The sequence below is a fragment of the Microcoleus sp. PH2017_05_CCC_O_A genome, assembly GCF_020738785.1.
In the GTDB taxonomy this organism is placed as follows: domain Bacteria; phylum Cyanobacteriota; class Cyanobacteriia; order Cyanobacteriales; family Microcoleaceae; genus Microcoleus.
The window spans coordinates 12,276-66,832 of the sequence record NZ_JAEQCB010000029.1; the positions used below are offsets into that span (position 1 = coordinate 12,276).

A 54,557-nucleotide genomic window follows, 5' to 3' on the forward strand; every position below is an offset into this window, starting at 1 on the left:
TCCCATAAAAATAGTTGTGTCCTCAGAAACCGGGTTTCTGCGTAGATTTCTCGCCACTAAACACAAAATTTCGTAGAAACCCGGTTTCTAGCCTCCCATGAGAAGCCTGAAACTATCCAACCTTTAGGAACTGGTTTTTCACATACTCCATCAATACAGGCTGGAGTGTGAAAAGCGTTTTCTCACCTTGTTTCACTTTTTCAATTAATAAACGCCGCCCCAAGGATTGCACAGCTTGTAATAAGGCTGATGGGGATAATTCCAGATTGGCTGAAAATTTGGATATTTCAACTGGTGTGGCTTCACGAGCTAACCAGGATATCACTTGTTTTTCTGAGTCAAATAGGCGATCGCACTGCTGGTGCAGCAGAGATTCTAAATCACCTAAAAATAGGGTATCATAGGAGAGAAACTCGGAAACGCTGCCGCCGAATAAATCTTGAATCATAGTTGCAACTATATTTAACCATAAGGGATTGCCTCGGTAAAGGTCAATCAGTTGTGACCATTTCTCCTCTTCTGCTAATCTTTTCTCTCTGAATATTTCCCGTGCTTCCGCGCCCAAACCGTTGAGTTGCAGCGATTTACAAGGACGATTTTCGCCTTCTAGGGCCGCAATTTCTCTGGGCTTTTCCCAACTCAGGAGGATTAGGCAACTGTTGTGGGATGATGCTGCTAATTCTTTGAAGAATGTGCCGTAATTTTCATAGCCTGGTTGGTAATTGCCTGCGAGTTGTCCGCTGCTGAAAATTGTTTGTATGTCATCAATGATGATGAGACAGCGGGATGAACGCAAATGCTCAATAAGTGATGGCAATTTAATTTCTTGTTGCTGCGAAACGAATTGAATTAAGTTTGTTTGCAGGGTTTGCAGGGGTGGAGAATTGCGGAGACTGCGGTAAATAATATAGTCAAATTCATGTTGAACTTCTGGGATTAGTTGGAGAGTTAGTGACGTTTTGCCAATGCCAGATAAGCCGTATATGGTGATGAGACGGGTGCGGTTTTCCCAAATCCACTGCTTGAGGGTGGTGAGTTCAGATGTGGGGTTATAGAATAAGTTGGGTTCTGGTGCATCGGATAAGTCTAGTCGTTTTTTAGGCTGAGTATTGCTACAGGTCACCTGATTCTGCTTTTCTAACTTTGCTGTTTCTAAGGATTGAAGATAGTTCCCACAAACCAGAGCTATTTCATTCTCTTGTAGGGGCGGTGTCCCCGTGCCTGCCCGAGCTCTCAAACACATACAAAATGTAGACAAATAGGGTCGGCGTAGGGACACTACCCCTACAAAATTATCGTTTTCTTGAGAATGAAACAGCCCTATTCCCAAAACACTGGAATTATCATTTTGTGCAGAATATTTTCCAATTTTTGATTCAACTATGGATAATTGCAATCTTTCCACTGTATATCCAAAGTTAGATTGATTGATGTCTTCACCTAATATCTCTGATAAAAGCTTCCATAATTGTGCTGCGACTTTCTTGACATGAGCTTCGCTACGGTGGCAGTTTGTGGCAATTTCCGGGTATTTCTGGCGTTGCCAAGTACCGCGCAGTATACCTTCTTGTAGGTGATTGAGGTGTTTGCCTGTGTTAGTGAATAGGATTTGGTCAGCTATTTTTAAGACTTCTTGAATGTCCATAGGTCGAGTCGAGGTTTGGGTTTTGCCTATTGCAATCCTACCTTATCCTACTATTTGATATTTCAGCCACTAAATCCTACTTTATGCGACTGAGATCGATCGGGATAGGTAAAAGAATCCCTACTAAATCCTATTGATTTGACTTGATTTCAGTATTTTTTTCACATATGCTAAGAATTCAGGACGAAATAAATTTCAGGAATTTCTAAGAAGTCATGGCTAACATCGATATTGCAAATACTCCTAATGCACAAGGCACAGAGGGTGATGATGTCATTCGTGATACTGATGGGGGCCGCAGAACGCTGGGCTTGGGGGGTAATGATAGGATCTTTGGCAGGGGTGGCAATGATGAACTGTTCGGGAATCTGGGGCGTGACTCACTAGATGGTGAGGGCGGGTTTGATACCCTCTACGGTGGTAAAGATGCAGATTCTCTTGACGGTGGACTTGACGATGACATTTTGTTTGGGAATGCGGGCACTGATACTGTTAGGGGTGGAAGTGGCAACGATCAAATATTTGGGGGGCGTGATAACGACTGGCTATTGGGTGGCGACGGCGAGGACATTTTATCTGGAGATTTAGGTTTTGATGTTCTGACTGGAGGATCTGGACGAGACAGGTTTATCATTCAAGATGAAGTGGCTACTAATACAGTAGATTTTCTGAACGATTTCTTCCCTGGGGAAGACAAAATTGTACTTCCAAAAGGTCTGACATTTGCTGACATCGAAGTCCTGACATTTCAAGCTGCTGGGTTGAATCCAGTTTTTGTGGAGAGGCAGTTTGAACCCTCGCCGTCTCCATTCAATGCCATCTCTAGTGGTAGCGATCTAAATCTAGCTCTACGAGTTAAATCAACTAATCGAATTATTGGACTTTTGGATCGAAATCCAACTTCTGGTGTTCGTCTAACAGCAGCGAGCTTGACAGCAGCGGACTTTATCAGCAGTTGAGGATTCTGCTATGCTGGCCGGTAGCCTGTCGCTATCGGAAATAAGCTGGGAGGGTGAAAACCGCTGCGATTTATCGAGGGGTTGAAACCTGACTCAACGGGTTTTAGCCTAATGAAAGGGGCGATTCGGCGAAGACAAATAGGCTGTGACGCATCGCATTTTTTGATGATAGAGCGATCGCCTTTCAATTTAAAAATAACCACAAGGCGATCGCCCTTACATCCCAATTTGTCAAAAAGTGCGATCGCCCATCTTCCCCCCCTATACTTGTAAAAACTATTCATCCGAGATACACTAGGTAATAGAAAGCAAGCAACCTTAGATGATGGAAGCGAAAACCATAATGAAAACCCAAAGCTTCACCGCCATCATTTACAAAGAAGAAGATATGTATATTGCCGAATGTCCAGAAGTGGGCACAGTTGACCAAGGCGAAACCATAGAAGAAGCGATCGCCAACCTCAAAGCAGCTACAAGGCTCTATCTCGAAGAGTGTCCTTTACCCGACGAAATCACTCCCAGGTTTGTAACTAGCATAGAGGTTAGCTATGCCTAGATTGCCCAGAATATCAAGTAAGCGAAGTAATTCGCGTACTAGAACGTCTAGGCTTTTATCAAGCTAGGCAAACGGGTAGCCATGTTGTCCTCAAAAAAGCTCTCCCCGATGGAGAAATTGTTTGCGTTGTGCCACTCCACCGCGAGCTAAAAATTGGTACACTTAGCGGTGTTCTAAAGCAAGCAAAGGTCACACCTGATGAGTTTATAGCGAGTTTATAATAGCTAAACTCATCATCATAATTCGCATCCCGAATATTCAGTTTTGATTGAAGGAGCTTGGGTCATGGCTAGCATTTCTTAGCAGTGACTTAAATAGTTATAGTAGATAGTTTTACAAGATTCGTAATTAAAGTTATAGTATAAAGCTCTTCATTACCTGAAAGAATTGGTTTAAAGCCGGAACCCCGATCGGGAGAAATCGCGACACACCCTACAGCTATAGCAGTTGACAGTTACAGAGTACGGCAATCAAACCGTTTATGCTGTAGGTTCTTGTCTCCATTCATCAGGTCATTTATGCCCTCACCGATGTGGCGGTTGCTATACAGTAAATATTGGGTAAGGTGTGTCGCTATTAGATTGTCGCTATTCGTTGAGGAATTGTCGATCGCGACACACCCTACAACTTATTTTTGTTTCCAATATTGACAAGCAGCATAGGCCAAAGTGACAGCGCCGGTCACAATCGCGGCTTCATCCACCTCAAACTGCGGGTGATGGAGGGGATAGTTAGGTTTGTCAGTTAATCCCACTCCCAAACGAAACATCGTTCCTGGCGCGTGTTCTAGATACATCGAAAAATCTTCCGCGCCGAGGGATGGTTCTGGTAAAATTTGAACGCGCGATCGCCCTAAAGCTTCCAAAGCCGCCGCTTCGAGTAATTGGGTAAGTTTTGGATCGTTTTGGACTCCCGGTACACCGCGCTTGTAGGTGAGTTCGTACTTAGCGCCGTAAGTCGCGCAGACGCTAGACACAATTTGTTCGATCCAAGCCGGCAGTTTTTCGTGGGTTTCAGGATGGAGCGATCGCACCGTGCCCAATAATTTTACGCGATCGGCAATCACATTTGGTGCACGTCCGCCGCTAATTTGCCCGATCGTCAAAACCACAGGCCTCAACGGATTTTGTGTGCGACTAATCGCCTGCTGCAAAGTAGTAATAATCTGAGAAGCAATCCAAATTGCATCGATCGCCTCGTGGGGACGCGCACCGTGCCCAGATTCACCCATCACAATCAATTCTAGGTCATCTGCCGCCGCTGTCAGTGCCCCGTGGCGGATGCCGATCGAACCGCCGGGAATCGTCGGAAAAACGTGCAGTCCGAGGATGCCATCAACATCTTTCATCGCCCCATCTGCAATCATCCAGCGCGCGCCTTGGGCTATCTCCTCTGCCGGCTGAAACAAGAAGCGGACATGACCAGGTAATTTTTCTTCCAACTGAGCTAATATCATCGCCGCGCCCAAACCGACGGTGGTGTGGATGTCGTGGCCGCAAGCGTGCATGACTCCTGGGTTTTTCGAGGAAAACTCTAAATTGGTGCGTTCTTGCATCGGTAAAGCGTCCATATCGGTGCGAATTGCCAGCCACCGGGACTCGTTGCTATTACCTTTGAGTTCGCCGATGACGCCGGTTTTGCCGATTCCTTCAGTGGCGCGAACTCCACTAGATGCCAAAACTCCGGCTACATAGGCCGCTGTTTGATGTTCTTGGCCGCTGAGTTCGGGGTGCGAGTGGATGTGGCGGCGAATTTCGATTAAGCGGGGGGCGAGGCTGGTTGCTAGTTCTTGGATGCGGGGAAGCATGAATTTTGTTGGGGAGTGCGTTAATTAACTAAGGTAACGCATATGCTTGGCTGTGACACTGAGATTTGTTTTTATTAACCGCAGAGGGCGCAGAGGGCGCAGAGAAAAGAGGGGAAAGAGAGTTAGTTAGAGATGGGAAATAATTGTGTCTTTATTATTCATCTCTCTCTTCTCTTCCTCCGTGTTCTCTGTGTCCTCTGCGGTTTAATAATAATTTTGAAATAACAGTAAACAACGATGTCATTTTTCGCGATCGGGCTCGTCCTCTTCATATACCATTAAATCCCCCGGCTGACAATTCAGTGCTCTGCACAAAGCGCTGAGGGTTGCTTCGTCGATTCGGGTGAGTCGGCGACGGGTTTTGATTTTCGACACAGATGTGGGGTGCATCCCAATTAAAGTAGCCAATTCTTTATTGCTGATATTGCGATCGGCCATCACAACTGCCAATTTCCAACGAATCACTGCTGACACTCAACTGCTGGCCATGATATTGCAAGCTGATGTTACCATTCTGCAACCTTCAATTTTCCTTAAATTGCCGTAACGACAATATAAATTGTCGTTACGCTTGACAAGCGGCAGCGATTGAACTAGACTCAGGATGTACAAACGGAAAAGCGATCGCCCCCTGGCCTAGAAAACTTAAGGGCGATCGCAATTCCACTATTCGTGTAATTCAAACCCTATGATATCACAGCCCAAGTCCGTTCCCGAACTGCTCCGGGAAGAAATTCCTGATGTACCTCAAGGCAAAAAACCGATTCGTTTGTTGTTGTGTGGCGTTCCCAAAGGGGTAGACAGCATTGTTAATCTGCTGCACGTTTTGGGTTTTGCACAAGTTGGAGAGTGGAGTCCGCCTGTACCGTCGCCTCTAGCGGGTGAGGTGATTCGGATTTTAACTCGTTACTGGTAAGAATGATTGTGGAGGTCGATCGCACTTTTTGCGTTAAGTGCGATCGGCTTTTGTGTTTCATTGAAGGGCGATCGCCATTTGTCAAGCTCAAATAGCTTCTTTTTTTTGACAAAGACTATAATCAATAGTAAGTCGTATCATATGTCAATTCCATCAGAAATAACTGTTCTAGTTGAGCGTATAAAGCAGGAGCTAACTCAAATTGAGCAGGAAGCAGGTGAGGGACTAAATATTTGTAGAGCTATCCTAGGGAGCTTTCCAAACAATTTTACCGTGATTCAGATTTCGGGATTTTTAAACACCTGTATATTTTTCGCAAACACATCGAAAACACAGATTCAGGAACGCATAGAGTATCTCTCGGCAGTTGAAGTCCTGACAAATGATAGAATAGAAGAGGTGGGGGAAGACTTGGCAATGGAGCTAGGCCGAGTGCTGGAAACTAAAATAAGAGTTAGTAGTATTAAAGCCCGTTTGGAGAATTTACAATGACACAAAAAGAACTCGATGACAAGGAATTGCTAGAAATTTTGGAATTAGCAAAAGACACCGAACAGAAAGCTAGAGAAATGTGTCAAATGATCTCGGCTAATACCGCTAAATACCAAAAATGGTCGGAAGCTAAAGCTAAACAAGCCGAAAAACAGAAGCAACTCTAATGAGTAAAAAGTATATTCAACTCACAGCCAGAAGCTCATTCAGCTTATTTTTTAACTCTGGGGATGCCATTAATGGATTATAGACTTCCCCCTCGTATGGTTGCCAAACATAACTAGGACTAAATGGTCGGAAAACTGGTAATGTTTCTACCCCATGAATAAGTTCCTTTGCTAAAACTAATCCAGGAATAGATAAATTAGATAAATCCTCCATAAGTTCACTATAGGTTCTGAATTCATCAACTTCAACCCCAACCAAAGCATAGCGAAACCAAGGAGCAAACCGTAGAGCTAGATAAAATAAAATACCTAACTCTGTCATCAAATAAGCACTTTCAGGGCTATCTATTCCCACTTCACTAATATTATTGGGATAAACCCGACACCACCAGTTTCCATCCATATCTTGAAAAGTATCTGTTCGACATAGACATTGGCGATTATTTGACAGCATCCATTCTATGCCCTCAAAGTGTTGAGCAAATTTATTAACCTTGGCTTCATCAGAGCCACACTCTGCCGATAAACTGAATATCCACGCCATTGTTATAGACTCCTATGATATATAAAGTTAATCAACTCTTTCCCAATCATTTTGGGTTTTTGCCAATGCTGCCTCATACCTTTCCAGAGACATTGTAACTCTTGGCAAAATGCTAACGTGCGTCGGGCTATCTTGGACAGCCTGCAAATCTCCCATAATGTTTATGTCATCAATTTGCCATAGGGAGTCTTTTCCAGTTCCACCAAATTTTGCAGGTCTGCGAAATGCTGGTAAACTTTCAATTGAAATAGAAACAGACATTCCCTTTGTATTCCTGACGACAACAGCAACAAGCTCTCCTCGAAACACACGTTCTGAATCTGCTAACAAATAGCCTTGCTCATTTAGATAACCTGTCGGCATTTGCTCAATATCTATGTCAATACCAGGTCTAACCCCTAATAATCTAGCACTGCGACCTATTTTAGGCTTACCATTTTGCTCCGCCATGCCACGATAGTAAAGTTTTGCCATCAGCTCATATAGCAGCAGTTTGATATCATGATATTATACCAAATCTGGCTTAAATACTTGGAGGCGGAATTAGCAGAGTCGGAGAATTCCCGTCTGAAGGAGTTGATACAAAATCCACCGACACACCTCATCCACCCCTGCAAACCTTCTTCCCCCATGACCCCGATTTACTTCAAACTGTCGTAAACTGGCTCAAAATAGTTCATTTTGAGTCCTGAGTTATCTGGCCATTCGTAAACCAAAAAAACCGGGTTTTTCGCAGTTTCTGGAAGGTGTGGCGAAGTATTCTGGAAAAAACCCGGTTTCTGATTACCCACGAACTAAACTTGGATAAATTTCTCCTGTTTTGTGATATAATTAAAACCTTAAAAAAATAGCACAAAAAAAGCTATGTCGGAAATTACTCTAGACGAAACCAAGCTTAAAGAATTACTCAAAGCAGCTATTTTTGAGTTAGTAAAAGAACACAAAGAAGTATTTTCGGAAATTGTGACAGAAGCCCTAGAAGATATAGGAATGGAAAATGCTATCAAAGAAGGCGAAAATACTCAAACAGTCAGTCGCGATCGAATCTTTAAACTTTTGAAGAGACAACACAGTAAATTAGCAGTTCTTTTGGAGTCCTTTAGAACCGATGAACTTTCCTTGGAAACCGTCGCCCAAGAAGTAGAAGCAGTTAGAAGCGAAATTCATGCCAGAAAAACCAACCATTAAAGTGATTAAGGAGTTGGCTACAACACATTATTTTAGAGGCATAAAGTGATCATCAATTTAATTTAATATCAATAACCTTCGTGAATTGATTTACATTCCCAAAAAAATCCAGGCCCAACCGTCAAAACTTGTTCTGTTGGCATGAACAATTCCCAATAAGAAAGTCCAGAATCATCTTGCAAATCTGGCTGTAAAATTAGTTGGTAATCACCCTCAAAAACTAGAGTGAGACTAATATTATGAGCATAAATCACAAAATCAATCAATTCTTTATTTTCCAATTGCTGCAAAACTTTTTTGACAGCATCTATTTCTACCTCATCTATTTCTGCATCTATATCTACTAGCAAGGAAGAGGTTAAGATGCGATCGCCTTGCTTGAAAACCCAAGGTGTTGCCCTCGTGCCAAATTTCCAACTACCTTTGGATAGATGTGCTAATTTTGGGTGAGTGTAGGCAGACATCTCACCGAAATCTAGCCGTAATTCATCCCCATAACTAAATATAACCTGATGGCAAATTTCTCCAATTATCGGTTTAGTAATGACTGAAATAATTTGCTCGATATTTGGCTTTCGATCGGCAATAGATGTTTGAATAGCCATTTAAATATCCTCTAAAAATTCTTGTGCTTTCTGGCGGAGTTGTTCATAAGTAAAATCTCCTCTACGGTTTAAAGTTCCACCATAACCATTTTTCTTTTCTTCCTCAATGAATAAACCAAAAGCAATCCTTAATTCACCTCCCATCTTAAACTCCCTAGCGATCGCATCAACCTGTTTAATATCGCGTTTTCTACCCATCAATATTATCTACTAAAATATCTTGTAAGATTTCTAAACCAAAGAAACCGGGTTTTTCGCAGTTTCTAGGAGGTGTGGCGAAGTATTCTGGAAAAAACCCGGTTTCTCGCCACCCATCCACTATTCATTGAAGGTGTTTTACATACCTATGTCTTCGGTACATAAGTCGATCGCACTTGCAACTCCTTCATCTGCTTCTCATCCACACCAGACGGCGCATTCGCCAAAATACAACGCGCTTGCTGCGTCTTCGGAAACGCAATCACATCCCGAATCGACTCCTCGCCAGCCAACAACATTACCAGGCGATCGACACCATAGGCAATTCCGCCGTGGGGAGGAGTTCCATACTCAAACGCATCCAACAAAAAGCCAAACTTATTGTAAGCTTCCTCAGTCGATAAGCCGATCGCCTCAAACACCCTTTCCTGAACATCCCGCTGGTAAATCCGCAGAGAACCACCACCGACTTCTGTGCCGTTTAACACCAAATCGTAAGCTTGAGCTCTCGCAGTCTTCAGATCGTCAATATCATCGGGATGCGGGGCTGTAAATGGGTGGTGCAATGCTTCCAAACGCTTCTCATCAGCGTTCCATTCAAACATCGGAAACTCTGTCACCCACAGCAAATTCATCTTGTCTTTGTCAATCAATCCCAATTCGTTACCGATGCACAAACGCAATCTATCCAAAGTCTTATTGACAGTTGTGACATCGGCTGCTGCAAATAACAACAAATGACCTGGTTGTGCACCAGTGCGATCGAGCAATTCCTGTTTTTGAGCCTCTGTTAAATTATCCTTAATTGCGCCGATCGTATCAATTTCGCCATTCTCCCGCACCCGGATATAAGCTAATCCCTTAGCCCCGGCTTCGCTGGCTTCCTTAAACAAATCGCCACCCGGCTTAATTCGCACATTAGAAATCGCATCATTCCCGCCCGGAATTGGCAAAATTTTCACAATTCCGCCCGCAGCAACCGCACCGGAAAACACCTTAAATCCCGAATCTTTCATCAAATCGGAAACATCGACTAATTCCATACCGAAGCGAGTATCTGGTTTATCGCTACCATAACGATCCATCGCTTCGGCGTAAGTCAAACGCGGGAAAGGACGAGGCAATTCCACGCCTTTCACACTTTGGAAAATATTGCAGACTAAACCTTCATTTAATTCGAGGATTTCTTCCACAGACATGAAACTCATTTCCATGTCCAATTGCGTAAATTCCGGTTGTCTATCAGCGCGCAAATCTTCATCGCGGAAGCAGCGGGCAATTTGATAATATCTGTCTAAACCCGAAACCATCAGCAATTGTTTGAACAATTGTGGCGACTGCGGCAAAGCATACCATTCGCCCAAATTGACGCGACTGGGAACCAAATAATCTCTCGCACCTTCGGGAGTCGATCGCGTTAAAATCGGTGTTTCAACTTCAATAAAACCGCCAACGTCTTCGAGGTGGCGACGCATAGCTTTGATCACCTGGTGACGAAGCTGCAAATTTCGACTCATACGATCGCGCCGCAAGTCCAAATAGCGATATTTCAAGCGCAAATCTTCGCGCACGCTTTCATTATCCGCCGTCGAAACCTGAAACGGTAACTGTTTGCGAACCGCATTCAACAACTCAATCTCATCAGCGTAAATTTCTACTTCACCCGTAGGCAATTTAGGGTTGAGGGAATCTGCGGGGCGGCTGGTGACTCTACCTGTAATTTTCACCACGTATTCGCCGCGCAAAGCCTCAGCCCCGTGATAGGAATCTGGGGTGCGTTGGGGATCGCTGACAATTTGCACTAAGCCCGATCTATCGCGCAAATCGAGAAAAATCACCCCGCCATGATCGCGGCGGCGATCCACCCATCCGTAGAGGGTGACAGTTTGTCCGATGTGTTCGCTTCGCAGTTCGCCGCAGTAGTAAGTTCTCATGGTTGGGGGTTATGGACTAAAAATAAAGCTTTTTAATTATGCAGTATGCCTGAACATTGTGCTGAATGCAAATTCAAGGGCGATCGCGATCGTGGTTTTGGTGTTGAGTGCAGTAGAGTGCAAGTGTCCGCCCAACCATAGCATTCTTGAAAGCTCTTCTGTTGTATTGGCTGAACCCTGAAAGCTTTAAGCCGTAACGCTTAATCCCAGTCGCACCGAAACTGCGCGCGCGATCGGCTATTGACATTATCCCTGTCCAGTTGACAGTAATATTGAGTTTGATATATTGTAACGGATTCAGGTTGATCGAGAAATTGGGTTTTAAACCCCGTCCTTATAGAACCCATTTGACATCTTTGAGTTTTTGGGTTGGGTGACGACAAATATAGAGATCAACCAGTTTCTGAGATTTACGCTCATGTCGAGAAACCGGGTTTCTATGAGTTTTTGGGTTGGGTGACGAGAAATATAGAGAGAAACCCGGTTTCTGAGATTTACGCAAAATAGATATCAAATGGGTTCTATAGGACGGCTTTATAGTTTTTGCAGTAAGATTAAATCCGGCTGGATCGGAATGATTAAACCGCAGAGGGCGCAGAGGACACAGAGAGAGAATAGAGAGATGAATCATTCCGATGAATAGCGGATTTGATATAATATCCCTCGCCTTTTTTTTGTGATGCAGCCTAACTTTTCTTGAACTGCTTGTGAGTGACGTGGGGAATGCAAATTACAGATTTTTCTAGAATTTTAAAAGTTTTTAGGGTGCATCTCACTTTGGAAGAGGACTCTCGCATGACCGCATATAAGTTATTAGTTATCATCTCATATTTTCTGCGGTCATGCTTCGCCCCTACGGATATATTCGCTTGCATTGAGATGCACCCAGTTTTTAGTTCCGTTTAATCTATATTTCGATGAATCTTTTCTGTACCACTTTTAAGTGGCATTATATTTATTGCTGGTGTACTGGTGTCAGATCAAATCCGGTAGCATCTCTCTATTCTCTCCCTCTGTGTTCTCTGTGTTCTCTGCGGTTAAATCATTCCGATCCAGCCGGAAAGAATATCATTTTAATTACCTCATGTTTTTTTGGAATTTTTACTATAAGGTTTTTTATTTGAGCCCTTTTAGTAGAGACTTGCATTCATTGAGATGCCTCCGTTACCTCGCTTGAATAGCCGATTCACTCCCCACTGTGCGGTTAATTAAAAAAAATCTTAACTTCTTTTCCAAATCTTAATTTCCCCCAACCAACCCGCACTCACAATAGTCTTAGCATCTGCGCTAATTCCTACAGCAGTAACATAGCCAGAATGTCCGCTCAAATTACCTCTCAATTCGCCCGATCGCACATCCCACAGTTTTACACTCTTATCCCAACTCCCAGTAACCAGTATACTCCCATCCCGACTGATTGCCAGCGACCAAACTCCATCGGTATGTCCGCTCAAACGCCGAATTAATTGACCGTTTCCGACATTCCACAACCCGACAGTACCGTTGCTGTTGCCGGCCGCCAAAGTTTTGCCATCGGGAGTAAAAGCGAGGGACAAAACAGACAAGTTCTTGCCGCCAATCGTGCGAATTGCTGCACCTGTAGCTAAATTCCACAACCTAATTGAACCATCTTTGCTGCCACTAGCTAAAGTTTGGCGATCGGGACTAATTGCAACAGCATTCACTAATCCAGAATGCCCGGTTAAAGTCCGCAGCAATGCCCCTGTTTTCGCATTCCAAATCTTAATCGTTTTGTCCCAACTGCCGCTCGCGACAAATTGAGCGTCTGGACTGACGGCAACACTCGAAACAGCGCCAGAATGCCCGCTCAAAGTGCGGACAACCGCGCCTGTTTCTAAATTCCAAATTTTTACAGTTTTGTCGTCACTGCCGCTAGCTAACACGTTTCCATCCGCACTCGATGCCAGGGCGTTTACCGCTTCCGCGTGTCCTTGCAGCGTAGTTTTTAATTGCCCGCTGGGAAAATTCCAAACAGAGATTGTGCCGTTACTATTTCCTGTGGTAAAAGCAGTGGAAGCTAGAGCAAGCGAACTGACAACTTCTGAAGGCCCTTTGAGGGTATTTGTGGTGGCAAAGGCGATCGCACTTCCGGGCTTCTGAGGCGGATTATTGACAGCAGTTTTCGGGTTTGCGGCTGTTGGCGATTGGGGAAGGACTGGTAGCGAAATAGTCGATCGCCATTTCATGATATTACTGATTTCTACTCCCGCTGCCACGATTTTATCCGAATTGTCCTCTAACCTGACAATGCCGTTAATTGCGACAACTTTTCCCGCATCGTCAAGCACTGGGCCGCCGCTCATTCCCGCCCTAACTAAGTTGTTGTATACCAAAGTATAGCCATTTAATGGAGTTTGGCGGCCGGTAAATTGACCTTCGGTAGCGATGAAAATCGGTTGTCTCAGGGAACCGCCGGATATTGGCCAGCCAGCCACATAGGCTCTTTTTCCGGGAGTTGCTGGGGAATTAGCTAATTGGGCGAGGGGGTAGCTTTGAGGGCTGCTGATGGTGACGATCGCGATATCCGCACCGGGCATTCGCCGCACCAGGCCGTATGATACAGAGTGAGCTTGACCGTCGGGAGTTACAACCTCGTAATCGCCAGGTTTATCGACTACGTGCCAGTTGGTGAGTATATAGTACGTGCTACCTTGTTTTTCTAAAATTACTCCGGAACCGCCTTTTGTGCCTTGGATCCGTACCGTGATTTGTTTGGCGACGGTTTTAACTGCGTCGGCGGTTAAGGCTAGGGCGATTGGAGGTGAGGTGAGTGGGATGAGGGCGATCGTGCTTAGGGCGATCGAAGCACTCAAAATAGCCGGAATTGTTCTGCTGTAGTTCATGATTGTGTCAATTTAACATACCCACATATCAACAGACGGATTAGTTTTCCGGTTTGTGGCGCGTTGGTGGTTGGGAATGGAAGGGTGTTTGCAAGTAAGGGTTAGTAGGGTGCGTCAGCTAGAGTTTTTAGTGGATAATTGAGAGTTTAAGAACTGACGCACCTTACAGCTAGGGGGTGCGTCAGTTTATGCAATTTCAAACAAGCCTCTCAACTTCGTACTGACGCACCCTACAACTATCAACGGACGGATGGGTTTTCCGCTTTGTAACATATTTTTACACAAAATGAGAATGTAAGGTTAGTAGGGTGCGTCAGTTAGAGTTTTTAGTGGATAATTGAGAGTTTAAGAACTGACGCACCTTACAGCTAGCAGGTGCGTCAGTTTATGCAATTTCAAACAAGCCTCTCAACTTCGTACTGACGCACCCTACAACTTGACTTATAATGGTATATAGAAACTGGAACAAAGAGTTAACAGAGGAAAATCTCCGAGATCGAATAGCCCAAGCCAAGCAAACATGGAAAACCGCTGAGGCTATAAAGCCGCGTGCCGAATCCGTGCATTACAATCAGTCGGAAGATTTAATTGTTATCAAACTCAAAAACGGTGCTATTTTCTGTTTTCCTCCGAGGCTTGCACAAGGCTTAGAAAGTGCTTCACCAGAACAACTTGCTGATCTTTGGCTACCTCCTTCCGGTAGCAGCGTACACTGGGAAAGCTTAGATGTTGATTTTGGCATTCCCGAACTTATCGCAGGTATTTTTGGGACAAAATCTTGGATGGCTAATTAATTTCTTAGTCTCTTAGAGAGGGACTTTGTTTGTGTAGGATCGGTTTGAACCGCCGAGTGGCTCAAATCCCCGATTTTTCTAATAATTCGGGGATTTCGCCTTAAATTTTATGCGAGATCGAACAGCAAAAACTCCGCATCTTCTGCCGCTTCAATAACCAACTCAGCCTCATCACTAACCGCCGCACCGTCACCCTTTTCTAAAGTCAAACCGTTGAGCAAAACAGCACCGCGAGCAACTTGTATCCAAGCATGGCGATTTGGCTGCAAAACATGAGAAACCCGCGAGTTTTTATCCAAAACTGCTGCATACAAATCGACATCTTGATGCACTTTCACCGCACCATCTCTCGCATCTCGCGCCGCAACTAAGCGCAGTTTCCCGCGCCTTTCTGTTAGGGGAAAATCCCGTTGTTCGTAACTCGGCTCTAAGCCATTGGTATCGGGCAACAGCCAGATTTGCAGCAAATGAACTCGGTCAGTTTGCGAGGGATTGAACTCGCTGTGTTGGATGCCCGTACCTGCACTCATTCGCTGCACTTCACCGGGTTTGATTACTGCGCCAGTACCTAAACTGTCTTTGTGTTCTAACGCTCCTTCCAGTACATAGGTAATGATTTCCATGTCGCTGTGCCCGTGAGTGCCGAAACCTTTGCCGGGGTTAACGACATCCTCATTGATTACCCGCAACGACCGAAAATTCATATAATTGCGATCGTAATAATTGGCAAAAGAAAATGTGTGGTAACTGTCCAGCCAACCATGATTAGCGTGTCCTCTTGCTTCACTTTTTCTGACTGCAATCATTTTCTCAATCCTCCTTCGATTTTAGATTTTAGATTTGGCAATGACTTCGGGTATTGATCGGATGTTTTTACTTTAAACCAAGTCAAGCTATTATGGGAAGTACGCACTTAAAAGTGCGGTAGTTACCAAAAAGATACTATGCAAGCTAAAGCAGGAACTATTGAGCGCGCAAATTGCCCGGTAGAAAGAACTTTAGAGGTGATTGGCGGGCGCTGGAAAGTCTTAATTCTCCGGGAGCTATTTCAAGGAGTGAAGCGTTTTAATGAGCTGCAACGAGCTGTCAACGGCATTACTCAGAAGATGCTGACGCAGCAGTTGCGGGAGATGGAGTCAGATGGGATTGTTCATCGGGAAATTTACCTGCAAGTTCCGCCGAAAGTTGAATATTCGCTCACGCCTTTGGGCGAAAGTCTTAAACCGATTATTGATTCGATGCACGAATGGGGAATTAAGCATCTTAACTATAGTTAAGTTTATTGAAGCGTAGCTAATTCCCAATTTGCGATCGTCGCCGACTATATCATAAAATAACCCTTATAAAGTTTGTAGTGAGGACTTCAGTCCTCTCTGATTTGAAGAGGACTGAAGTCCTCACTACGAACCTGTCAGGGCGATATTTTTTCCGTCTTCCGACTGATGTCGTTTTTTCCAGCTAGTCCAACAATAATAATATGAACAAAATAGAGCGTCTTGCCACTCTCAACCGCATCCGCAAACTCAGCCGCCTGATGGATACCGCCATTGGCATACCCGGTACTAAATTTCGCATTGGTTTAGATCCCATTATCGGTTTAGTTCCCGGTGCTGGGGATATAGTAGATACTGCGTTTTCTGCTTACCTAATTTACTTAGCAACTCAATTCAATCTCCCCCCGAAAACTCTAGGCAAAATGATTTACAATATTAGTTTGGAAGCTGTTATTGGCTCAGTGCCTTTAGTCGGAGATATTTTCGATGCTTTTTATAAGTCAAACATGAGAAATCTGGCGCTTTTGGAAGCGCACCTCGAAGCAGAGGAACCCGAATTAGCAGCAGTTGCAGAACCTATTCATGAATCGATTAAACTCTAGGCGTCTACTTCACCAAAAATCCCAGCCAAAAACCGAAAATCTCAAAAACCTGCCCCACCCAGCGGTAAATTTACATCTACATTTTCTGCATCAAACCGTAGGGGCGGGTTCGCCAAAAATCTCATCCAACAAACAACAATCTCAAAAACCCGCCCCCACCCAACGATAAATCTAAATCTACATTTTTAGTATTTGATAGAAATTAACGTTGATGTGGGTTATTGGTTGTGTGGGGGCGGGTTTACCTAAATTTTTTGTGGGTATTAAAGATGTTTGTGAACCCGCCCCTACCGAATTATAAAAATCTGTAAGGGCGTATTCACAGAAAGATTTATCATCACGAAAAGGTTCAATAAACCCGCTCTTACAATTTAAAATTTATACAGAATAGCGTTTAACAGCTTCCAGGAAAGCATTAACATCTTCTTCTTTAGTATTAAAAGCTGTTACCAGTCTAATAGTAGAGTTATCCCACCGATAAAACAGAAAACCTTCAGCTAAAACCGCTGCAATTACAGATTCGGGAAGCTGCACAAAAATCTCGTTAGCTTCGACGGGATGGCAAAACTTGACTTTCTCAACTCCGGCCAAACCTTCGGCTAATTTAGCTGCCATCTTATTGGCGTGAGTCGCATTTTTTAGCCACAAATCATCCGTTATATATGCTTCCAACTGCGCCGACAAAAACCGCATCTTTGAGAACAGATGCCCGCTGCGCTTGCGGTAAAATGGGAAAGTCTTTGCTAATTCTTGATTGAAAAATACCACAGCTTCCGCAGCCATAGCGCCGTTTTTTGTCGCTCCAAATGAGAGGATATCCACACCTGCGCGCCAAGTGATATCGGCAGGAGCACAGCCCAAAATCGCCACAGCGTTAGCAAAGCGAGCTCCATCCATATGTAGGTGCAAATTGTGGTGGCGCACAACTTCCGAAATCTGGGCAATTTCCGCTGGATGGTATACTGTGCCGGCTTCTGTGGCTTGCGTGATGCTGACGGCGGCGGGCTGTACGTGGTGGACTACTCCTGCACCAGCGCGATCGACTATTTCACCTAAAGTCTCTGCCTCTATCTTAGCATGATTTCCTGTTAATGTCACTAACTTTGCACCGCCCGTAAAAAACTCCGGCGCGCCGCATTCATCCAGATTAATATGAGATTGGGCGTGACAGTAAACAGCCCCGTAAGCAGGAGTCATCACCGCCAGGGCCAAAGCATTAGCAGCAGAACCGGTGGCTACAGGAAAAACCGTCACCGATGTCTCGAACAAATCCGAGAATTTAACTTGCAAACGCTGCGTATATTCATCATCTCCGTAAGACATCGCAGCACCGCAATTAGCCGCTGCAATCGCTGCCATAATTTCCGGCGAAACCCCGGTTGCATTGTCGCTACAAAAATTCATTTGAATAATCGGTAAACAGAATCTATAATATAACTCAACAGTCAAAACTCAACCGTCAAGCATTAAACCAAGAGGAACTATGGCAGAGTACCGCCAAATAGAATACCGCATCGGCAAAGACGGCAAAATTACTGAAACCGTCCTCAACGCCACCGGTTCGAGTTGCACCGAAACCACTGCCGGAGTTGAAAAAGCCCTGGGCCAAGTAGAATCTCAAGAGTTGTTGCCAGAATACTATGAAGGCGAAGAAAATTTGACCGCCGAACAAACTCAGACTTTAAAACAAGTTTAGAAAAATTAACAATGTTCTATCTCCTCGGTGCAACAGTTGATATAACAACAGGGCCTGCCTTCGGTATCGCGCTAGCTGTCGGGGGCATTTTTCTAATTTTAGTGTACCTTTATGCTGCATCCGAGGCCGGAGATGCGATCGACTTTAAGTACGATACAATCCTCCGGGAACGCATGAATCAGCTAGATATCGTCGATTGGCAAGACTTAGGCGAAAAAGCAGGCTTAAGTCGCTTCGGGGTGCGCCTAGTGCGGCAGGGAGACGTGGGAAAACTCACGCTAGACCAACTGCGGCGGCTGGCAACTGTGCTAAATTTGAATTTCCAGGAATTCGATCGCACTTTAAGCGCACTGCCCGTATCGGCTGCAATCACCACGAATCCCAGCGAAATCGAAGAATTGAAACAGCAGTGTTTCCGGCTGCGCGAAGAATTGCAGCAACAAAAAACTCAACTAACTACCGATTTTCGCCGCGCCACCTTTGAACAGTTGCAAACTTTGTTAACCAACTATCCCAGCGCCCGCAAAATGGCAGAAGCCAAGCCGAATATGCCCGCCAAAAATCTCTCGGCTTTGTTTACCCCCCTAGAAAATCTCTTGTCAAGTTGGGATTTTGAAACAATTGGTTCAGCTTGGGAACAAGTGACTTACAATCCGCAGTTGCACCAGCCGGATGTTGAAGATATAACAGAAGGAGAGTTAGTTTATATTCGGTTTGTCGGCTATCGGGATGGAGAGCAAATTCTTGCTCCAGCTAAAGTTAGTCGCAGCCTTCCACCGGGAATAACAAATTAAATTGAAAATCTAAAATAGACATGACTACAGTTGCAATAGACTTCGGTACCAGCAACACGGTTGTTTGCATTCTCAACCCGGATACGCAAACACCAGAAACTTTGAGATTGGGCGAAATGTCCCGCATTTTTAAGACCAAAAAATCGAACCCAGATGCCCTAGAAATACCTGTAGTTCCGACTTTAGTGTTTGTGAAAAATGCGGGAGAGTTGGTATTGGGAGAAAAAGTGCGATCGCAGCGTTTAGGACAATCCCAGCCCGATCGCTTTTTCAAAGCTTTTAAACGCGACTTGGCTGCCGATTATCAGCCCCCGGCCCGCAATATAGACGGTGAAAGCTACACGCCGGAATCAGTAGCTGAACAATTTATCAGAACTATATGGAAACAATTATATCAGCAAAACATACAACCAGATAAATTAATTTTTACAGTACCAGTCGGAGCATTTGAGCGATATCTTGATTGGTTTCGCGACTTAGCAGAATCTCTCGGAGTTGAGGAAGTTCAGCTAATCGATGAATCCACCGCCGCCGCCCTGGGATATGCCGTACAACGCCCCGGTTCTCTAGTTTTAGTAGTCGATTTTGGCGGCGGGACTTTAGACTTAAGTTTAGTCCGCACTGCTGTAATCCCCTTTGCTAAGGGAGGCAGCGAGATTTCTCCCCCCCTTGGTAAGGAAGGGCTGGGGGGGGTGCGTGCCGAAGTGTTGGCAAAATCCGATGCTTATGTCGGTGGCGAAGATATTGACATTTGGATTGTTGAAGATTATTTGCGGCAAATTGGTTCGTCACGCGCAGAAGTTGGCGGCGTGGGCTGGCAAAATTTATTAGAAATAGCAGAAAAGTTAAAAATTCAAGTGTCTCAAGTTAATGAGGCGAAGGAAAGTTGGTTTGACGATGAAAATTTTATGTCTTATGACTTGCAGTTAAACCGAGATCAGCTTGAAGAAATCCTGGAATCCAGACAGTTGTTGGAACAGTTGCGGGAAGCTTTAGATGAAGTGTTGAGCATTGCGCTGGGAAAAGGTATCGGTAAAGCAGATATCGAACAGGTTTTGCTGGTAGGAGGAACTTCTATGATTCCGGCTGTATCTAATTTAGTGGTTTCCTATTTTGGGCGACAAAAAGTTAAAACAGATAAGCCTTTTGAAGCTGTAGCCCACGGCGCTTTAGCCTTGACACAATTGGCGAGTGTTGACGATTATTTGCGCCACACCTATGCAATTCGCCTCTGGGAACCTTATGCTAAAGCTTATACTTATTCGCCGATTTTTAGCAAGGAAATGAAGTATCCTTGTGAAAGTTCCGAAGAGTTGACGCTGCAAGTTGCCATTGAAGGTCAAAGGGAAATTAGGTTAGATATTGGAGAAGTTGCGGAGGTGTCGCAAGCGGAGGTTACTTTTAACGAAAAAGGGCAAATGACGAGCAGTTTGCTCAACAAACACAGCGATTTTCGTTCTTTGGAAAGCCACCACCAGGAGGTTTGTGTGGCGCATTTGAATCCGCCTGGGGTGTTGGGGATTGACAGGGTTTCGGTGAGTTTTGAGGTGGATGAGAAGCGGGTGTTGTTGGCTACGGTGCGGGATTTGGTGACTGGTAAGGTTTTGGTGGCGAAAGGGGCGATCGCCAAACTGCAATAATGATACAATTGTTATTAAGATAAGATTCGGCGATTGAAATCGCTTCTACACAAACAAAGTCCGCCTCCGCGGACTGAAGAATCTCGATTTAAATCAAATTTATGTCGCCATGAAAAAGCAACAAAATAAATTCAGCCACCTCACAGCAATTGAAAGAATTTACCTGTCATTTCCGGCAAGATTTTTATTAGAGCAAAACTTGCTTCAAGGTAAAGTTTTAGATTTTGGGTGCGGCTTCGGTAGCGATGTTAAATTGTTGCAGCAAAAAGGCTTTGATATTGCAGGTTACGACTCTTATTATTTTCCTGAATTTCCCGAACATAAATTCGACACTATCATTTGCTTTTATGTTTTAAATGTCTTGTTTCCCGAAGAACAAGCGAATGTGCTGATGGAAGTGTCGCACCTCTTGAAACCAGGAGGTAAAGCATATTTTGCCGTGAGAAGGGATATCAAAAAAGAAGGTTTTCGAGAACACTACGTCCACAAAAAACCTACCTATCAGTGCATTGTCAAACTTCCTTTTAAGTCGTCTCTCTTAAATGAGTCTTGCGAAATCTACGAATACGTGCATTACAACCATCAAAGAAATTCCACTAATAACTGCATATTCTGCAATCCGTACAAAAACTTAACTTTAGTCACAGAATCAGCGACAGCCTATGCAATATTTGACGGTTATCCCGCTAGCAAAGGTCATGTTTTAATTGTTCCAAAACGTCACACTGCAAATTATTTTGAATTGCCGTTTCGAGAGCAATCGGCTTGCTGGTTTATGGCGAATAAGGTGCAAGAGATGTTAATTAAAGATTTTCAGCCTGATGGTTTTAATGTGGGTATCAATATTAATAAAGATGCGGGTCAAAGTCGCAGTCACGCTGCGATTCATGTTATCCCCCGCTACAGGGGCGATGCGGCTGGAAATAAAGGCGGTATTAGATATGTGATTCCTCAAGTTAAAAATAAAAATTAGGAATTTGTGAAAGATTTTTTTACCGCAGAGGCGCAGAGAACGCGGAGAGAGAAGAGATGGATTTATAATTTTTGTAAGGATTGTTATATTTGAGCAAAGGGTGAGCAAAATAGAGTTAAAATGTGTTTGCCAAGTCTCAAACTACACATTAGCAGTAATTTGGTGTTCTGTTTATGTCTAAGCGCAAAAAGCAAGAATGGCTCAAGGAAACTCTAGAGCTCAAAGAAGACCACAATTGGAAGTCAAAGCCTGGAACTCGCATCTTTGTCGCTGGAAGAGGTGCAGTCCGCTTTGATGTTCCTCAAGATTGGCATTTTGAACCGGATACAAAGTCGTTCCGGTTTACGGATAAGAAACCGCCGGATGATGATTGTTGTTTGGAGGTTTCGTTTAATTTGTTACCTCCTGGTAATTGGGGAGAATTTCCGCTGGTGCCGCTATTACAGAAAATAGTTGAAGATGATACCAGAAATCCGATCGATCCTGGGGATATTATCCAATTGAAGCGGCAAACTGCTCGGGTTGTTTGGACCCAATTTAAGTTTATCGACCCTCCCGAACAGCGGGAAGCTTATTCGAGAATCTGTATCGGATTGGGTTCTAATGTTCAGTGTTTGATTACTTTTGATTACTGGGTTGATGATGCTGAACGTTTGACTCCTGTCTGGGATACGGTGATGGACTCGCTGGTTTTGGGTTTGTTTATTAGTGACCCTCGAACGGGTTTTGCACGTCCTGATTAGAGTGTTTTTTGGGAAAATTTCAACAATTAATGTTGATAAGTGTTGAATTGGTAAGCCATCGGCCAGTAAAGTTAGAACCTGCACTAAACTTTACAACCACTTTGCCATGTAAATATCTGGCTTGCCAATTCCATTTGCGATCGCTAGTTTGTGAGATTTTAGTCGAGCGGCTCATCCCGTGTCAATGCTATAATTATTAACAAGTTGTGCTTAGGGAGACTACGAAAAATGCAGCTAGCACCAGTTGAAGAACAGATGTGGGAGAGTTCGCCAGCAAACACACCCGATCGAATCTTCGATCGCGATATCCACCAGCACTACGATTTCAAAGAAACACCAATTGTTACTGAAATTAACCGCGAAAAGATTCCTCGGTTTCTCGAATCCTTAAGGCTGTCTGATTATATAGAAAGGCGATCGAGCTACCAAAGAAGAGGTCGCTGGACGGCAACGATGAAATCCAGATTGATTGAGTCATTTATCCTCAATATTCCCGTTCCTCCAATAACTTTGTACAAACAAGATTTAGCTCGTTATGAAATCTTAGATGGTCAGCAGCGAATCTCTGCTATTCAAGAGTTTTATGGGAACAAGCTCGAACTAGCAGGGCTGGAAGTTTTGCCTCAATTTAACGGAAATACCTACAAGAAACTCCCTCAAAAAATTAGGGCTACTATCGATCGACGCTCCATATCATCCGTAGCAATTCTTGCCGAATCAACCTCTAATCCTGAATCAGCTAAGTTTCTAAAACAGAAAGCCTTTGAACGTCTAAATACTGGAAGAATAGAGTTCAGCCAGCAGGAAATGAGAAATATTTTTTATGCTGGAAAATTCAATGAACTGTTGCTAAAATTAGCGCGCCATCCCATATTTGCTGAAGCTTGGGGAATTCCGACAGACGATCGCAATCCAGAATTAAAGGAAAATACCTTTTATATAAAAATGGAAGACGCTGAGTTAGTGCTGCGTTTTTTTGCTCTCAGGAATGTCGAGCATTTCCGGCTGGGGATGGAAGGATTTTTAGATTTGTACATGATGAAAAGTTTGAATTTCACTGATGTAGATCTCAATTACTTGGAAGAGCTTTTTGTTAAAACGCTCGCAATAGCTCACAAAATTTACGGAGAGCATTTATTTAAACCATTTGACCCTCAATCTCAAAATTGGTCGCCAAAGCCCGAGCGAGCATATTATGATGGAATTATGGTTGCTTTGAGCAGATATTTGCCAGATGAAGCAAAAATAATTGCTAGAAAAGAGCGGATTATTGAAAAAACAAAAAACCTGTTTAACAAACCAGAATCTCATCTTTTGATAGAAGGTGGAACAACTAAAGCAGAAATTCAGCAGCGGATCGGAATAGTTGACGAAATGCTTTCGCAAGTTATCGGAGAGTAACTTGCGATGTTTGAGGAGCTTATCCAGCAAGTTAGTGTCAAAATTTCAAGTGTTCGTGCGATAATTAAAACGAACGATCGACTGAGAAAAATTGTATTTCAACATAGTTCCAATATAGGGAATTTGAAAGAAAATCCTGAATTGGCAAAATTAATAGAAGAAATCCCTACAAAATGGGAATGGGAAATTTACGATCGATCTGCTGTGGTAACTAGATTGTATGCTATTTATGAACGCTTCGTTGAGGATTTAATTTCGGATTGGCTGCGGCTCATGCCAGATTTAGTTCCACGCTATTCAGACTTGGACGAAAAAATTCAGAATACCCATCGAGAGGGTATCGGGCGTTTGTTAATTGACCTCAAAAAAAATAGGTTCCAACACCTTTCAGTTGAGCAAGTAGTTCAAGGATTATCCTGTGGGATTACTGATAGTGGGAAATACGAGCTACTTCCTGATGCTTTCCTATTGCACGAGCAAAATTTACGCAAGGACGTGTTAGAAAAAGTCTTTAAAAATGCTGGAATTGATGAAGCATGGAAATGGGTAATCAACTACAAAGAAATCAAATATTTTTTACAGGAATTTCGCGACAATCAAAATACGGCAGAAGGAGAACTCAAACAACTGGTTGATTATCGTAATGAAGCAGCACACGGAGTAGTAGACGAGATTTTGGGAACTCAAGAACTGTTGGAATCAAGTGATTTTGTGGAGGCTTTATGTAAATCTCTAGCCGATTTAGTTACCTACAATATAATTTTAATCCAGACTAAGCAAGAAGTAGTAATGGAAATCGGACAAATTACTGAGTGGTTCAAAAAGCCACAAGCAGGTGTAGCGAAAGTTAAGGAAGTTACATTGAGTGTAGGAAAAAGTGTTTTTCTGGTTTTAGTTAACGATGAATTGTCGTACTGCTATTCTGCTAAAATTGAGAGCATTCAGCTTAACGATCTGTCTCAAAATCGTGTGGAGATAGCGTCGGAAACAGAAGTGGGATTAAAGTTCGATCGCGATGCCAGGGTTGGTTTGACTATTTATGTAACGACATCCGAGCGAGTTGACTGAATCTTTCGTAGCTGCGAAGCCCGATCGCCAATTCCCGCAAAACACTAACACAAATACACTACAATTATCCCACCATCCGGCACCTACAAACCTGCTAACCCCATGCTTTGCGATTACCTCGTACAAATCCTCACCGCCCGCGTCTACGATGTTGCTCAAGAATCCCCCCTAGAAGTAGCCCCCAATCTATCAACGCGGCTCAACAATAAACTGCTGCTGAAACGCGAAGATATGCAGTCTGTTTTCTCCTTCAAACTGCGGGGCGCGTACAACAAAATGGCGCAACTGTCGCCGGATTTGCTAGCACAAGGTGCGATCGCAGCTTCCGCCGGCAATCACGCCCAAGGAGTCGCCCTCGCCGCCCGCCACCTGGGAACTCGCGCGATTATCGTCATGCCCGTAACGACGCCGCAGGTGAAGGTAAATGCGGTGATAGCGCGCGGTGGAGAGGTGATTTTGCATGGGGATACCTACGACGATGCCTACGCTTTTGCGCGCCAATTAGAGGTCGAAAAAGGCATGACTTTTATTCACCCTTTTGACGATCCGCACGTGATTGCGGGACAGGGTACGATCGGCATGGAAATTCTGCGACAACATCAAAAACCGATTCACGCGATTTTTGTAGCAATTGGTGGCGGTGGATTGATTTCGGGAATTGCAGCTTATATCAAGCGGTTGCGCCCGGAAATTAAGATTATTGGTGTGGAACCGGTGGATTCCGACGCAATGAATCAATCGCTGAAAGCTGGGAAACGGGTGCGTTTGTCGCAGGTGGGTTTATTTGCTGACGGCGTGGCGGTGCGGGAAGTTGGCGAGGAAACTTTTCGGCTTTGTCAGGAGTATGTGGATGAGATTATTTTGGTGGATACGGATGATATTTGTGCGGCGATTAAGGATGTTTTTGAGGATACGCGATCGATCTTAGAACCTGCTGGCGCTTTGGCGATCGCAGGTGCGAAGGCTTACGTGGAACGGGAACAAGTCGCAGGAGAAACATTAATTGCGGTTGCTTGCGGCGCGAACATGAATTTCGATCGCCTGCGTTTTGTAGCAGAAAGAGCGGAGTTTGGCGAACGTCGGGAAGCGATTTTTGCAGTCACAATTCCCGAACAACCGGGAAGTCTCCGCAGGTTTTGCGAATGTTTGGGTAAGCGCAATCTAACTGAATTTAGCTATCGAATTGCGGATGAAAAAGCAGCGCATATTTTTATCGGTGTCCAGATTCAAAATCGTGCCGATGCGGTAAAAATAGCAGCGAGTTTTGAAGATTGCGGCTTTAAAACTTTGGATTTAACTGATGATGAATTAACGAAATTGCACTTGCGACATATGGTGGGTGGCCGTTCGATGCTGGCGGATCATGAGTTATTTTATCGCTTTGAATTTCCCGAACGTCCGGGTGCGTTGATGAAGTTTGTGGGTTCGATGAGTCCTAATTGGAATATCAGCGTTTTTCACTATCGGAATAACGGCGCAGATTACGGGCGAATTGTGGTGGGAATTCAGGTACCACCAGATGAGATGAAGGAGTGGCAGGCTTTTTTGGATACGCTGGGCTATCAGTATGGGGATGAGAGTCAGAATCCGGCTTATAAGTTGTTTTTGAGGTAGTTTATTATTCGGCGGTTGAAACCGCTTCTACACAAACGAAGTCCGCCTGCGCGGACTAAGAGATTGGACGGGAACAATGTCATGTCTGGTTTTCGACGCATCAAACTTCCGATCGCAAATTCTGCACATCCTGAACGCTGAGTCCGGTTATTTGGGCTATGGTTGCGTCATCTAGGCGATCGAGTAACTGCCGGGCGATCGCGAGTGTTGCTTCTTTTTTAGCTTCTTTTCGAGCTTGTTTTTCAGCATAGATTATAACTCCTTGTTGGTCATAAATAAACATTTCTTGCCGTTCGATAGCGTCCAGCTCGTCAGGATTTAAATTAACTTGATTTGCTATATCAAAGGCTTGATGAATCTCTGGAATGACATCCATTGTTTCTGGGATTTGTGTCAGCGTGTTAGCATATTTTATGAAATAAATCCATTTATCCACCAGGGTTTCTAACTGTGACAAATCTTTGGTAAATTTCGGGAGTTCGACAAACACTAGCTTCATGTTATTATCGGTATATCTCAGATTAGTCGTTTCTTCTTTGTAAACAAATCTAGAAATTACCCGATCGCTATTTTCAAACATCTCAAAATCAGTCAGTGTCAGTGCAATCACAGGTTGCAGCATTCCGTAGCCTTGTCCTTTCTGTAATTGAGAAACATAGGTTTTTGCAGCGTTGTATAAAACTCTCTTTCCGAAAAACTCTACATTTAATACCTGCATTTCAATAATGACGAGAGTACCATCGGCAAGTCGGGCTTTCACATCTAAGTAAGTATCTTTTAACCCTGTGATTTTTGGGGGCAAATTGGGATTAATAATTTCTAAGTCTTCTATGGTAGGATTGCCATCGTAAATCATGGCGTTGAGAAAGCTGATGAGTATGCCTTTGTTATCTGAAGAACCGAAGATTTTTTTGAAGGCGTAATCGGTTTTGGGGTTGATGAATGTCATGGTGGGAATCTGGAATAACGACCGCTGTGTCGATTGTATCATCGGTGCGATCAAACTTGACGGGTGCGATCGCCCGTAGGAGAAGATAATGAGCTATCCTCACTCTTGAGAGTCAGAATGGCGATCGGGCTTTTCCAGATAGATGCGATTGGAAGTACAATAAAGTTAAAAGTTACAAAAGGGAACAATGGCAGCACGCGATCGCTTTCATGAAGCCGTTAAGCTTGCCCTTCAGAAGGAAAATTGGGTGATTACCGACGATCCGCTGAGGCTAGAAACCGGTTGAGCAAAGTTTGAGATTGATTTGGGTGCAGAGCGTTTACTCGCAGCACAACGGGCAGGAGAAAAAATCGCCGTCGAAATTAAAACATTTTTGGGTGACTCCCCGATTACGGATTATCATGCGGCATTAGGACAGTTTCTGAATTATCGGCTTGCATTAGAACTTAAGGAACCCGATCGCAAGCTTTATTTAGCAGTTCCTGTTGCGGTGCACGAAGCTTTTTTTCAGCGGGAGTTTTTGCAAATTTCGGTAGAGCGGCATCAAGTTAACCGCATTGTCTACGATCCAGTGAATGAGGTGATTGTACAATGGATAAGCTAGAGCATTATCGTCAGTCGATTCAAGCATTATTGACTGAATATGTGGCAACTCCGATCTCCAATGGTGCGATCGAATCGCAAATAATTTTTGATACGCAGCGGGATCATTATCAAGTGACGAATGTTGGTTGGGATGGGCATCGGCGGGTGTATGGATGCGTGCTGCATTTAGATATTAAGGATGGCAAGATTTGGTTGCAGCAGAATACAACGGAGATGCGAGTGGCGCACGAGTTGGTGGCAATGGGTGTGGCAAAGGAGGATATTATCTTGGGATTTCAAGCAACCTATGTGCGCGAGTACACGGGCTTTGGAGTGGCTTAGCGATCGCTAAAAATAATGTCACCAGCAGCGATTTCCTGACGTACTATCTCAGCTAGACTATCCCACTGAGCGTCTGTTGTAGCTTCAAATTGAGCCTTCCACACCTGTTCGTCACTGATATCCTCTTCCGCCATTAGAATGCGGATTAACTCTCGTTTGTCGATCGCAGATAGTTGTCTAATGGTAGGGAGTAATTCTGTTAGTGTCATCGGTTGTTTTCCTACGATGCGTCTATGTTAACGGTAGCAGGTCAACGTAGTAATTGCAACTTCTAGGGGAGTTTGACAAAAAATGCCCAAAAATTGCTATAATAAAGAGTCTTAGAAACTTAACACTAAAGGCTGAGGTTAAAGTCGTGACAATAACTTCACAAGAAACGGATGTAGAGATTCAACAATTCCCTATTGTTCTGGGACAGGGAGGGGAAATTACCATTCCCCAGTTATTACAAGATGCTCTCAAGGTCGATCGGGGAGATATGCTGGTGCTACTCCAAATAGGTAATTTGATTGTGCTTGCTCCCAAACAACCTCAAGTTCCCCAACTAATCGATCGGATTGCAACGATTATGGAAAATGAAAATGTGGGTTTGACTGATTTATTGGCGGGTTTAGAAGCGGAGAGAGAGGCGATTTGGCAGGAGAAACAGTCTTGATGCGTAGGATATTTGCAGACTCCAGCGTGTTAATTGCCGGATGCGGATCGCGAACGGGAGCTAGTCGTGCTGTGCTGACAATGGCTGAAATAGGTCTTTTAAAGTTGGTTATATCTGACCAAGTTTTGAAGGAATGCGATCGGAATATACGCAAAAAAATACCTGCATCTCTGCCAATTTTTACAGAGTTGCTAGCTACTATCAACCCCGAAATTCAACCTGATCCATCCCTCGAAGAATCATCGCGGTGGGCGGCTATTATTGAAGCTAAAGATACCCCGATTTTAGCAGCGGCTGTTCTGGCAAATGTCGATCGCCTGTTGAGCTTAAATACCAAAGATTTTACGTCCGAAGTTGCTGCACAAAGCGGGTTAATGATTCAAACTCCAGCAGAATTTGTTACAGAAATCCGAGAGATTGTAGGAAAAGGTTTGTCGTCAACGTGATTCGAGGGTGATGAGCGACGAATAATAAAGGCGATCGCCCTTTGTTTTTTTGAGTAAGGGCGATCGCTCTTCGCACACCACAATCTATTATGGTTTTATCCAACCTTTAACGATCGCCTTGGTAACATTAACATAGGGATTGTCTAAGAACTCTTCGATCGCAACTTCACCTCCAGCCTGCAATGCACCAACCACGCGACGCTTGAAACTCGGGGTAGTTTCATCGTTAACGTGAGCAATTTTTTCAGGCTCTGTAGCGGTTGGATTAGTTTGTTCCAACTGCTTGACAAGTTGTTGAATCTGAGCAGCAGCTTCTGCTAGAGTATGTTTCTGTTCTGATCGTTGCACAAAAGTGTTCTTGTCGGATCTGGCATTCTCACCCAGAGCCCTATGCTGGTGATAGACATTTCCCATAACCATTCCACCGTAAACACTTCCACCGACATTACGAATTGAATTATTATTGTCAGTCATAATTTAAACTACTCCTTAATAAAAAAGAGATCTACTATTCATAGAATCTCTCTATACCACTTCTTAATAGAAGCTGATTTGGCTGCTCATTTTCATCCAATGATAGCCAAATAGGTCGGCTTATATTAGCTGCTACATAGTTATTAAATGTTTGACAATCCTCATCTTCGATTCTCAAGGATGCTTTATACTGTAAGCTGGGCTTTTTTGTGTTTTTAGTCCATCCATAAATCCTTAGCTCATAATTACCAGTTTGCACCTCAAAAGAATTATTTCCTTCAGAAATCCAATCAAATCTAATTACTTTATTTATGGAAGAAATGCCTTTTACAGCAATTGGTTGAGCTAAATTATCATTGACAAAATTCCCGACCTCTGTAATTTTGACAAATGTAGTCCACGTCATGTCATAAAATTTTTCAGTATGATTCTGTCTCCCAATAACTAAGCGAATCCGCTGAATAGTTCCGCCCTTTGGACTCCAATTGTAGAAAGTTAGCGGCAGATTGAACCCTACTCCTCTAATTGTTTGAGTATTAGTTGGAATGTCTATAAAAATAGGAAAAAATATGAGATGTCTACCAAAGCATAACTGAATATTTGCTGGTCTGAGATTCGATGTATAAGCCACAACAAGAGATATAACAAGACCAAGCATAGAAACTACTGTTGCGATTGTGGCACTCCAATCAGTTTCTTTTTTTGTTTGCTGCACAGCACTGCTATCATTGAGTGTTAAAACATTCTGTGATGGAGTAAGTGATAAGATGGGCGCTTGTTGTGTCATATAAGTACCAGAACTTGGTTTAATATCTTCTGGAACGGATATCTTATGAGATGTCTGAGCAAAAGATTGAATAGAAGTAATTAATAACAATGAAATAGTACATATTGCTAATAATATTTGATTTTTTCTCATACTTGGATTTCTATGATTGTCATGTAATACTTCAGGCTTTAGGGAATATTAAATAGATGCAAAATCATTGAACGTGAAATTTAACACGCTTAAACAGATAGTCGTAATTTATTCAATTTAGACATCATAAAATAACTCTAAACCCATCGCTCAAAATTTAAAAGCGGAAAAAAGCGGAAAAAGACGGAACTATTGTAAAGATTCTGTAAAGCTTTAAATCGGAAAAAGACGGAAAAATACGGATAAAATCGGCTATAATAACCAATGTCCTCCCACATCCCGGATGATGCGCCTTCAAGAAATACTTCAATTTATAGATGATGCTGTCTACGCCAAGACAGGCAAACATTTAAATGACTTGCAGCGCGGAATTATTGAAGGAACGCTGAAGCGTCAAAAGTATGATGACATTGCAGAAAATTGTGGTTGTTCAGCGGGTCATGCTAAGGATGTAGGTTACGAGCTTTTGCAAATGTTATCTGATGTCTTTGATGAAGAAGTTGATAAAAAAAATCTTAAATCAGTCGTAGAACGGCAAGGTGCTCTAAATATTTCTTTGGGTGCTCGAAGCTTTAATAGCAATAATAATATAATCGGCTGTGTAAACATGGGTTCCGAACAAACAATTCCTACGCCAGATGAAAGTCAGCCGGAAACTCCCGACTCGCAGGATGAAAGCAAAAATCAAACTAAGATTGAAACAATTGATAAATTACGGCAGTTTGGCTTAAGCGATGAGCAAATTGCCGAAGCGCTAGATCTACCTTTAGAGCAGGTTAAGCAGGTGGACTTGGAGGAGTAAAGGTAAGGATTCAGGTCTAAAAACTTGCGGCTCTAACGCTTGTCTGGCAAGGGTTTTAGGGGGAAATAAGGGTTTTTGTCTTTCGTGGTTGATTGTCAAGCTTAGGACGAAAAACTGTCATTTTTTGTCCTAAGCTTGAGAATAGAGATTGATTTAGCATCAAGCTCCAGATCTAAAGTCTTTGCCCAGCAAGGAGTTCAGTGACCTGAATCCTTACGAGTAAAGTTTGGTACAGTAATGAAGAGATAAGTTTTGAGAATAAATTAGGAGAATCAATTGAAAATCAAAATTATCATCCACGAAGCAGAAGAAGGCGGATTCTGGGCAGAAGTTCCTGCTATTCCTGGCTGTGCAACTGAGGGAGAAACCTTCGAGGAACTGCTGCAAAACCTTTGTGAAGCAATCGAAGGTTGCCTTGTTGAAGTAAAATAAAGTATCCCCAGATATTTTCACCTATGAACACAAAACTCATTGAATCCTTAGTACAAATCATTCAGACACTCTCTGAAGAGGAGCAATTGCTAATCAAAGCCAAACTATTTAGTAACATCGCCTATCCTTCTACTTTGGAAATAACCCAGTTAGCCCAAAGCGGTGGAGCATTTCAATTTCTGGATGATGAACCTGATATTTATACCCTTGAAGATGGAGAGCCAATTTAGTGAAGCTAAAAAAAGGAGATATTGTTTTAGCTGAATTTCCCTTTACAGATTTGAGTCAGAAAAAATTACGTCCGGCTTTAGTGCTGTGGGCAAGTTCAACCATAGATGAAATTACTATCTGCTTCATTTCTTCACAAAATGTCACTAGCCTAAGTTTAGATGAATTTGCTTTAAATGCTTTAGATCCAGAATTTGCTAGCACAGGATTAAGAGTATCTTCTAAAGTTAGAGTGACTCGGATTGTCAGCCTTGAACAGAGATTAATCGTGAGACGATTGGGCGAGTTAGGAAGTCAGCAAATGCAGCAATTGAATGCAACTATAATACAAGCATTTCAATTAGTATAGCCTTGTTGAGTCTCGCGCGCTTGCCGGAAACGATCGCAAAAATCCCTGCAATAAAAGTTTCGCCATCAATCGGTGGAGTATTTTCGGAGACGGCAACCGCAGCATCTATCTTAACTCGTACAGCATCGATCGACTGGCGATCGGTTGTTCCTGTAGAAGTGATTTCAATCGTCTGGTGACTGACAAATTAGTAGCATGGAAAGAGGAATCTTCGTCTGTGGATGTATCGGTTCCTGGAATTCGCACACTCTCCAGCCGGATTTCGATACTTGTTGAAACCAGGAACTAACTGTGCGGAAATACCAGGGCATCGGCTCTCGAAAAGCTCCGCCGAAATTGTCGAAAGTCTCGATTTTCCATCCGTCAACATAGGGCTGTGGCTGACACGCTGTGAATGGATGAACTGTCTGGATTAACAAATGTCCGTCTGAGACTGTGGCTTGGCGTAACGATCGCAATAAATCTCCAATTTCCTCGCCGAGTAGCGAAAAATTGCAGACAATCCCATCGTAGGATTGACCGAGTATCCCTGGATTGGCAATAATCTCATCGTAGCCGATCGCCCGAAAACAACCGCTGCTTTTCTCACGAGCGCGATCGATCAAACCACGGGAAGCATCAACTCCAACCACCTCTACACCGTGCTTTGCTAAGGCGCGCCCCAGCCAACCTTCACCGCATCCGACATCCAGCACTCGCCGATGCCCGTAGCGCAGCACAGCTTGTAGAATAGCCTCATCCGTTGCTGCGCGGCGACTTTCGATCGAATTTTGCTCGATCGCCCGCGTCCATGCGTCAGCATTAGCTTCCCAACTCTTTTGAATTTGTTGTTCAGGGCGATCGCATTTCATGGTAATTCTATTCTTGGTACTAAGACTTACGAAGAAATCTGATTTTGAATCCGATTCTGCGTAAGTCCTGAGTATATAAAAACGAGTTCAGAAAGAGCGATTCTTAAACCCATCTACCCACAACAACCCTCACCGTTCCATCCGCCAAAGTTTCCTCTTCTTCCACATTAAAACCCTCAGACTCCACCGCCGCCATCAAACTTTTGCGCGCGTATTTCTGACTGATTGAATTAACAAAATCCTGCTGGTTAATGCGAGCGCCCCAAAAATCCGCCACCAATTCATAATCCTCTCCGCTGCGCCGAAAACCCAAATCGTAACCGTTGGACTGCCGAATCACGTACTCGGCATTAGTTTTCTCGCCATGATAACCCCGCACCTGCACATTGCACTCTACTTGATAACCCAACTCTTCCAACACTTGATGCAGCAGTTCGCCGTTTTTGATCTGAACCTTGATCGTTGTGAAGTGTGACATATCACTTTCGGATTTTTGTGTGAAACGCTGATTTGATTATAATAACATAAATAGCAACAGTCAATAAGTTAGGACTTACGCTATTTAACCCGATATTTACGAAATATTGCGGGTTTTGCTTTTTTTGCGCCTGCAATTAAACCCGGTTTCTGGCAGCTTGGTACCCAGCGTCATGCCCTTGCCAAAATTTAAGTTTTAAATCGCTCTACCGATTGTCAACTTTCGTGTCTCGCCAGTTAATTACCAATTCCCCAATTTCCCAATCTAAAATCTAAAATCTAAAATCTAAAATGGTATGATTTCCGACAATTCTAACCAACCCAAAGAATATGATGCCGTCCTCGGCGGCCAAAGTCAAATCCCGATCGCCGCCGCCGTTTTGGGAGGCATCGCCGGAGTCAAGCAGCGCTTGCACAGTCCTAGTGTCGAGCCACGCATGGCCGCCGTTAAAGATGCTCCTAAATACGGAGACGCCGGTTTGAATTTAGCAATTGCAGCCCTGCTAGATCCCGCACCAGAAGTGCAGCGAGTTGCTTATTCAGTTTTGCGACAAAGGACAGAACCTTTTGTCCGCCAAGCTTTAACAGAATTCGTGCCTTACCAGTTGTTTGACTGCATCCGCACTGTGAAAACTGGGACAAATGTAGCGATTAGTCCCGGAGGATCTCGCACGGCGAGTTTGCACAGCAAAATAATTAGAATTTGCGATTTAGAGACAGGAGAAATACTCTATACTGTAGACAAGTATCCCCGCGCTCAAGAAACTTTTGTTCTTTGCCAAGAAACCGAAGTTTTTGTCAGGAGCAGAAATCTTCCGAAACACCGCGCGATCGAAATTTGGCAGGGAGGAGAATTGCTGCATACTTCCCTCGGACACGAAGGAGAAATTACGGCAATTGTCATCAGTCCCGACAGTCGAGTTATCGCCACGGGTTCGGCAGATACTACAATCAAAATTTGGGATTTAGAGAGCGGAAAGTTAATTTGTACTTTTGGCAGTCATTTAACTTGGGGAGCTCATAAAGGAGGAATTGCGAGTTTGGCTTTTAGCCCGATCGCACCAACTCTCGCGCTAGCAGCAGTTCTGATGGTACCATTAAAATCTGGAACCTCGGCAGCCGAGAATGCTCCCAAACAATTAAAGGTTATGCCAATTGTCTAGCTTTCAGTCGAGACGGGCAGACTTTGGCTGCTGGCGGCTGGGACAGAAACATTCAACTGCGCCAGCTATCGCATCCGGATAGTCCAATAACTTTGGCAGGGCATTTTAACTCGATAAATGCGATCGTCTTTTAGACAAAACTATCAAATCTTGGGGAATTAATTGAAGGCAGAAGGAATAAGAAATAACGCAGAAGTCAGAAGGAAGGGCAATATCAAATCCGCCCTTCATCGTCCTGTATTCATCTCTCTTATCTCCCTCTGTGTTCTCTGTGTTCTCTGCGGTTAAATAATTCCGATGCAACCGGAAACGATATAACATCTCTGGGAACAGTAAAAACCGTTTGTTACTCTTCCCAGAGCGTCCCGGCACACCAAAGCTGATATACATATAGCGAGTGTCCCGCACACCAAAACACCGTGTAAAAGCAAAACACAGATGTGGCCCTTGGAAAAAGCAAGAGGAAATGACGAAGAGGGAAGGGGCAATCGACAATCGACGGCATGGGGCAAGTGCAATGCGAGAACTTCCTAACCGTCGGGCCCGGTGGTTATATTTCAAAATTCGCGATTTCCGATTCCTAGGTGCGTAAATATACGCAAGCAAATATAATAACTTTATAATTCTAGGTCTTGTGCAAGCCGAGGATTGCGAAACTTCTTTTTGCACTACTACACATACTTAGGGTAAAAGTATCGATTCGCAACCATTATTCAGCTTGTTGTCAATTTCTGAATAGTCGCCACACAACCGGGCAAGCCACGATTTATGAATCCTTGACACTAGCTTGAAATTATCGAATCTTCCTCAGATGAGTATCGCAACGAACTGTAATATTTGATTGAAAAAGTTTATGCTTAAAAGATAGGCAGGGGTTAAATATAACAGTGCTTCCCTGAGTAACCATGTCACACTGCAACCAATCCATCTATGCTTCCAGCAATGCCACAGAAATCTGCGGTACTACTGCCAGTTGGCAGGAAAAAGCCGATCGACTAACGGTAGAATTAAGCAACACGCGCGATCGGCTTCAGGCAGAAATCGATCGCCTGAAACAAGACAACCAAACCCTGCACGCCGCTGTCAGTTGTGCTCCAATTTTCCTGTGGGCAACCGACAAAGACGGCAGGTTAACCCTTGCAGCAGGCAAAGGATTGGAAAATTTGGGGCTCGAACCGGGTGAGGCTGTCGGAGAGTCGATTTTTGCAGTTTACAGCCAGCCAGATATCTTAGAAAATATTGCCCAGGTACTAGCAGGAAACGATCGCACTTGGAATGCCCAACAGGGGCATTTTATTCACGAAATTCGATCGGCACCGCTGCAAGACGCAAACGGCGAAGTTGTCGGGGCTGTCGGTGTTTCTACTGATATTACCGAGCGCGAGCGAGCCATGACAACTCTCTCTCTTTCAAATCAAGAATTAGAAGACAAACTTACTCTGCAAACGGCAGTCTCGAATGCAGCACTGGCCGAAAGCGAAAAAAAGTACCGCAACCTCGTAGAAACCTCCCAAGAGTTGATTTGGTCGATCGACATTCAAGGCATCTTGACTTTTGTCAATTCCGCCGCCAAAAGGATCTACGGTTACGAACCCCTAGAAATGATCGGTCGTCGCTTTGCAGATTTTTTGATTAAAGAAGAAAAAGCCAGACAAATAGAAATATTTGCCCAACTCTTAGCAAGAACCAGCCTTCAGCCACAAACCCCTAATTTGCCTTACGAAATAGTACACATCCGCAAAGACGGTACCGCCGTCCACCTGCGCGTCAACAGCATCGTCAACCAAGCTGAAAACGGCGCTATTTTAGGCCTGTGCGGAACGGCGACAGATATTAGCGATCGCAAGCGCTCCGAAGAAGCACTCCAAGAAGCTACAGACCAACTTCGCGCCGTCTTGGATGCCGTACCCGGACTGATTTCTTGGGTCAGTTCAGATTTGCGGTATATTGGAGTCAACCAGCACTTAGCAACCTCGTTCAAACGATCTCCTGAAAGTTTTGTCGGGGAAGAAATCAACTTTCTCGACAAAGGCTCAACTTTTGGACAACTGATCCGAAACTTTTTTCACAGTTCATGTCAGCAAACCTCCCAAGAAATAGATATAGAAATTAACGGCTTAGCCTGCAATTATTTAATAGTAGCTCAAAAATATCATCAAGGAACCGCAGCAGTTTCCGTAGGAATAGACATTACCGAGCGCAAGCGCGCCGAAGCTCAAAAAAGCCAATTAATCGTTTCTTTGCAAGAGTCTGAATGCAAATTTCGGAGCCTTTACGAAGCCACCAGCGACGCAGTAATGCTGATCGAAGAAGACAATTTTTTTGACTGCAACCTCGCCACCCTAGCAATTTTTGGTTGCAGCAATCAAGAACAGTTTTACGGCAAGAAACCTAGCGAATTCTCCCCGGAATTTCAGCCTAACGGACAAGACTCGTGCAGTCTAGCAACACAAAAAATATCCGCAGCAATGCAAACAGGTAGCTGTCGCTTTGACTGGGTGCACAAACGGCTAGACGATTCAGAATTTCCCGCAGAAGTGCTGTTAAATGCAATGGAAATTAACGGTAGAAAAATAATTCAAGCAGTAGTGCGGGACATTACAGATCGCAAGCGCGACGAAGATCGCATCAAAGCATCCCTCGCAGAAAAAGAAGTCCTCCTCAAGGAAATTCACCATCGCGTCAAAAACAACCTTCAAGTTATTTCGAGTTTGCTCAAACTTCAGTCCCGCTACATCCAAGACAGTCGCGTTAGTGAAATGTTAAAAGAAAGTCAAAACCGAGTCAGATCGATGGCCATGGTGCACGAACAATTGTATCAATCCAAAGACTTGTCAAACATTGATTTTGCTGAATACATCCAAAATCTTGCCCACAATTTATTCCAAGCTTATGAAATTGATACAGAAGGCGTGAAGTTGCAAACAAATATTGCGCCGTGTTCTATGAATATTGATACGGCAGTTCCTTGCGGGTTAATTATCAACGAGCTTGTGACAAACTCGCTCAAGTATGCTTTTACAGGACAAACTCAAGGTAAAATAAAAATAGATTTTACTTTAGATAATAACCGGGTTTGCGTGCTAGCTGTGAGCGACAGTGGAATTGGTTTCCCTCCAGACTTAGATTATCGAAATGCCCGAACATTGGGTTTGCGACTGGTCGGGTCTTTGGTCAAGCAAATTCGGGGTAAAATAGAACTGTTAGAAACGGCTGGCACGAATTTTAAAATAACATTTTCCAAGCAAAATAGCACTTTAAGGAGACAACTTAATGTCAAATAAAAAAATTCTGATAGTTGAGGACGAAAGCATCATTGCGGAAGACATTTCCGACAGTTTAATATCTAGAGGGTATAGCATAACAGGTATTGTGTATTCCGGAGAAGAAGCGATTGAATCCGCAGCCGAATTCAGACCAGATTTAGTTTTGATGGATGTTAACCTCCAAGGAGAAATCGACGGAATTACAGCAGCAGAAGAAATTCGATCGCGCTTTCAGATTCCGGTAGTTTATTTGACAGCTTATGCGGACGAAAACACTTTACGGCGCGTCAATGCAACGAAACCTTTCGGCTATATTGTGAAACCATTTGAAGAAAAAAACTTGCACACAACTATTCAAATAGCTCTCCACCGACATCAGCATGACTGCTTGACAAACTTGCCAAATCGTTCGCTGTTACGAGAGCAGCTAAATCTGCTATTAGACAAGCAAAAAGAATTGCCCGAAATGATTCCCGTTGTCATTCTTAGTTTAGATAGAATTAACCGGATTAACAGTACCTTGGGGCACGATATCGGCGACTACGTACTTTGCAAAGTTGCTGAGCGGTTGAGCAACTGCACGGAGAAGATTAATATTGTGGCTCGTTTGGAATCTGCCGAATTTGCAATTGTTCTCGAACCAGTTGCCGAAAAACAGGATGCTGCCAAGATTGCTCGAAACATTTTAGATATTGTAGCCCAAGCTATGATTGTCAAAGGCTCGGAACTCTATGTCACGGCAAGTATGGGCATTTCTTTGTCTCCTGGCGACGGCAACGATGGAGAAGAACTGCTAAAAAATGCTTATACAGCTATGTACAATTCTCAGGAAAAAGGTGGCAACAAGTATCAGTTTTATACGGCAAAAGTTGCGAATAATTATATCAATAAATTTACTCAAGAGACTTGCCTGCGTAATGCTTTAAAACGCTCGGAATTTGAAGTTTACTATGAGCCACAAATAGAAATTAAAACCGGAAAAATTATTGGTGCTGAAGCTTTGGTGCGCTGGAACCATCCAAAAAGGGGCAGAGTTTCCCCTGCGGAATTTATTCCCATGGCTGAAGAGATGGGCTTGATTGCACCGCTGGGCGAATGGGTGTTAGAGACGGCTTGCAGGCAAACTAAAGCTTGGCAAACAGAGGGTTTGCCTCCGCTGCGGGTAGCAGTCAACGTATCAGCCCGCCAGTTCGATCGCAAAAATTTGACCGAGAGAGTCAGCCAGATATTAAGAGAAACTCATCTAGATCCTAAATGTCTGGAATTAGAATTGACGGAAGGTTTAGTTTTGCAAGATGAAGCGGCAGCAGCTCAAGCTTTTACTGTGTGGAGAGATATGGGGATTAGGATAGCAATTGATGATTTTGGCACGGGATATTCTTCTTTGAGTTATCCGAAACGCTTGCCGTTTGATGCGCTCAAAATTGATAAGAGTTTTATTCGCGATATTGCTGACGATCGCCAAAATGCTGCGATTACAATAGCGATTATTCAAATGGCGCACTCCATGAATATGACTGTGATTGCTGAGGGGGTAGAAAATCAGCGGGAACTTTCTTTTTTGTGTGCACACGATTGCGACGAAATTCAAGGTCATTTTTTCAGTCAGGCTTTGCCAAAGGCTGAGTTTGAAGTGCTGCTCAAAAGCGATAAGTGCTGGAATTTTTAGGCATTGGGAATTGGGCATGGGGCATGGGGGATTGTTCAACAGTTGACAGTTGACAGTTGACTGTTGACTGTTGACTGTTTGATAGCGATCTTTACCTTTAAGTCCGAGGATTGGAGTAATGAATAGTCTAATACCATTTTTATAAAATTGTGCAATACGCTTGACCCCCCTAGCCCCCCCTTGTAAAGGGGGGGACAAGAATACTGTTGCTTTTTTTTAATTGGTATAATTTTAATTTCTCCCGATCGGGGTTGGGGCTTTTAACCAATTCTTTCTGGTAATTTTCCGCAATGACTAATGACTAATGACTAAGAGGGCGGGCACTCAAGGCCGGGCCCCTACCAACTGACAACTTACTAATTTAAAAGATTCGCCCAACCAGCCAATTTCCCAGCCACAACCCGAAACCAGAAGTAGCCACTAACAGGATAAATGTGTAAAGCCCGCCATTGCCGATCGACCTTTCCCCAGCTACCATCCGCGCCACAACTCCCGCAATAATCCCGATCGCAGCCCAAGCCCCATAAACAGCCTGAGAGCCCGCCACAGCCAAGGCTTGGGGTAGAGCCTCCGCACCCGGCCCAGCCAAAGCCCCCGCCCACGCACCAATCAAGAGCCCGATCGCACCTCCAAGCCCGACGGGCCCACCAGAATGTACGCCTAGTTCCGCCGCCAGCCCGCACATCAAGCCCACAATCCCCCAACAAACCGCCTCCACTAACACCTTCAGCCAATTACCGGAACCCGTTCCAGCCATCAATCCCACCACTGTCAGCACTCCCGCTGCTGCCAAAACTACAGCCACGGCCCGGGACTGGGCCTCTGAACTGGCGATCGCCCCCAAACCAGCCCCAACTAGCGCCCAAGCAGCCCCTGTTGCGATTCCTCCCGCCTGAAAACCGGCGATCGACCCCCCCACCGTCCCAGCCAAAACTAACGCCGCCAGCCACACTCTAGGCGTTGCCGAACCCTCCGCCAGCAAAATCGCGGCCCACAACCAATCCGCACCCCAGATTAAAGTCAACATCCACATTGGGGCGTCAAATTTCGTCAAAATGTAGCCTGTCACAGCGTAACTCCCAACTGCGATCGCCAACTGCCCCCAAGGGAAGATGGAATATTTTTGAGATAGCCGCGGTTGTGAGTATGGAGTCGGAAATTCTTTTTTCCGGTTCGGGGTAAGGTAGGCATATTTTTGAGATGGCCGCGCTTCCCTCGCCACGGTGGGCCCCGATGGCTTTTTCCCCCCCCACGTTTGGCGATTTTGAGTTGTAAATCGTTTCTTGTTTTTCGGGTTGTTTGGAGTGGAAATTTTGTGGGATGCGGCTTTTTTTTGCCGGCTTTGAGTGCGCTGGGAACCGGGCTTGCGGGCTGATTTTGCCGATCGCCTTCTCAGCGGCTTTTCGGGCGGCTTTTCTGGTGGTGATGGTTGCGGTGGCTGCTGAGATGGTTTGTCGATCGCCGGAGGTGGAGGCTGACTGAGAAATAACACCAACTCGTCGTAAGCTTGATTGATTTCTGTTAATCTTTGTTGGGCTTTTTGTTGCAGGCGATCGTTGTGTGCAAACCGATCGGGATGCCACACAAAGGCTAAATCCCTGTAAGCGCGCTTAATTTCTTCTGGGGAAGTTCCAGGCTCTATTTCGAGGATTTCGTAGCATCGATTAATGTCACCCATAAGCTTCGATCGGCTGGTGTTGTTCAACAGTTGACAGTTGACAGTTGACAGTTTGAGAGCTACCTCAACCGCTTAACTCCGAGGATTGGAGTAATGAATAGTCTGATTTTAATTTCTCCCTCAAAGCGAGAGACTTTCAATTAATTCTTTCTGGTAAATTTGCGATCGTACTTAACTACCAGCCGGGAAGTCTAAGGGTATATTCAGAGGGGGATGAATCTCAATTGCTGCGCGAAGTACCCCCGAATGAATTACCGCGCTTGATGAAAGGCTCGTCGGATGGAGGAACGGAAGCCGACAATTATTCTTGTACACCCCTTGATGAAGAGGAAATACTCTGATACTATATTAGTCAAGTGGGGGTGGAACTACCTCACTATAAAAAGCCTTTGAAAAAAAGGAAAAAGAAGCCTGCGGTCTAACTGTACCCAGTTGACCGCCAGGTTCGTTCACTATCTTCTACCATTCTCAGCCAAGCTGCACATTAAGCCGATCGAGCGATTTGAGATTTGAGATTTTGGATTTGAGATTTTAGATTTGGAAAGTAGTTATGATATAAGGGTTTCGAGCTTTTTTAACGTTGCGTTCGGTTTTAAAAAAGGTATGACAACTGGGTAGAATGGAAAAATAGTTTCGGGCGATCGCCATCTGTGTCAGTGTCGGAAAATCAACCTCCCACCTTCATCCTAGTTGACGGCCACTCCCTGGCCTTTCGTTCCTACTTCGCCTTTGCCAAAAGTCGAGACGGAGGCTTGCGAACTACCACAGGCATTCCCACCAGCGTCTGTTTTGGCTTTCTCAAGTCGCTGCTGGAAGTTATGGCCGCCCACGATCCCCAGTACATGGCGATCGCCTTTGACCTCGCCACGCCCACTTTTCGCCACGAAGCAGACGAAACCTACAAAGCCGGTCGTGCCGAAACCCCCGAAGATTTTATCCCCGATCTCAAAAACCTGCAAGAACTCCTGGGCTATCTCAATTTACCAGCAGTCACTGCTCCGGGCTACGAAGCCGACGATGTTTTGGGAACTTTGGCGAACAAAGCCAGCGCCGCGGGTTATGCGGTTAAAATCCTGACGGGCGATCGAGATTTGTTTCAATTAGTAGAAACCGAGAAACACATCAGCGTATTGTACTTGAGCACGGATGAACTCAGGCGATCGGGCAAAGGCAAATCCCAAGAATACGGCCCGGAAGCAGTCAAAGAAAAACTCGGAATTATACCAGCACAAGTAATAGATTACAAAGCCCTCTGCGGCGACAAATCCGACAACATTCCCGGAGTCAAAGGCATCGGCGACAAAACCGCCCTGCAATTATTGGAAGCTTACAATACCCTCGATGGCATCTATGCTGCGATCGACGACATTAAAGGCGCAACCAAGAAAAAGCTCGAAGAAGGCAAAGAAGCGGCCTATCATTCTCAGAAGATGGCGACAATTATTCAAGACGTTCCCCTAGAAATTAACTTAGAAGATTGCCAGCTCAAAGGTTTTGATGAAGCAGCCTTGATTCCGATGCTGGAAAAGTTGGAATTTAAAACATTTTTAACCAAAGTCAAACAAATTCAAAAGCGTTTTGGTGGTACAGAAGAGCCATTGACAGACAGTGGAACAGGCATCTTGCCTGTTGCTGAGAGTGGAACAGGCATCTTGCCTGTTGCTGAGAGTGGAACAGGCATCTTGCCTGTTGCTGAGAGTGGAACAGAACAGGCATCTTGCCTGTTGCTGAGAGTGGAACAGGCATCTTGCCTGTTGCTGAGAGTGGAACAGGCATCTTGCCTGTTGCTTCGGGCGGGCAAGATGCCCACCCCACAAGCAATTCATCTGAAGATGAAGCATTAGCTTTCTACAGTCTTAAAGAAACCCTAGCCGCTCAACAAGCAAACAAATTACCAATCAAACCCCGGATAATTCAAACAACAGAACAATTAAACGAATTAGTCGAACTCCTACAAACCCACACCGATAAAGCCTCGCCCGTGGCGTGGGATACCGAAACCACCGCCTTAGAACCGCGAGATGCCGAATTAGTCGGAATTGGCTGCTGTTGGGGAACCGGAGAACAAGATTTAGCTTACATTCCCACGGGACACAAAACCGGCACAAACTTGGACAAAGCCACAGTTTTAAATGCTTTGCGCCCGATTTTGGAAAGCGAGAATTATCCCAAGGCGCTGCAAAATGCTAAATTCGATCGCCTAATATTGCGCTGTCAAGGAATCAAACTCGCCGGCGTCGTCTTCGACACCATGCTAGCCAGTTACGTACTCAACCCAGAAACCAGCCACAGTCTCAGCGAATTGTCAAAGAAATACTTAGTCGATTCAGAAGAAAATCACAGTGTCAGCGAACCATTAAGGGAATACTTACGCCATAATCCCAAAAGTTACAATCAATTAGTACCTAAAGGCAAAACAATTGCTGACATCAGCATTCCGAAAGTAGCTGGCTACTGCGGCATGGATGTTCACACTACATTTCAATTAGTAGGTAAACTTAGAGCCGAATTGGATAAAGCGGATAAAAATGCGCCATCTGAAAATTCTCTGCATCGATTGCTGCTGGAAGTAGAACAGCCCCTCGAACCTGTTTTAGCTGAAATGGAATACTGCGGAATTCGCATTGATTCAGCTTATCTCAATACCTTATCCCAAGAGCTAGAAATAAAATTAGCCAAACTCGAAGAAAATACCTATGAGGCTGCGGGAAGAAAGTTTAATTTAGGTTCACCGAAACAACTCAGCGAAATCTTGTTAGAAAAAATCCCCGAACAGTTTCAGAAAAAGTCTCGCAAAACCAAAACGGGATACTCTACAGACGCCGCTGTTTTGGATAAATTGCAAGGAGACCACCCGATTGTAGACGATTTATTAGAACACCGAACATTATCCAAATTAAAATCAACTTACGTCGATGCTTTGCCGCAGTTGGTGCGTGCAGATACCGGGCGAGTGCATACAGATTTCAACCAAGCTGCAACGGGTACGGGCCGACTTTCTTCTTCCAATCCCAATTTACAAAATATTCCGATCCGCACCGAGTTTTCGCGGCAAATTCGCAAGGCTTTTTTGCCCGAGTCGGGTTGGCTGATGGTGTCGGCTGACTATTCTCAAATTGAACTGCGAATTTTGGCTCATTTGAGTCAAGAACCTCTGCTGCTAGAAGCTTACAAAAATAATCAAGATGTGCATACCTTGACGGCTCAACTGCTGTTTGAAAAGGAAACAATCACGCCGGATGAAAGACGGTTTGGCAAAACGATTAATTTTGGGGTAGTTTATGGTATGGGGGCGATTAAGTTTGGGCGATCGATGGGCAAATCTTCAGCAGACGGTAAAAAGTTTATTGAACGATTCAACCAGCGTTACAGTAAAGTCTTTGAATTCTTGGAAAAAGTAAAAAAAGAGGCGATCGCCCTAGGCTACGTTACCACAATACTCGGCCGCCGCCGCTATCTCAACTTCGACAAAAATGGCAGCCTCCAGCGCTTAAAAGGCAGCAATCCCGAAGACATTCACTCCGAACAACTGGCGCGCTTAAGCAGAGATGACGCCCAATCTTTGCGCGCCGCAGCAAACGCTCCCATTCAAGGCTCAAGTGCTGATATCATTAAACTTGCCATGATTGAGGTAGACAAAATTTTGCAAAACTATCAGGCGCGGCTGCTGCTGCAAGTTCACGATGAATTAATATTTGAAGTACCTCCCGATGAATGGGAAGAATTGCAGCCCAAAATTAGAACGGCGATGGAAAGTGCTCTGCCGCTTAGCGTACCCCTGATAGTTGATATCCACGCGGGGCAAAATTGGATGGAAACTAAATAAAAAAAAGAAAACCATGACACAAAATAAAATCTCCCTTTCGCCTACAATCACCAGCTTTAGCGCAGTTGCTCTGCTTTTCCTACTCTCCGGCTGTCCGCAAAAGCTACCGCCCAACAATTATGCTGTCAAACGAGTCAGCGACGGCGATACTCTTGTCGCCAGCGATGCCGCCGGCAAAGATATTAAAGTGCGTTTTGCCTGCGTAGATGCACCAGAAATTGCTCACACTAACGCCGAAAAAAATAGCAAAAAAGCAGCATATAAAAATCAGTTTAAGTGGGGGAATCTAGCCGAGCAAAGAATGCAGCAACTCGTCAAAGAAGGGGGCGGTCGCGTCGTTTTGACAGTCACTGATACTGACCGCTATGGCCGTAAAGTTAGCGAAGTTCGCTTGCCAAATGGCACATTTGCTCAAGAAGTTTTGCTGCGCGAAGGATTAGCAATGGTTTACACTCCATACTTAAAAAACTGTCCGAGTGCAACTGTTGTGCAACAAGCGGAAGCCGAAGCCAAGAAAAATCGCCGCGGTATTTGGGGAGATTCTAAGTTTGTGCCAGCTTGGGATTTTCGGCACAGCGATAAATGAAGGAAGAAGGAAGAAGGAAGAAGGAAGAAGGAAGAAGGAAGAAGGAAGTAAATGTAGGGTGCGTCGCCACGAACAACTCTCGTTGCTATTGAGAGATCTCATAGCGACGCACCCTACCACTTATAACTTCCACAAGTTTGTGGGATGGGCGTCCCGCCCGCCCTTTTTGGACGGGCGGGACGCCCATCCCACAATAATAATAATTAAAATTGTAAATTATTTAATTCGCTATCCTAAGGAAGTAAATATAGGGTGCGTCGCCACGAACAACTCTCGTTGCTATTGAGAGATCTCTGATAGCGACGCACCCTACCACTTATAACGGGGATAAATAACCCGGATTTGGTATTATAGGGTAAATGATGTACTCAATCAAACTTCAAAAGCTTAGCAATACAGGTTTCGGTGTACCCAAATTTTTTGAAAAAGGCGATCGCAAAAAAATCAACCTATGTGTATATTGACATCAGCAAAATTATGTTGTTGGTGTGGTATCTGCGAAGCTTTATCAGACATTTGAGGGGTGCATCTCAATGCAAGCGAATATATCCGTAGGGGCGAAGCATGACCGCAGTCAATATGAGATGATAACTAATAACTTATATGCGGTCATGCTTCGCGTACAATACAAACAGGACGAGGTTCTGCTCGTAGTGTCCGCAATCTGTGGAGTTTGCGCGATAGCTGACGGCAGATTCATAATCGGCCAGACATGAGTTCGATGGGAGCATCTCACTTTCGCAAAAAGCATTTTTTTTACAGTGCTGTCCTCGAAGAGCGTGCTTTACAAAGCTTTGCTGTGCTCCCGACAGCACTACAAATGCAAAACCCAGATGTACCCAGTTCGATCGCATTTTTAGGCGACTTTTTTTTGGGAAAAGTCAACAAATGTGATAGGCTCCAGATAAATCAATAGACTGCCACGAAAAGCGGTCTATTGCAATCACCCAGAAATTAGTTTGAGGGGACATCAATGAATATCAAACATCTGACTATCTCCGGGATTGCACTGCTGTTGGGTACTGCAATCGTAGGAAATGCTATTGCTCAAGAACTAACCAACGAGCAAAAAACTGTTACTTGTCGCTTGAAAACAGAAGTTGACCAGCGTTCAAGCAACGGTCAAAAATTGGTGTTTTGGCCATTGATAGGCACTGTTCGCAAACAAGTTTCATCTCCTTTTAGAGCAACGCTGCATCCAGATATTGAGTATGTTTTTGTAGCCACTTGCGACGGAAATTGCCAGGATTTAAACCTAACCCTCAAGGATGTCAACACTGGCCAAGAAATCGGTACGAGTCAAAAGACGGGCGAACTGGTATCAATCTCTTTTACTCCGCCATCCCAAGGGGAATATCAAATCACTGCCAAGCCTGGCGAATGTACGAAGGAAGAGGGTTGCAGTTTTGGTATGGGAATCTTCGTTCCTGCCTCTGCTACCGTACCTAATGCTTCAAAACTTCCTGCTGAATTAGCACAATTTCGACTTTGCCAGTAGAAGAATAGCGATAAGTTGGGGATCATCTCATTTTGGCAAAAAGCTTTTTTTGTTGTAGTGCGAGCTTAAGAGCTCGCTTGGTTTTAACAGCAAGCGAGCGGGGACAGCACTACAAACTCCAAACTGAGATGCTCCCATAAGTTGATAAGTTGTGAGTTGCGAGTAGAGTTGAGGCTTGAATCGCCAATCAAATTTATAACTCGCAACTTATCACTCGCTACTTATAGCGGTTCTCCTAAATATGAGTTATGCCAAATTCTGATACGATCGCCCTGAGAGCACACACGGAGAGCGTCTTTACCGGACAGAAGCCTCAGGCAGCCTATAGGAAAGGAACTATCGCTTACCTTTTTCCCCATTACCAATTACCTTTTTCTCAATTACCCTTTACCATAAGCGTGCCAGATCTATCTGAGAAAGGCTATATATAGCAACCGCCCGACGGTGAGGACGTTCCTAATGTCTTAAACCCTGGCTTTTATTGCTTCTTGCTTCTGCCTTCTTGCTTGTGCCATAATTTTTTAACCATAACTCCCCCAAACTGTAAAGCAGGTCGAGGTGTGGAACCCTGCAAAGACCCCATAACTGCCGAAAATTGGCCCTTTGCCAGAACTTTATTTACCCTCAGGCAGGCATCAATTAGAATAATAGATAATGCCCCTCAGGGTGACGAGTATATTGCCCATGTCTTCAACCTTAGCCTCGAACAATCAATCCCAGAACAATTCTCAAATAGGTTTTAAAAGTCTGTTGGGCCGCTTGGGTATCAGGCAAAAAATCGGGTGCGGATACGCCTTGGTCATTGGTATTGCCATTTTGGGCGCCGCCGGGGGACGGGGAGTAGAGTCATATCACAAACAGCAAGTGAGAGAAAAACTCGCGATCGACCGAGATAAAGCCGAAATCCTCACCAATCTGAATAATAGCGCCCAGGAAGTCAGAATTCACCAGCAATTACTGCTGAATCTGACGGGACAACCGCAAATTTTCGATCGCGAACGATCGGACTTTTTGACTCGCGTTGCTCAGATGAGCGGACAGCTAGAACAACTGCAAAGCCAATCGCCGTCGGCTTCTGCCGATGTTACAAAAGATTACCAAGAGATTCAAGAGTTCGCCAAAGCCCACAGCAAAACCGTAGAAGCTTACTTCCAACAAGTCCAGAAACTGCTGGGGAATGCCAAGTTATCTGGTTTGAATCCGCAGCAGCGGCAGGTATTCCAGCGGAATTTGAATAATTTTGCCACGGGGAACAACGCTTTTAAACTCGAACAGTTTTCGCAAGATTCAGCCAAACTGGCTGGCACTTTTCGAGACAAAGCAGACGAGGCATTTAGAACCTACGAGAAAGCTGAACAACTCGGAACTCTGATTCTGCTTGGTTCTCTGTTGGCATCAGCGATTATCGCCACCTTACTGGCAATATACACCAGCAGGGCGATCGCCCGACCACTACAAGCCGCCACCTTCATCGCTCAGCGAGTGTCAGAAGAATCGAACTTTGACCTGCAAGTACCCGTTACCACCTCCGACGAAGTAGGAATGCTGGCAATTTCGATCAACGAACTGATCCAAAGAGTCGCGGAATACACGGAAGACTTGCAAGAAGCAAAAATAGCAGCCGAAGCTGCCAACCGCTCGAAAAGTGCATTTCTCGCCAACATGAGCCACGAACTCCGCACCCCCCTAAACGCCATCATCAACTACAGCGAAATGCTGCAAGAAGATGCTCAAGATTCCGGCTCCGAAGACTTTCTCCCCGACTTAGAAAAAATTCAAACCGCAGGCAAACATTTGCTCGACATGATCAGCGATATCCTCGATATTTCTAAAATAGAAGCAGGTCATGTGACGCTTTATTTGGAACACTTCGATGTGGCGACGATGATTGAAGAAGTGATGACTACGGCTCAACCGCTAGTAGAGAAAAAAGGCAATGCTTTAAGGCTGCAAGCAAAAGGCGAACTCGGCATGATGTACGCCGACCAACCGAAAGTCCGGCAAATTCTCCTCAATTTGCTCAGCAATGCTGCCAAATTTACCGAAAAAGGCGTCATTACTATCGAGATAGAAAAAGTTAAAAATGAAAATCCAAAACCTAAGAAAAGGAATAAAAATAAAAATAATGCTGTTAATTCGGGTTCAAACTACAGTTCTCAATTTTTAATTTTTCGAGTCAGCGATACTGGGATTGGGATGACAGACGAACAATTAGAGCAGATATTTAAACCTTTTACTCAAGCTGATCCTTCGACTACTAAGAAGTACGGCGGGACGGGTTTGGGATTGACAATTAGCCAGCGTTTGTGTCAAATTTTGGGTGGCGAAATTAGCGTTGAAAGTGAGAACGGGAAAGGTTCAGTTTTTATTGTCAGTCTCCCGGAACGGGTGGTGATGCAGGCATGAAAACAGTTGACAGTTGGCAGTTGGCAGTTGGCAGTTGGCCGTAGGGGAGCATCTCACGCAAGGCGAATATATCCGTAGGGGCGAAGCATGACCGCAGAAAATATGGGATTATAACTAATAACTTATATGCGGTCATGCTTCTTCAGGCTTCAAAAACCAGATGCACCCGGCCGTAGGGTGCGTCGCCATCAACAATCCCTACAAAGATCAACAATCTCCGAGCGACGCACCTGACAAAATTAATCAGCAGTCATTAGTTGTTGTTATACACTGGAAAAATGGGCAAGTACAGAAACCGCCATATCGGGCGCGGACATCAATAGCTTGATGAATCGATCCCCGAACCCTATAGCATAAATGGAATAAGAATTAAATAACTTACAATTTTAATTATTGTGGGATGGGCGTCCCGCCCGTTCTTTATAGACGGGCGTCCCGCCCATCCCACAAGCTTGTGTAAATTATTTAATTCGCGATCCTAAGTGTAATGAATCAGGCGCGAAGCTGATTTTGACACGGATACACGGATTAATTATTGAGTAATCCTAACATTTTCTTCACTTCGGCTAAAGGCATATAAGGCTGATTTACATCTTCTTCTTTTGCCGCTCTCAAATCGATCAAATCTTCTATATCAGCAATTAATTCTTGCAGTGCTTCAAATTTTTCATAAAGAATCACGGCAAATTCTTTTTTGCCGTTTTTGGTGATAAATTCAGGATGTAATGGAATCATCTATATTTCGTCTCGGCGTTGAAATGTAAATAGTTTTTATATATTTGAGGACTTGAGTCCTCTGATTTTAGGCGGACTAAAGTCCTCACTACAAACCTGCGGACTAAAGTCCTCACTACAAACCTGCGGACTAAAGTCCTCACTACAAATCTATGCTGAAACACAGGGCGGAAATACCTATCTCAATATACGGGAACACCGATCGCCCGATCGCCCTTAACTCTCTACAATGACAACTATACGGGCAATCGAGCCATTGCCTTGACAGCAGTCATGTTTTTGAATTCAGGGAATTAAAATTTATGCAACCAAATAATCCGAACCAATTTACAGAAAAAGCCTGGGAAGCCCTAGCCCGCACTCCAGAAGTGGTCAAAACAGCCCAGCAGCAGCAGCTAGAAAGCGAACACTTGATGAAGGCGTTGCTGGAACAAGAATCGGGACTCGCTAGCAGCTTGTTTAACAAGGCGAAAGTGTCTGTAGCAAAATTGCGCGATCGCACTGATGAGTTTATCAGCCGCCAGCCCAAAATCTCTGGAAGCGGCGGCAATGTTTATCTCGGCCGTTCCCTGGACAGCCTGCTAGACAGGGCTGAAGCTTATCGCAAAGAGTACGGTGATGAATTTATCTCGATCGAGCATTTGATCCTGGGTTACGTTAAGGACGATCGCTTTGGCAAAAATCTACTGCAAGAATTTAAACTAGATGAAGCCAAGCTTAAAGACATCATCGCCCAAGTCCGGGGGAACAACAAAGTGACAGACCAAAATCCAGAAGGCAAATATGAAGCGCTGGAAAAATACGGCCGAGATTTGACAGAAGCCGCGCGTCAAGGCAAACTCGATCCGGTAATCGGACGAGATGACGAAATCCGCCGCACGATTCAAATTTTGAGCCGCCGCACCAAGAACAACCCCGTACTGATTGGGGAACCGGGAGTTGGCAAAACTGCGATCGCCGAAGGACTCGCCCAACGAATTATTACCGGAGATGTGCCGCAATCTCTCAAAGACAGACAATTAATTAGCTTAGATATGGGCGCGTTAATTGCCGGTGCAAAATTCCGGGGAGAATTTGAAGAACGCTTGAAAGCCGTGCTCAAAGAAGTTATGGATAGCAACGGCAAAGTCATCCTATTTATAGATGAAATTCACACCGTTGTCGGCGCCGGCGCCAGCCAAGGATCGATGGATGCTGGCAATTTGCTCAAACCGATGTTGGCGAGGGGCGAATTGCGCTGTATCGGCGCTACAACTCTCGACGAATACCGCAAGTATCTCGAAAAAGATGCGGCCTTAGAACGCCGTTTTCAACAAGTTTATGTCGATCAGCCGACAGTTGAAGATACTATTTCGATTTTGCGGGGTTTGAAGGAACGGTACGAAGTTCATCACGGCGTTAAAATTTCCGACAATGCGTTAGTGGCGGCGGCTACTTTGTCAACTCGATATATTAGCGATCGCTTCCTTCCCGACAAAGCCATTGATTTAATGGACGAAGCGGCGGCTAAACTCAAAATGGAGATTACTTCCAAGCCGGAAGAACTAGACGAAATCGATCGCAAGGTTTTGCAGCTAGAAATGGAAAGACTGTCGCTGCAAAAAGAAAGCAATGCTGCATCGATCGACCGTTTAGAAAGACTGGAAAAAGACTTAGCAAATCTCAAGGAACAGCAAAGCGGTTTGAACGCACAATGGCAATCGGAAAAAAGTGTCATCGACAGCATTCAAAAGATTAAAGAACAGATTGATAAGGTTAATATTGAAATTCAACAAGCTGAGTTAAAATACGACCTTAACCGCGCTGCTGAGTTGAAATATAGCAAATTAACAGAGTTGCAAAAAAAACTGGAAGAAGCGGAAGCTAAACTGACAGCAAGTCAAATTACAGGTAAAACTCTGCTGCGGGAAGAAGTCACCGAATCTGATATTGCCGAGATTATTTCTAAGTGGACGGGAATTCCGATTAGCAAGTTAGTTGAATCGGAAATGCAGAAACTTTTGCACTTGGAAGATGAACTGCACAAGCGGGTAATTGGGCAGGATGAAGCGGTGACGGCGGTTGCAGATGCAATTCAACGATCGCGCGCGGGATTGTCCGATCCCAACCGCCCGGTGGCGAGTTTCATCTTCCTCGGCCCCACGGGCGTTGGTAAAACCGAGTTGGCGAAAGCATTAGCATCATACCTGTTTGACACCGAAGAGGCGATCGTCCGCATTGATATGTCGGAATACATGGAGAAACACGCAGTTTCGCGCTTAATTGGTGCGCCTCCGGGATACGTCGGCTACGACGAAGGTGGACAATTAACTGAGGCTGTGCGCCGCCGTCCGTATTCGGTAATTCTATTCGATGAAATCGAGAAAGCGCACCCGGATGTCTTCAATATCATGCTGCAAATTCTGGATGACGGCCGCGTTACGGATGCTCAAGGTCACACGGTTGACTTTAAGAATTCTGTGATTATTATGACATCGAATGTCGGCTCTCAATACATTTTAGATGTGGCGGGAGATGAGGAACAAATGCGGAGTCGGGTGATGGAGGCGATGCGGGCTACTTTCCGCCCGGAATTCTTGAACCGGATTGATGAGATGATTATCTTCCACGGTTTGAGTAAGGCCCAATTGCGGCAGATTGTGCTGTTGCAAGTTAAGCGGTTGGAAAAACGTTTAGCCGATCGCAAAATGTCTCTGAAATTGTCGGAATCTGCGATCGACTTCTTAGCCGAAATCGGTTACGATCCGGTGTACGGTGCGCGCCCATTGAAGCGTGGAATCCAGCGCGAATTGGAAACGCAAATGGCGAAGGGTATTTTGCGGGGAGATTTTGTTGACGGCGATACCATTTTTGTCGATATCGAGAATGAAAGGTTGGCGTTTAAGCGGCTACCGGCGCAGTTGGTGACTGCGAAATAATCTTAGTAGGGTGGGCTGCGGCTCACCTTATTTTTTTTGCCGCAGATGTAGGCTGATAGACGCGGATGGACGCGGATAGGATTGGGCGCGATCGCGCTTAAGTGCGATCGCTTCTAGATTCATCCTTTTTCAACTCTTGACGCTCTCGAACAGATTTAGTCAGCAGGTACGTTGCCAAACTGCTAACGCTTTTTATGGGCGGGCTAGAAGCCCACCCCACAAGAAATAATTTTTATTGTGGAACAGGCCGGAAAGCCTGTTGCGATGTGAGTTTAACCGCCACTAAAGCCATTCGTTGCACTCCTAAACATCTCAAAACAGTCCACCTTACGCTGTGGCGATCGCTTAAGTGCGATCGCTTCTAGATTCTTCCTTTTTCTGCTCTTGGCGATCTCTGACAGCTTTAGCTGCCACATGGGAAAGCAGGTTTGCGAGGGTTCTATCTTCCTCTTCGGCCCATTCAGAAAGGGCTTGATGAACGTCTTCTGGCAGTGTAACTGTGACTCGCATTCGTGAAGGCATTGGCTGGCATGGTTTTACTTCAACTGTCTTCAATTTTACACTCTCACGTCATTAGATAATTTTTGTGTCACTTGATGTTAAAAACATCGAATTATGCTATAAGTGTATATAGGGTTAAGACCCTAAAACGTCAGAAGCCAGCCCCTTACTGTGGAAGGTTCCGGGCTGGCTCTGGCTCCAAAAATATCAATGGAGACGAGTTCTATGTTGACCAAAGAGCGAGACGCAAGCCCCTGGCTTTAGACATGGGGATAAGTCGGTAGCGGTTTCAACCGCCTTCTGTATTTAACAAAGCTTAATAAAGAAT

Annotated in this window: 56 protein-coding genes and 3 pseudogenes; 36 read left to right on the forward strand and 23 right to left on the reverse strand. The window is 44.5% G+C overall.

What is annotated here, in order from left to right; all coding sequences use genetic code 11:
* Positions 1 to 112 precede the first annotated feature (112 nt).
* Positions 113 to 1,645 (reverse strand): NB-ARC domain-containing protein, encoded by a 1,533-nt coding sequence (locus JGK20_RS08840; protein WP_293230115.1) that lies wholly within the window; start codon positions 1,643 to 1,645, stop codon positions 113 to 115.
* A gap of 215 nt (positions 1,646 to 1,860) precedes the next feature.
* Here JGK20_RS08840 and JGK20_RS08845 point away from each other — a divergent pair, with 215 nt between their 5' ends.
* From JGK20_RS08845 to JGK20_RS08855, 3 genes are all read left to right on the forward strand, one after another.
* Positions 1,861 to 2,604, forward strand: a complete 744-nt coding sequence (locus JGK20_RS08845) for a calcium-binding protein (RefSeq protein WP_293196868.1) — start codon at positions 1,861 to 1,863, stop codon at positions 2,602 to 2,604.
* Positions 2,605 to 2,947: 343 nt separating this feature from the next.
* On the forward strand, positions 2,948 to 3,160 hold the full coding sequence (locus JGK20_RS08850) for a type II toxin-antitoxin system HicB family antitoxin (protein ID WP_293196867.1): 213 nt from the start codon (positions 2,948 to 2,950) through the stop codon (positions 3,158 to 3,160).
* A 29-nt stretch (positions 3,161 to 3,189) separates the two neighbouring features.
* Positions 3,190 to 3,381 carry a type II toxin-antitoxin system HicA family toxin gene (locus JGK20_RS08855; protein ID WP_293196889.1) on the forward strand — a complete coding sequence of 64 codons (192 nt, stop codon included), beginning with the start codon at positions 3,190 to 3,192 and terminating at the stop codon, positions 3,379 to 3,381.
* A 407-nt stretch (positions 3,382 to 3,788) separates the two neighbouring features.
* Here the strand turns inward: JGK20_RS08855 and JGK20_RS08860 are convergent, their stop codons facing one another.
* On the reverse strand, positions 3,789 to 4,967 hold the full coding sequence (locus JGK20_RS08860) for a M20 family metallopeptidase (protein ID WP_293196866.1): 1,179 nt from the start codon (positions 4,965 to 4,967) through the stop codon (positions 3,789 to 3,791).
* A 240-nt stretch (positions 4,968 to 5,207) separates the two neighbouring features.
* Positions 5,208 to 5,441 carry a helix-turn-helix transcriptional regulator gene (locus JGK20_RS08865; RefSeq protein ID WP_293196865.1) on the reverse strand — a complete coding sequence of 78 codons (234 nt, stop codon included), beginning with the start codon at positions 5,439 to 5,441 and terminating at the stop codon, positions 5,208 to 5,210.
* A 214-nt stretch (positions 5,442 to 5,655) separates the two neighbouring features.
* Here JGK20_RS08865 and JGK20_RS08870 point away from each other — a divergent pair, with 214 nt between their 5' ends.
* Positions 5,656 to 5,883, forward strand: coding sequence for a hypothetical protein (locus JGK20_RS08870; protein ID WP_293177229.1), 228 nt, complete (start codon positions 5,656 to 5,658; stop codon positions 5,881 to 5,883).
* On the opposite strand, the gene JGK20_RS08875 is transcribed toward JGK20_RS08870, so the two are convergent.
* Positions 5,874 to 6,008: a hypothetical protein gene (locus JGK20_RS08875; RefSeq protein WP_293205285.1), complete on the reverse strand. Its 135-nt coding sequence runs from the start codon at positions 6,006 to 6,008 to the stop codon at positions 5,874 to 5,876. The two genes, JGK20_RS08870 and JGK20_RS08875, sit on opposite strands and share 10 nt — an antisense overlap.
* Positions 6,009 to 6,024: 16 nt before the next feature.
* Between JGK20_RS08875 and JGK20_RS08880 the strand changes: the two genes are divergently transcribed.
* Both JGK20_RS08880 and JGK20_RS08885 read left to right on the forward strand, forming a co-directional pair.
* Complete coding sequence (locus JGK20_RS08880; RefSeq protein ID WP_293205288.1) at positions 6,025 to 6,375, forward strand: hypothetical protein; 351 nt, start codon at positions 6,025 to 6,027, stop codon at positions 6,373 to 6,375.
* The gene (locus JGK20_RS08885; protein WP_293205290.1) at positions 6,372 to 6,542 is read left to right on the forward strand and encodes a hypothetical protein; all 171 of its coding nucleotides are present in this window, start codon (positions 6,372 to 6,374) and stop codon (positions 6,540 to 6,542) included. Before JGK20_RS08880 ends, JGK20_RS08885 begins: the two co-directional genes overlap by 4 nt.
* Positions 6,543 to 6,558: 16 nt before the next feature.
* On the opposite strand, the gene JGK20_RS08890 is transcribed toward JGK20_RS08885, so the two are convergent.
* Together JGK20_RS08890 and JGK20_RS08895 are read right to left on the reverse strand one after the other, a co-directional pair.
* Positions 6,559 to 7,086: a hypothetical protein gene (locus tag JGK20_RS08890; RefSeq protein ID WP_293205293.1), complete on the reverse strand. Its 528-nt coding sequence runs from the start codon at positions 7,084 to 7,086 to the stop codon at positions 6,559 to 6,561.
* 27 nt (positions 7,087 to 7,113) lie between these two features.
* Positions 7,114 to 7,560: a hypothetical protein gene (locus tag JGK20_RS08895; RefSeq protein ID WP_293205296.1), complete on the reverse strand. Its 447-nt coding sequence runs from the start codon at positions 7,558 to 7,560 to the stop codon at positions 7,114 to 7,116.
* A gap of 390 nt (positions 7,561 to 7,950) precedes the next feature.
* Between JGK20_RS08895 and JGK20_RS08900 the strand changes: the two genes are divergently transcribed.
* Entirely contained in the window at positions 7,951 to 8,274 is a 324-nt protein-coding gene (locus tag JGK20_RS08900; protein ID WP_293230118.1) for a hypothetical protein, read from the forward strand.
* A 68-nt stretch (positions 8,275 to 8,342) separates the two neighbouring features.
* Here JGK20_RS08900 and JGK20_RS08905 read toward each other — a convergent pair whose 3' ends face one another.
* From JGK20_RS08905 to JGK20_RS08925, 5 genes are all read right to left on the reverse strand, one after another.
* Positions 8,343 to 8,879, reverse strand: coding sequence for a hypothetical protein (locus JGK20_RS08905; RefSeq protein ID WP_293205301.1), 537 nt, complete (start codon positions 8,877 to 8,879; stop codon positions 8,343 to 8,345).
* Positions 8,880 to 9,077: a hypothetical protein gene (locus JGK20_RS08910; RefSeq protein WP_293205304.1), complete on the reverse strand. Its 198-nt coding sequence runs from the start codon at positions 9,075 to 9,077 to the stop codon at positions 8,880 to 8,882. It abuts the gene before it with no gap.
* Between the two features lie 146 nt (positions 9,078 to 9,223).
* Positions 9,224 to 11,011, reverse strand: coding sequence for an aspartate--tRNA ligase (gene aspS, locus JGK20_RS08915; protein ID WP_293177237.1), 1,788 nt, complete (start codon positions 11,009 to 11,011; stop codon positions 9,224 to 9,226).
* A gap of 73 nt (positions 11,012 to 11,084) precedes the next feature.
* Complete coding sequence (locus JGK20_RS08920; RefSeq protein WP_293177239.1) at positions 11,085 to 11,258, reverse strand: hypothetical protein; 174 nt, start codon at positions 11,256 to 11,258, stop codon at positions 11,085 to 11,087.
* A 973-nt stretch (positions 11,259 to 12,231) separates the two neighbouring features.
* Positions 12,232 to 13,875 carry a trypsin-like peptidase domain-containing protein gene (locus JGK20_RS08925; RefSeq protein WP_293230121.1) on the reverse strand — a complete coding sequence of 548 codons (1,644 nt, stop codon included), beginning with the start codon at positions 13,873 to 13,875 and terminating at the stop codon, positions 12,232 to 12,234.
* 446 nt (positions 13,876 to 14,321) lie between these two features.
* On the opposite strand from JGK20_RS08925, the gene JGK20_RS08930 reads away from it, so the two are divergent.
* Entirely contained in the window at positions 14,322 to 14,669 is a 348-nt protein-coding gene (locus JGK20_RS08930; RefSeq protein ID WP_293177243.1) for a DUF2442 domain-containing protein, read from the forward strand.
* Positions 14,670 to 14,776: 107 nt separating this feature from the next.
* On the opposite strand, the gene JGK20_RS08935 is transcribed toward JGK20_RS08930, so the two are convergent.
* Positions 14,777 to 15,475 carry a pirin family protein gene (locus JGK20_RS08935; protein ID WP_293205315.1) on the reverse strand — a complete coding sequence of 233 codons (699 nt, stop codon included), beginning with the start codon at positions 15,473 to 15,475 and terminating at the stop codon, positions 14,777 to 14,779.
* A 138-nt stretch (positions 15,476 to 15,613) separates the two neighbouring features.
* Between JGK20_RS08935 and JGK20_RS08940 the strand changes: the two genes are divergently transcribed.
* Positions 15,614 to 15,946 carry a helix-turn-helix domain-containing protein gene (locus JGK20_RS08940; RefSeq protein WP_293177247.1) on the forward strand — a complete coding sequence of 111 codons (333 nt, stop codon included), beginning with the start codon at positions 15,614 to 15,616 and terminating at the stop codon, positions 15,944 to 15,946.
* 200 nt (positions 15,947 to 16,146) lie between these two features.
* Positions 16,147 to 16,545, forward strand: a complete 399-nt coding sequence (locus JGK20_RS08945; RefSeq protein ID WP_293190456.1) for a DUF4112 domain-containing protein — start codon at positions 16,147 to 16,149, stop codon at positions 16,543 to 16,545.
* 378 nt (positions 16,546 to 16,923) lie between these two features.
* Here JGK20_RS08945 and JGK20_RS08950 read toward each other — a convergent pair whose 3' ends face one another.
* Positions 16,924 to 17,949 (reverse strand): low specificity L-threonine aldolase, encoded by a 1,026-nt coding sequence (locus tag JGK20_RS08950; RefSeq protein WP_293230124.1) that lies wholly within the window; start codon positions 17,947 to 17,949, stop codon positions 16,924 to 16,926.
* A 79-nt stretch (positions 17,950 to 18,028) separates the two neighbouring features.
* Between JGK20_RS08950 and JGK20_RS08955 the strand changes: the two genes are divergently transcribed.
* From JGK20_RS08955 to ilvA, 8 genes are all read left to right on the forward strand, one after another.
* Positions 18,029 to 18,241 carry a DUF2997 domain-containing protein gene (locus tag JGK20_RS08955; protein ID WP_293177253.1) on the forward strand — a complete coding sequence of 71 codons (213 nt, stop codon included), beginning with the start codon at positions 18,029 to 18,031 and terminating at the stop codon, positions 18,239 to 18,241.
* A gap of 11 nt (positions 18,242 to 18,252) precedes the next feature.
* Positions 18,253 to 19,035: an XRE family transcriptional regulator gene (locus tag JGK20_RS08960; protein ID WP_293177255.1), complete on the forward strand. Its 783-nt coding sequence runs from the start codon at positions 18,253 to 18,255 to the stop codon at positions 19,033 to 19,035.
* Between the two features lie 20 nt (positions 19,036 to 19,055).
* Complete coding sequence (locus JGK20_RS08965) at positions 19,056 to 20,675, forward strand: Hsp70 family protein (RefSeq protein WP_293230127.1); 1,620 nt, start codon at positions 19,056 to 19,058, stop codon at positions 20,673 to 20,675.
* A 109-nt stretch (positions 20,676 to 20,784) separates the two neighbouring features.
* Complete coding sequence (locus tag JGK20_RS08970) at positions 20,785 to 21,648, forward strand: bifunctional class I SAM-dependent methyltransferase/HIT family protein (protein WP_293190452.1); 864 nt, start codon at positions 20,785 to 20,787, stop codon at positions 21,646 to 21,648.
* Positions 21,649 to 21,821: 173 nt separating this feature from the next.
* Positions 21,822 to 22,391 carry a hypothetical protein gene (locus JGK20_RS08975; RefSeq protein WP_293212124.1) on the forward strand — a complete coding sequence of 190 codons (570 nt, stop codon included), beginning with the start codon at positions 21,822 to 21,824 and terminating at the stop codon, positions 22,389 to 22,391.
* A 228-nt stretch (positions 22,392 to 22,619) separates the two neighbouring features.
* Entirely contained in the window at positions 22,620 to 23,792 is a 1,173-nt protein-coding gene (locus JGK20_RS08980) for a DUF262 domain-containing protein (protein ID WP_293212125.1), read from the forward strand.
* A gap of 6 nt (positions 23,793 to 23,798) precedes the next feature.
* Positions 23,799 to 24,860: an MAE_28990/MAE_18760 family HEPN-like nuclease gene (locus JGK20_RS08985; RefSeq protein ID WP_293212127.1), complete on the forward strand. Its 1,062-nt coding sequence runs from the start codon at positions 23,799 to 23,801 to the stop codon at positions 24,858 to 24,860.
* 66 nt (positions 24,861 to 24,926) lie between these two features.
* Positions 24,927 to 26,474 carry a threonine ammonia-lyase, biosynthetic gene (ilvA, locus tag JGK20_RS08990; protein ID WP_293212142.1) on the forward strand — a complete coding sequence of 516 codons (1,548 nt, stop codon included), beginning with the start codon at positions 24,927 to 24,929 and terminating at the stop codon, positions 26,472 to 26,474.
* A 100-nt stretch (positions 26,475 to 26,574) separates the two neighbouring features.
* Here ilvA and JGK20_RS08995 read toward each other — a convergent pair whose 3' ends face one another.
* Positions 26,575 to 27,423: an Rpn family recombination-promoting nuclease/putative transposase gene (locus JGK20_RS08995; RefSeq protein ID WP_293190450.1), complete on the reverse strand. Its 849-nt coding sequence runs from the start codon at positions 27,421 to 27,423 to the stop codon at positions 26,575 to 26,577.
* 50 nt (positions 27,424 to 27,473) lie between these two features.
* Positions 27,474 to 27,620, reverse strand: coding sequence for a hypothetical protein (locus tag JGK20_RS09000; RefSeq protein WP_293212129.1), 147 nt, complete (start codon positions 27,618 to 27,620; stop codon positions 27,474 to 27,476).
* Here JGK20_RS09000 and JGK20_RS09005 point away from each other — a divergent pair.
* Positions 27,611 to 28,027 (forward strand): annotated as a pseudogene (locus JGK20_RS09005) (XisH family protein). The gene JGK20_RS09000 and the pseudogene JGK20_RS09005 overlap by 10 nt on opposite strands.
* A complete protein-coding gene (locus JGK20_RS09010) occupies positions 28,015 to 28,350 on the forward strand; it encodes a XisI protein (RefSeq protein WP_293177271.1) in 336 nt (111 codons plus the stop codon). The pseudogene JGK20_RS09005 and the gene JGK20_RS09010 overlap by 13 nt, the downstream one beginning before the upstream one ends.
* On the opposite strand, the gene JGK20_RS09015 is transcribed toward JGK20_RS09010, so the two are convergent.
* On the reverse strand, positions 28,347 to 28,559 hold the full coding sequence (locus tag JGK20_RS09015) for a hypothetical protein (RefSeq protein WP_293190449.1): 213 nt from the start codon (positions 28,557 to 28,559) through the stop codon (positions 28,347 to 28,349). The genes JGK20_RS09010 and JGK20_RS09015 overlap by 4 nt on opposite strands.
* Before the next feature lie 146 nt (positions 28,560 to 28,705).
* Here JGK20_RS09015 and JGK20_RS09020 point away from each other — a divergent pair, with 146 nt between their 5' ends.
* The gene (locus JGK20_RS09020; RefSeq protein ID WP_293190448.1) at positions 28,706 to 29,005 is read left to right on the forward strand and encodes a hypothetical protein; all 300 of its coding nucleotides are present in this window, start codon (positions 28,706 to 28,708) and stop codon (positions 29,003 to 29,005) included.
* On the forward strand, positions 29,005 to 29,451 hold the full coding sequence (locus JGK20_RS09025) for a PIN domain-containing protein (RefSeq protein ID WP_293196856.1): 447 nt from the start codon (positions 29,005 to 29,007) through the stop codon (positions 29,449 to 29,451). The genes JGK20_RS09020 and JGK20_RS09025 overlap by 1 nt, the downstream gene beginning before the upstream one ends.
* An 87-nt stretch (positions 29,452 to 29,538) precedes the next feature.
* Here JGK20_RS09025 and JGK20_RS09030 read toward each other — a convergent pair whose 3' ends face one another.
* Both JGK20_RS09030 and JGK20_RS09035 read right to left on the reverse strand, forming a co-directional pair.
* The gene (locus JGK20_RS09030) at positions 29,539 to 29,925 is read right to left on the reverse strand and encodes a hypothetical protein (protein WP_293212130.1); all 387 of its coding nucleotides are present in this window, start codon (positions 29,923 to 29,925) and stop codon (positions 29,539 to 29,541) included.
* 34 nt (positions 29,926 to 29,959) lie between these two features.
* Positions 29,960 to 30,844: a hypothetical protein gene (locus tag JGK20_RS09035; RefSeq protein ID WP_293212132.1), complete on the reverse strand. Its 885-nt coding sequence runs from the start codon at positions 30,842 to 30,844 to the stop codon at positions 29,960 to 29,962.
* A 283-nt stretch (positions 30,845 to 31,127) separates the two neighbouring features.
* On the opposite strand from JGK20_RS09035, the gene JGK20_RS09040 reads away from it, so the two are divergent.
* The 5 genes from JGK20_RS09040 (at position 31,128) to JGK20_RS09060 (ending at position 32,834) form a co-directional block, all read left to right on the forward strand.
* Positions 31,128 to 31,646, forward strand: a complete 519-nt coding sequence (locus JGK20_RS09040) for a hypothetical protein (RefSeq protein WP_366038696.1) — start codon at positions 31,128 to 31,130, stop codon at positions 31,644 to 31,646.
* A gap of 276 nt (positions 31,647 to 31,922) precedes the next feature.
* The gene (locus tag JGK20_RS09045) at positions 31,923 to 32,078 is read left to right on the forward strand and encodes a type II toxin-antitoxin system HicB family antitoxin (RefSeq protein WP_293196854.1); all 156 of its coding nucleotides are present in this window, start codon (positions 31,923 to 31,925) and stop codon (positions 32,076 to 32,078) included.
* 23 nt (positions 32,079 to 32,101) lie between these two features.
* Positions 32,102 to 32,308, forward strand: a complete 207-nt coding sequence (locus JGK20_RS09050; RefSeq protein WP_293212133.1) for a hypothetical protein — start codon at positions 32,102 to 32,104, stop codon at positions 32,306 to 32,308.
* A complete protein-coding gene (locus tag JGK20_RS09055) occupies positions 32,308 to 32,655 on the forward strand; it encodes a type II toxin-antitoxin system PemK/MazF family toxin (protein ID WP_293212134.1) in 348 nt (115 codons plus the stop codon). The genes JGK20_RS09050 and JGK20_RS09055 overlap by 1 nt, the downstream gene beginning before the upstream one ends.
* Positions 32,656 to 32,657: 2 nt before the next feature.
* Entirely contained in the window at positions 32,658 to 32,834 is a 177-nt protein-coding gene (locus tag JGK20_RS09060; protein WP_293212136.1) for a hypothetical protein, read from the forward strand.
* Here JGK20_RS09060 and JGK20_RS09065 read toward each other — a convergent pair.
* On the reverse strand, positions 32,820 to 33,506 hold the full coding sequence (locus JGK20_RS09065) for a class I SAM-dependent methyltransferase (protein WP_293212138.1): 687 nt from the start codon (positions 33,504 to 33,506) through the stop codon (positions 32,820 to 32,822). The two genes, JGK20_RS09060 and JGK20_RS09065, sit on opposite strands and share 15 nt — an antisense overlap.
* Before the next feature lie 103 nt (positions 33,507 to 33,609).
* Positions 33,610 to 33,984 (reverse strand): DUF1257 domain-containing protein, encoded by a 375-nt coding sequence (locus tag JGK20_RS09070; protein WP_293177300.1) that lies wholly within the window; start codon positions 33,982 to 33,984, stop codon positions 33,610 to 33,612.
* A gap of 436 nt (positions 33,985 to 34,420) precedes the next feature.
* Here JGK20_RS09070 and JGK20_RS09075 point away from each other — a divergent pair, with 436 nt between their 5' ends.
* The 4 genes and pseudogenes from JGK20_RS09075 to JGK20_RS09090 all read left to right on the forward strand — a co-directional run bounded on the left by JGK20_RS09075 (position 34,421) and on the right by JGK20_RS09090 (position 40,081).
* Complete coding sequence (locus tag JGK20_RS09075) at positions 34,421 to 35,146, forward strand: hypothetical protein (protein ID WP_366038704.1); 726 nt, start codon at positions 34,421 to 34,423, stop codon at positions 35,144 to 35,146.
* Positions 35,071 to 35,280, forward strand: a pseudogene (locus tag JGK20_RS09080) (WD40 repeat domain-containing protein); the annotation flags it as partial. The gene JGK20_RS09075 and the pseudogene JGK20_RS09080, both read left to right, overlap by 76 nt.
* Before the next feature lie 771 nt (positions 35,281 to 36,051).
* The gene (locus tag JGK20_RS09085) at positions 36,052 to 38,430 is read left to right on the forward strand and encodes a PAS domain S-box protein (RefSeq protein WP_293230132.1); all 2,379 of its coding nucleotides are present in this window, start codon (positions 36,052 to 36,054) and stop codon (positions 38,428 to 38,430) included.
* Positions 38,420 to 40,081, forward strand: a complete 1,662-nt coding sequence (locus tag JGK20_RS09090) for an EAL domain-containing protein (protein WP_293207806.1) — start codon at positions 38,420 to 38,422, stop codon at positions 40,079 to 40,081. The genes JGK20_RS09085 and JGK20_RS09090 overlap by 11 nt, the downstream gene beginning before the upstream one ends.
* Positions 40,082 to 40,442: 361 nt before the next feature.
* On the opposite strand, the gene JGK20_RS09095 is transcribed toward JGK20_RS09090, so the two are convergent.
* Positions 40,443 to 41,759 (reverse strand): J domain-containing protein, encoded by a 1,317-nt coding sequence (locus JGK20_RS09095; RefSeq protein ID WP_293190441.1) that lies wholly within the window; start codon positions 41,757 to 41,759, stop codon positions 40,443 to 40,445.
* Between the two features lie 656 nt (positions 41,760 to 42,415).
* On the opposite strand from JGK20_RS09095, the pseudogene polA reads away from it, so the two are divergent.
* From polA to JGK20_RS09115, 4 genes and pseudogenes are all read left to right on the forward strand, one after another.
* A pseudogene (polA, locus tag JGK20_RS09100) lies at positions 42,416 to 45,585 on the forward strand (DNA polymerase I).
* Between the two features lie 13 nt (positions 45,586 to 45,598).
* Complete coding sequence (locus JGK20_RS09105; protein WP_293177318.1) at positions 45,599 to 46,171, forward strand: thermonuclease family protein; 573 nt, start codon at positions 45,599 to 45,601, stop codon at positions 46,169 to 46,171.
* A 973-nt stretch (positions 46,172 to 47,144) separates the two neighbouring features.
* Positions 47,145 to 47,669 (forward strand): hypothetical protein, encoded by a 525-nt coding sequence (locus JGK20_RS09110; RefSeq protein WP_293177321.1) that lies wholly within the window; start codon positions 47,145 to 47,147, stop codon positions 47,667 to 47,669.
* Positions 47,670 to 48,353: 684 nt separating this feature from the next.
* A complete protein-coding gene (locus JGK20_RS09115; RefSeq protein WP_293230135.1) occupies positions 48,354 to 50,075 on the forward strand; it encodes an ATP-binding protein in 1,722 nt (573 codons plus the stop codon).
* A gap of 528 nt (positions 50,076 to 50,603) precedes the next feature.
* Here JGK20_RS09115 and JGK20_RS09120 read toward each other — a convergent pair.
* Positions 50,604 to 50,810 carry a type II toxin-antitoxin system Phd/YefM family antitoxin gene (locus JGK20_RS09120; RefSeq protein WP_293177327.1) on the reverse strand — a complete coding sequence of 69 codons (207 nt, stop codon included), beginning with the start codon at positions 50,808 to 50,810 and terminating at the stop codon, positions 50,604 to 50,606.
* A 302-nt stretch (positions 50,811 to 51,112) separates the two neighbouring features.
* On the opposite strand from JGK20_RS09120, the gene clpB reads away from it, so the two are divergent.
* Complete coding sequence (gene clpB, locus JGK20_RS09125; RefSeq protein ID WP_293190437.1) at positions 51,113 to 53,728, forward strand: ATP-dependent chaperone ClpB; 2,616 nt, start codon at positions 51,113 to 51,115, stop codon at positions 53,726 to 53,728.
* Between the two features lie 345 nt (positions 53,729 to 54,073).
* On the opposite strand, the gene JGK20_RS09130 is transcribed toward clpB, so the two are convergent.
* A complete protein-coding gene (locus tag JGK20_RS09130) occupies positions 54,074 to 54,283 on the reverse strand; it encodes a hypothetical protein (RefSeq protein WP_293230138.1) in 210 nt (69 codons plus the stop codon).
* Positions 54,284 to 54,557: the final 274 nt, after the last annotated feature.

Coding starts and splice junctions, on each gene's coding strand:
- JGK20_RS08840 (WP_293230115.1), bottom strand. CDS start 1,645: ATGGACATTCAAGAAGTCTTAAAAATAGCTGACCAAATCCTATTCACT.
- JGK20_RS08845 (WP_293196868.1), top strand. CDS start 1,861: ATGGCTAACATCGATATTGCAAATACTCCTAATGCACAAGGCACAGAG.
- JGK20_RS08850 (WP_293196867.1), top strand. CDS start 2,948: ATGAAAACCCAAAGCTTCACCGCCATCATTTACAAAGAAGAAGATATG.
- JGK20_RS08860 (WP_293196866.1), bottom strand. CDS start 4,967: ATGCTTCCCCGCATCCAAGAACTAGCAACCAGCCTCGCCCCCCGCTTA.
- JGK20_RS08870 (WP_293177229.1), top strand. CDS start 5,656: ATGATATCACAGCCCAAGTCCGTTCCCGAACTGCTCCGGGAAGAAATT.
- JGK20_RS08880 (WP_293205288.1), top strand. CDS start 6,025: ATGTCAATTCCATCAGAAATAACTGTTCTAGTTGAGCGTATAAAGCAG.
- JGK20_RS08885 (WP_293205290.1), top strand. CDS start 6,372: ATGACACAAAAAGAACTCGATGACAAGGAATTGCTAGAAATTTTGGAA.
- JGK20_RS08890 (WP_293205293.1), bottom strand. CDS start 7,086: ATGGCGTGGATATTCAGTTTATCGGCAGAGTGTGGCTCTGATGAAGCC.
- JGK20_RS08895 (WP_293205296.1), bottom strand. CDS start 7,560: ATGGCAAAACTTTACTATCGTGGCATGGCGGAGCAAAATGGTAAGCCT.
- JGK20_RS08900 (WP_293230118.1), top strand. CDS start 7,951: ATGTCGGAAATTACTCTAGACGAAACCAAGCTTAAAGAATTACTCAAA.
- JGK20_RS08905 (WP_293205301.1), bottom strand. CDS start 8,879: ATGGCTATTCAAACATCTATTGCCGATCGAAAGCCAAATATCGAGCAA.
- JGK20_RS08910 (WP_293205304.1), bottom strand. CDS start 9,077: ATGGGTAGAAAACGCGATATTAAACAGGTTGATGCGATCGCTAGGGAG.
- aspS (WP_293177237.1), bottom strand. CDS start 11,011: ATGAGAACTTACTACTGCGGCGAACTGCGAAGCGAACACATCGGACAA.
- JGK20_RS08920 (WP_293177239.1), bottom strand. CDS start 11,258: ATGTCAATAGCCGATCGCGCGCGCAGTTTCGGTGCGACTGGGATTAAG.
- JGK20_RS08925 (WP_293230121.1), bottom strand. CDS start 13,875: ATGAACTACAGCAGAACAATTCCGGCTATTTTGAGTGCTTCGATCGCC.
- JGK20_RS08930 (WP_293177243.1), top strand. CDS start 14,322: ATGGTATATAGAAACTGGAACAAAGAGTTAACAGAGGAAAATCTCCGA.
- JGK20_RS08935 (WP_293205315.1), bottom strand. CDS start 15,475: ATGATTGCAGTCAGAAAAAGTGAAGCAAGAGGACACGCTAATCATGGT.
- JGK20_RS08940 (WP_293177247.1), top strand. CDS start 15,614: ATGCAAGCTAAAGCAGGAACTATTGAGCGCGCAAATTGCCCGGTAGAA.
- JGK20_RS08945 (WP_293190456.1), top strand. CDS start 16,147: ATGAACAAAATAGAGCGTCTTGCCACTCTCAACCGCATCCGCAAACTC.
- JGK20_RS08950 (WP_293230124.1), bottom strand. CDS start 17,949: ATGAATTTTTGTAGCGACAATGCAACCGGGGTTTCGCCGGAAATTATG.
- JGK20_RS08955 (WP_293177253.1), top strand. CDS start 18,029: ATGGCAGAGTACCGCCAAATAGAATACCGCATCGGCAAAGACGGCAAA.
- JGK20_RS08960 (WP_293177255.1), top strand. CDS start 18,253: ATGTTCTATCTCCTCGGTGCAACAGTTGATATAACAACAGGGCCTGCC.
- JGK20_RS08965 (WP_293230127.1), top strand. CDS start 19,056: ATGACTACAGTTGCAATAGACTTCGGTACCAGCAACACGGTTGTTTGC.
- JGK20_RS08970 (WP_293190452.1), top strand. CDS start 20,785: ATGAAAAAGCAACAAAATAAATTCAGCCACCTCACAGCAATTGAAAGA.
- JGK20_RS08975 (WP_293212124.1), top strand. CDS start 21,822: ATGTCTAAGCGCAAAAAGCAAGAATGGCTCAAGGAAACTCTAGAGCTC.
- JGK20_RS08980 (WP_293212125.1), top strand. CDS start 22,620: ATGCAGCTAGCACCAGTTGAAGAACAGATGTGGGAGAGTTCGCCAGCA.
- JGK20_RS08985 (WP_293212127.1), top strand. CDS start 23,799: ATGTTTGAGGAGCTTATCCAGCAAGTTAGTGTCAAAATTTCAAGTGTT.
- JGK20_RS08995 (WP_293190450.1), bottom strand. CDS start 27,423: ATGACATTCATCAACCCCAAAACCGATTACGCCTTCAAAAAAATCTTC.
- JGK20_RS09010 (WP_293177271.1), top strand. CDS start 28,015: ATGGATAAGCTAGAGCATTATCGTCAGTCGATTCAAGCATTATTGACT.
- JGK20_RS09015 (WP_293190449.1), bottom strand. CDS start 28,559: ATGACACTAACAGAATTACTCCCTACCATTAGACAACTATCTGCGATC.
- JGK20_RS09025 (WP_293196856.1), top strand. CDS start 29,005: ATGCGTAGGATATTTGCAGACTCCAGCGTGTTAATTGCCGGATGCGGA.
- JGK20_RS09030 (WP_293212130.1), bottom strand. CDS start 29,925: ATGACTGACAATAATAATTCAATTCGTAATGTCGGTGGAAGTGTTTAC.
- JGK20_RS09035 (WP_293212132.1), bottom strand. CDS start 30,844: ATGAGAAAAAATCAAATATTATTAGCAATATGTACTATTTCATTGTTA.
- JGK20_RS09040 (WP_366038696.1), top strand. CDS start 31,128: ATGATGCGCCTTCAAGAAATACTTCAATTTATAGATGATGCTGTCTAC.
- JGK20_RS09050 (WP_293212133.1), top strand. CDS start 32,102: ATGAACACAAAACTCATTGAATCCTTAGTACAAATCATTCAGACACTC.
- JGK20_RS09065 (WP_293212138.1), bottom strand. CDS start 33,506: ATGAAATGCGATCGCCCTGAACAACAAATTCAAAAGAGTTGGGAAGCT.
- JGK20_RS09070 (WP_293177300.1), bottom strand. CDS start 33,984: ATGTCACACTTCACAACGATCAAGGTTCAGATCAAAAACGGCGAACTG.
- JGK20_RS09075 (WP_366038704.1), top strand. CDS start 34,421: ATGGCCGCCGTTAAAGATGCTCCTAAATACGGAGACGCCGGTTTGAAT.
- JGK20_RS09085 (WP_293230132.1), top strand. CDS start 36,052: ATGTCACACTGCAACCAATCCATCTATGCTTCCAGCAATGCCACAGAA.
- JGK20_RS09090 (WP_293207806.1), top strand. CDS start 38,420: ATGTCAAATAAAAAAATTCTGATAGTTGAGGACGAAAGCATCATTGCG.
- JGK20_RS09095 (WP_293190441.1), bottom strand. CDS start 41,759: ATGGGTGACATTAATCGATGCTACGAAATCCTCGAAATAGAGCCTGGA.
- JGK20_RS09105 (WP_293177318.1), top strand. CDS start 45,599: ATGACACAAAATAAAATCTCCCTTTCGCCTACAATCACCAGCTTTAGC.
- JGK20_RS09110 (WP_293177321.1), top strand. CDS start 47,145: ATGAATATCAAACATCTGACTATCTCCGGGATTGCACTGCTGTTGGGT.
- JGK20_RS09115 (WP_293230135.1), top strand. CDS start 48,354: ATGTCTTCAACCTTAGCCTCGAACAATCAATCCCAGAACAATTCTCAA.
- JGK20_RS09120 (WP_293177327.1), bottom strand. CDS start 50,810: ATGATTCCATTACATCCTGAATTTATCACCAAAAACGGCAAAAAAGAA.
- clpB (WP_293190437.1), top strand. CDS start 51,113: ATGCAACCAAATAATCCGAACCAATTTACAGAAAAAGCCTGGGAAGCC.